The organism is Asaia sp. W19 (assembly GCF_003994335.1).
GTDB lineage: Bacteria > Pseudomonadota > Alphaproteobacteria > Acetobacterales > Acetobacteraceae > Asaia.
Window position 1 is genome coordinate 1 of sequence record NZ_PNQZ01000063.1, and the last position, 56,653, is coordinate 56,653.

Consider the following 56,653-nt stretch of genomic DNA (forward strand, 5'->3'; position numbering starts at 1 on the left):
CCCCGTGCAAAAACCATTGATAAGCGCCTCCTGGCGCACGCACGACACTCGTGTTGTCGAGCACATAGACACACAGGATCTTCCCGCCTCTGTCACCCGCAGCGGAGAGCGCCGGATGATCGGCCAGACGCAGATCATCACGAAACCAGACGAGGGAGAGTGGGGCATCGGACATGGGGCGGGTACTCGGATACGGAGAAGGCGAAAGAAGGCGTCGGATACCTTCACGGTGTCGTGTTTCAGCGTGTCAGTCGGGCTCGGGTTCGCCTCGTTGGGGTTTCTGTGGCCTGCACACCACAGCGATGCCGATTCTCATTTGTAACGATGCAAACCCTTGCCGTGTCGAGACGTTCTGGGAGGCGAAACTCTTGATAGGAAATTCTTCCATGACTACGGCTTCCTTCCTCCGCACCGGTGCTCTCGCTGTTCTTCTGGCTCTGCCGGCCCTGGGCCTGTCGGCATGCAACACGGTTGACGGTGCCGGTCGCGATGTCAGCTCCATCGGCCATGACGTCAGCCGTGGCGCTGGCGCGACCCAAGGCGCGATCCATAATTCCGTGCCGCAGGCCGCCACGCACTGAGCGGGGCAGACCTGAGCCCGGCAGGCCCGCCTGGGTCTGCTTGGTAAGAAGTACCGTCCCTGTTTCATCGGGGTATCGGCAAGAAAGGCGGTGCCTCAGGCATCGCCTTTCTTTTATTGACGGCCTTCAAGTGCAGCAGGATGGCCATGGATAGTCCGGGCACGACTTGCAAAATTGCCCAGACGCAGCACATAGTAGAGAACCGGCCGGTCAGGCCGGCTGATAATTTGACGTTCTCAGGGCGGGGTGGAACTCCCCACCGGCGGTAGGTGCCTTGGCACGAGCCCGCGAGCGCTTTCGGTCCCTGGGCCGAAGGGACAGCAGATCCGGTCCAAATCCGGAGCCGACGGTCATAGTCCGGATGGAAGAGAACAACATACGCTTTCGCAAGAGGTTCCCTCTTGTGAAGACGCCAGATGTTCGCGCCCGGGGACCGTCCAGACAGGATGGGACCGTATTACCGTGCCGGGAGATTTCTCCTCCAGCCCCGCCCCGCAGGCGAGGCATGCGCCGCAGAGTGTTTCAGCGTCGGAAAGTCGGGGCGTGCGCTTGGGTTTCGAGGCCGCGCTCGATGAGGCTGCACGTTATCTGGGCGCCACCTCTCCCAATCCTGCCGTGGGTTGTACCTTGCTCGACCGTGAGGGCGGTATCCTTGTGGTCGCCGCCCACCATCGTGCAGGCGCGCGTCATGCCGAAGCGCTGGCGCTGCATCAGGCTCGTGAGCGGGGGGTGATCGACCGCGTTGTGACTGCGCTTGTCACGCTTGAGCCGTGCAATCATGTCGGGCGTACGCCGCCTTGCAGCGAAGCGCTGCGCGACAGCCCGGTCGAGACTGTCTGGGTCGGTGTGCGCGATCCCAACCCCGTGGCGGGTGGGGGGATTGCCCGGCTGCGGCAGATGCCAGAAGGACGTCAGGTGCGTCTGCTGGAGGAAGAGCCCGGTTTTGCTGACCTTCATGAGGGCTGTCAGGCCCTGATTGCGCCCTTCGCAACGCGCATGGTCAAGCAGCGCCCCTGGATTACGGTCAAGCAGGCGCTGGATGCGCAGGGCTCCATGATACCGCCTGCAGGTCGGACGACTTTCACCTCGCAACAATCGCTCGAGATCGCCCATCGCCTGCGCCGCGCAAGCGATGCGATCATCACCGGCATCGGCACCATCCTGTCCGATAATCCGCGTTTCGATGTGCGTCATGTGCCGGACCATGAAGACAGGGCCCCCCGGCTTGTCGTGGTGTGCGACCGGCAGAATCGCCTGCCGGATTCCTGGCGTGAGAAAATGATCGGCAGCGGATTTCGCGTGCTCGTTTCACGTGATCTCGCCGAGATTCCGGCCCTGCTGGGTGATCATGGCGTGAACTGGGCCATGGTCGAGGCAGGCCCCTCCCTGCTTGACGAGATCAGGCGTCTCGGCCTGTGGGATGACTGGCTGGTTTTCCATGCCGGGGAGTCCGGGGCCGGGCACTCCGGACGCGCGCCCTCAGACAGGGATCGTGCCGTAATCACCTCTCATGGGCCTACGCCCCTGCGTTTCATTCTGGATGAAGGGGCGCATCCCCTTCCTGCTGACAAGGTTGCACTCTGATGTTTTCAGGCATTATCGAGCATATCGGCCGTATCAGGACTGTCGAGACACGCGATCAGGCCATTCTGCTGCAAGTCGAAACCGGCTTGTCGGACATGGATCTGGGAGAGAGCATTGCCGTCAATGGCGTCTGTCTGACGGTTGCCGCCTATGATTCGACCGGGCTTGCCGATTTCTTCGTCAGTGCCGAAACCCTGTCGCGCACGGCGCTCGGGCGTCTGTCGGATGGGGCGCGGGTCAATCTTGAGCGTGCCAGCACACCGGCCACACGCCTGTCGGGACATATCGTGCAGGGTCATGTCGATGGTCTTGCGCATCTGGTGTCAGTCAGCCCTGTTGGTGAGTCGCGTCATATCGTCTTTCGTCTGCCCGCCGCCCTGCGTGGCTATGTGGTGGAAAAAGGGTCGATCGCGCTCGATGGCGTCAGCCTGACTGTCAATGAGGTCAGCGACGTCAAGGGCGAGGCCTTTACGATCGCCCTCATGATCATTCCCCATACCTGGGACCATACGGGGCTGTCCGAGATCAGTCCGGGTGATCCGGCCAATGTCGAGGTCGATGTTCTCGCCAAATATGTCGAGAGCCTGCTGAAATACGGGGTGCGCTCATGACTGTAATGCTGTCCTACCCGCTTTCGCGTGCCATCGCGGCGCTGCGCGAGGGGCGCATGGTGATGATGATCGACGATGAGGGGCGTGAAAACGAGGGCGATCTGGTGATTGCCGCCCAGTTTGCGACCCCCGACGCCGTCAATTTCATGGCCACCCATGCGCGCGGACTGATCTGCCTGCCGCTTGAGGCAGAGCAGATCGATCGGCTCGGTCTGCCCATGATGCCGCGCCGTGGCCATGATCCACGTGGAACGGCCTTCACGGTTTCCATCGAGGCGACCACCGGGATCACGACCGGCATCTCTGCGGCGGATCGCGCACGGACGATCCAGGTTGCGGGCCATCCTGATGCGCGGCCCGACGAGATCAGCACGCCCGGGCACATCTTCCCGCTGCGTGCCCATCCGGAGGGCACGATCGCGCGTGACGGTCATACGGAGGGCGCGATCGATCTGGCGCGTCTGGCCGGGCTCCATCCGGCGGCGGTGATCTGCGAAGTCATGAGCGCGGATGGCACGATGGCACGTCTGCCCGAATTGCGTGAGTTCTCGGCTCGTCACGATCTCCCGGTGATCTCGATCGAGGAGATCGCGGCGTGGTGCCGGGTGCATGGTCGTGCCGCGCTGGGTGATCGTGTTGCGCCGGAACCCGTACCACCTGCGGTCGAGCGTATTGCCGAGGCCGCCCTGCCGAGCGTTTATGGCGGGCATGATCTGCGTATCCAGGCCTTCCGCGCGCCAGATGGGATCGAGCATGTCGCCCTCATCAAGGGGGATCCATCGCAGGGTGTGCCGCTTGTGCGCCTGCATTCGGAATGTGTGACCGGTGACGCGCTCGGTTCTCTGCGCTGCGATTGCGGTCCCCAGCTTCGTGAGGCGCTGGAGCGTATCTCCGCCGCGCCGTCGGGCGTTCTGGTTTATCTGCGTGGTCATGAGGGCAGGGGGATCGGTCTTGGCAACAAGATACGTGCCTATGCGCTTCAGGATGACGGCAAGGACACGCTCGAAGCTAATCTGGAACTCGGCCTGCCCGGTGACGCGCGTGACTGGGTGACCGGCGCGGCCATTCTGCAATCGCTTGGCATCGAGGCGCTGACCCTGTTGACCAACAACCCGAGCAAGGTGTCGGGTCTCGAGGCAGCAGGACTGCGCGTTGTGAGCCAGGAACGTCTAGAGGCGGGGTACAACCCGTTCAACCGGGCCTATCTTCATGCCAAACGCACCCGGATGGGCCATCAGCTGAGTGATGCCTGGCCGGATCTCGTCGATTCCGTGATTGAGAAATAAGGAAGCCCCATGAGCAAATCCATTCCCGTCGCCCCCGATCTCACACTGGTGCCGACGCCCAAGCTCGCCCTTCTGGTCAGCCGTTTCAACACGGACGTCACCCATGGTCTGCGCGATGGCGCGCTCGAATGGCTGGAAGAACACGGCATTCGCGATGTCGACGTGTTTGACGCGCCGGGCGCCTTCGAACTGCCTCTCATGGCGCAGGCTCTGGCCAAGACAGGCACCTATGAAGGGGTCATCTGCCTTGGCTGCGTGATCAAGGGTGATACGGCGCATTTCGAGTTCATCAGCCTTGGCGCCACGATTGGCATCATGCAGGCGCAACTCGCCACCGAAACACCGATCTCCTTCGGCATCCTGACCACCTATACTGATGAGCAGGCCCAGGCGCGGTCGCGCAAGGACGTGCACAACAAGGGGCGCGAGGCTTCCGCTGCCTGTGTGGAGACGCTTGCTTTCCTGCGCAATACCCGTAGCTGAGTCATTTCGTGACAGCTCTGTGACATGGGCGGTTTCCCAATCAGGGGACAATGCTCTAAACCTGCCCGGACCATGGCGCTTTGGCGTCTCTCCGTGGCAGGGTTCAACAAACGTCAATGCTCGCAAATCTCATCGGATCGATCGTCGCGTTCTGCACAAGGCGCGCCCTTGTTGTTCTGGCGCTTTTCACGCTTCTGACGGCCGGAAGCCTGTATCTGACCGCCCAACGTCTTGGCGTCACAACCGATACCGATGAGATGTTCGCCTCCAGCCTGCCCTGGAAGAAACGCAATGCAGAGCTGAGCCAGCTTTTCCCGCAGAATGACGATCTGATGGTCGCCATCATCAAGGCGGACATGCCGGAGCAGGGTCGCGCCACGGCGCGCGAGCTGGCCAGAATCCTGAAGGCGGATCACAAGAATTTCCGCACCGTGCGTCTGCCCGATGATTCCCCGTTCCTCCAGAATCACGGCCTGCTTTATCTCGACAAGCCCGTTCTGGGGTCACTGCTCGACGCCATCGTGGCAGCCCAGCCTTTCCTTGGCACGCTCTCCGCCGATCCTTCGTCGCGCGGTATTTTCACGGCGCTCGGTCTGCTGGGTGAAGGGCTCTCGGCAGGTGAGGACATTCCCGCGAGCTTCGATCCCGAGCTCAGGGGCTTTGCTACCGCCCTGCAGGATGCGGCTGGGAATCATCCCAAGGACCTTTCCTGGCAGAATCTGCTGGCTGGACCGCTGGGCGATATGGCCGGGCGCTATCAGTTCGTGATGACCCAGCCGCATCAGGATTTCGGGTCCCTTCAGCCGGGGGGCGAGGCGAGCGCTGCCATGCGCAAGGCCATCGATTCCCTGCCTTTCGTCAAGAGCGGCAATGCCATCGCCATGATCACCGGCCCGGTCCAGCTGAGTGATGAGGAGTTCTCGACTGTTGCTCACGGCATGGGCTTCGGGCTGCTGACCTCGCTCGTGCTTGTGGCTGCCTGGCTGGTTCTGGCCGTCCGTTCCATGCGCGTCATCGTGCCGATCCTGATCACGCTCGTGATCGGCCTGCTGCTCACAACGGGGTTCGCGGCTATTGCCGTGGGCAAGCTCAATCTGATCTCGGTGGCTTTTGCGGTACTGTTCGTGGGTATTGCCGTCGATTTTGCCATCCAGTTCTCCGTGCGTTTCAGAGGTCAGCGTCAGGTTTCGGGCGCCGCAATGACACCGGAAGATGCACTGGCCGAGACAGGGCGTGAGACAGGGCACCAGATCCTGGTTGCCGCACTGGCCACAGCCGCTGGGTTTTTGGCCTTCGTCCCGACCAATTTCGTCGGTGTGGCGCAGCTCGGTCTGATTGCCGGTATCGGCATGATCATTGCCTTTCTGTGCACCATGACGCTTCTGCCAGCACTGCTGCATCTTTTCCGTGCGCGCCTGAGCCGTGGCATGCCGGGCTTCACGCGACTTGCTCCGGCAGATCACTTCCTGCGGCGCTATCGCAAGCCGGTTCTGGCCTTTTTCGGCATTCTGGCCGTAACGGGTCTCGCGCTCATCCCGCGCCTCAGCTTCGATGCCGACCCGCTGCATACCAAGAACCCGGACACGGAAGGTATGCGGGCCATCCATCTTCTGGAACAGGACCCGCGCGCTTCGCCTTATGACGGTGAGGTGGTGGTCCCCAATCTGAAGATCGCGGCAGAGCGCGCCAAGCAGTTCGAGGCCCTGCCGAGCGTGTCTTCAGTCATGTGGCTGGGCATGTTCGTGCCGGAGAACCAGACCGAAAAACTGGCCATGATTCAGGATACGGCTTCTATCCTGCTGCCTACGCTGGTCGGGCAGGAGGTTCAGCCCGCGCCCGATGCGAATGCGCTGCGTGCCAGCGCGGCTTCTGCCGCGAGCAAGCTGGGCGCCGTGCTTGACAAGACTGCTCCTGACTCGCCGCTGCGCAGCATCCAGCACTCCCTCGCTGAGCTCGCGAAGGCACCCGACGCCCAGATCCTGGCCGCCAATACGGCATTGACGCGCTTCCTGCCGGAGCAGCTTGCCCAGCTCGTCGATGTGCTGCAGCCCACGCCGGTCACCATCGAAAGCATTCCGCCGGATATCGCTCGTGATTATGTGGCCCCTGACGGGCGCGCGCTCCTCAAGATCCTGCCCAAGGGACGCATGTCGGACAGCAAGGTGCTGTACCACTTCCTGAACGACATGCTCACCGTGGACAAGAATACGGCGGGCACGGCGCTCGAAGTGGTGGAGAGCGCGCATACGATGGTGCACGCCTTCTCCACAGCAGCGATTTCGGCCCTCGTGATGATCGCCATCATCCTGTTCGTGGCTTTGCGCCGCCTGCTGGATATGGTGCTGGTTCTGGCCCCGCTCCTGCTTTCCGCATTGCTGACCGTGATCCTCATCGTCACCGTGCCCGAGACGCTGAATTTCGCGAATATCATCGCGTTGCCTTTGCTGCTGGGCGTGGGGGTGTCGTTCAACATCTATTTCGTCATGAACTGGCGGGCAGGGATCAAGAGCCCGCTCACCTCGCCCACCGCGCGCGCCGTGCTGTTTTCGGCGCTGACCACAGGCACGGCTTTCGGCTCGCTTGCAGCGTCAGAGCATCCGGGCACGGCCAGTATGGGCCGTCTGCTGCTCATGTCGCTGGCCTGCACCTTGCTCGCCACGCTGACCTTTATTCCGGCCCTGCTGCCCAAGCGCAAGATCGACGCGGAGTGATCTCTTCCGCATCCCGCTTCGCAACGCGCGGAGCAGGGATGCGGAAAATCGGACTGGTCAGACACGGTTTTCCGGTGTTAGGGACGAGCGATAACGTATCTGTGAGTTCGCCCCGATCGTGTCGAGTCAGTTCTTTCGCTGGAGCCTCGCCGTCGCCTGCCTGGCGGGGCTTTCAGGGCCGTTGCCCGCATGGGCGACCGATGACGAGGATGAAGAAACCGGCTCGGAGCCGAGTTACCAGATTAATGATCCCTTTCCGGATCGACCTTTGCAGCCGACGAGCGTCCCGGCGTTTGGCCAACCCAAGGCCGTTTTCTACAATCCGTTCGGTCTGACGGACTGGCTGCGTCGCCGGGGGATCGGGCTGCTTTTCGATAATATCAACGAATATACGGCGGCTGTTACCACACCCACGAAGCATGTCGGTGATTACAGACAGGGCTCGAGCAATGCCGGGCAATATGCGCTCTCCCTTAATGTGGACTGGGAGCGCATTGCCGGGATCAAGGGGTTTGCGACCCATATGGTCGTGACAGGACGCTATGGCACGCCTGCCAATCGCATGTTCGGCGACTGGCTCAACCATTCCTCAGAAATTTATGGGGGAGGCGGCAACGTAGTGGTGCATCTCGTCATGGCCTATGGCGAGGAGACGCTTTATGGCGGCAAGCTCTCCATCGCGGCCGGGCGCATGGCCGAACTGTCCGATTTTGCCGCAAGCCCCCTGTTTTGCACGTTCCAGATCAATGCGATCTGCGGTCGGCCCCGTGCGGCGGCCGATACCGGCTATGCCTCCACCTTCCCCGCGGGCAACTGGGGAATCAGGGTGCGCGGCAGGCCTTTGCCGCAATCCTATATCCAACTCGGGCTCTACGTGACCGAGGAGGGTATGTTTTCTTACACGATGAACCGGAGCGGCTTCAAATTCGACGGCGCGTCGATCAATGGCGTGCGCCTGCCGCTCGAGCTCGGCTGGGAGCCCAGGATGCGCGGGCATTTGCCGGGCCATTACCGCGTGGGCGCCGCTCTGACCACCACGCCCCTCTCGGACATCCATGAAGATCAGTATGGCCAGCCTTATGCCCTGACCGGGCTGAACCAGCGCCAGCATCGCGCCAGTTACAACACCTGGGTGATGATGGATCAGAAATTCATGACCTATCGAAAGGATGCGGCAGGGCAGGACACGGATTCCGGCCTGACCGCGCTCTGGGGCTTTCTTTACAACGACAAGCGCGTGTCGTTGCGGAACTGGCAGGTCTATGGCGGTCTGATCAGTCGTGGCACCTGGAAATCGCGTCCCGAGGACACGATCGCGATCGCTTTCAGCTATACGGCGATCTCGCCGGGTGTGCAGCGCACCGAGGAATTGCTCAGGGCGAGAAATGCGGTACTGCCCTATCGTGCCACCGGCATACAGCGCCATGCCATCGTCATGGAGGCGAATTATGGCTGGCACGCGTGGCGCGGGGTCTTGATGCAGCCCATGGTCGAGCTTTTCGTCAGACCCAACGGGCAGGGCAACCTCAAGGATGCCGTCCTGCTCGGCTTCAAGACCCACGTGGAGTTTCTCTGAAACCCGTTTCCCCTTGCGTATCGCGGCCAGGGCCGATGCACGGCAGAAACATGACGATCCGGCAAGCTTGCGTCTTTGTGGGTGAATGCCAGGACGCTCTCATGCCATGAATCATGTCTCAATGTTTCAGGAGGATGCTGCATGGAAGCCCAGATTGACGGGTCGCTCTTTCCCGTATTGCGTATCGCCCTCCAACCGGGCGAACGCCTGACCGCGGAAACCGGCGAATTGTCGTGGAAGAGCCCCCATGTCACGCTCACCACCAGCACCTCGGGTGCGGGGAAGAGCGGATTTCTCGGCTCGGTCTCACGCATGATCGCCGGAGGCGGGTTGTTCATGACCGAGTATCGGGCTGAGGGAGCCCCCGGTATCGTGGCCTTCGCGGCCAAGATACCCGGACACATTACCGAGCACGCGCTTGATGGATCGCGCGCCTATCTTGTGCATCGTCATGGCTTCGTTGCCGGGACCGAGGGGGTGCGCCTTGACATGGCCTTCCAGCGCAAACTCGGTGCGGGATTATTCGGGGGCGAGGGGTTCATCCTGCAACGTCTCTCCGGGTATGGCCGGTTCTGGGCAGAAATGGGTGGCGAGATCGTCACGCATGATCTGGCACCCGGGGAGCAGATCGATGTCCATCCCGGCCATGTGGGCATGTTCGAGGAAAGCGTGCAGTTCGACATCACGACGCTACCCGGCATACGCAACAAGATCTTCGGAGGCGACGGCGTGTTTCTGGCCCGTTTGACCGGGCCGGGGCGCATCTGGCTGCAGACACTCACCTTGTCCAATCTCGCCGGAGCGCTCAGCCCCTATCTCGGGATGACGGAAGCGACAGGCGCAGCCGAAGGCACTCTGCTCGGCTCCTTGGTACGCAAGGCGTTCAACTGATCCCGACGCCGCGCGATACGCCCTGTCTCAGGGCAGTCGCGCCTCGCGCAATCTGGCGAGGAGCTTTTTCTCGGCCGGAGGATGCGCGTAGAGCGTTTCAAGAGGAACAGCGTCATGGCCGAGCATCCAGGCGACTTCCAGATGATAGAGTCGATAGAGTCTGCTCCGGCGCACATCCATTGAAGGATCATGCGCCTGGAATCGCGCGAGATTGTCCCGGATATCGAAGTCACCGCCCTTGCCGATGAGATCGGCATATCCCTCATTGAGCCATGCGGGGCGGGTCAGGGCAAAGAAGCGTCCGAAGCTGCGGCCTTGCATCACATGCGTCGCCTCATGGGCAATATAATAGGCGAGCGGGCGTTCCTTCGCATCTGCCATCGGTCCGGCGTAGGAAGGAATGATCCTGTCATGAGGGATGTCCGACCGACGAAGATAGATATTGGATGTGAGCGGCGCGATCACGATGCCCCCGACGCTTGGGTGAAACAGCCCATAGAGCTGTAGCCGCCACCGTGCGTTGCAGAAAAAGACGTGGAAGCGCTGCTGTGACGTGTAGAGGCTCGATGTCTGCAAGCGCCGGATCGCATCGTCCAGAACGACGGTGATGGAGCTGTCGATAGGGCGATCCGACCAGAGGTCGAATTGCCGATACTGTATCCGATAGGCAAATGCCGGTTCAGGATAAGCCAGGACACCTATATAGGTGGCGACCAGCCCAGCCAGAGCGAGCGCCCCACGGCGCAGCCGGGGCAACAGCGTTTTCAGTTGCGAAGGCGCTGTTGCCTGAGACACTCCTGGAGGCCTCGATGTCAGATCACGTAATCCACGGGAGGCAGACGCTGATCCATCCCTAGTGCCGGCATGGAGGTGTGGCGCGTGCCAATCCGACGGGCCGGATTACCGACCACCGTGGTATAGGGTGGCACGCTTTCGAGAACGACCGAACCTGCCCCGACCTTGGCCCCCTCGCCGAGTTCGATATTGCCCAGAACGATGGCGCCTGCCCCAACCAGGACGCCGCGGCGCACCTTGGGATGACGATTACCGGTTTCCTTGCCCGTACCTCCCAGCGTGACACCCTGGAGCAGGGAAACGTCATCTTCGATGATGCAGGTTTCACCAATGACGATGCCTGCGCCGTGATCGAAGACAAGGCGTCGCCCAAGCTGGGCTGCGGGGTGGATATCCAGACCGAAGCGCTCGCTCACAAGGCTCTGGAGATGGCGGGCCAGATGCTGCCGATCATGACGCCATAGCCAGTGCGCAATCCGGTAGGCCTGTACGGCGTGATAGCCCTTGAAGAAGAGGAATGGGGTCACGTAATCCGGGCAGGCAGCGTCGCGCTCGCAAATGGCGATCATGTCTTCTGCGGCGGCCGCTGCAATTTCGGGCTGCTCGATGAGTGCCGAGGTGACGAGGGCCGAAAGCACGGGGGCGGAGAGCGCGCGATCAGCCAGTTTCGTACCCAGCAAGGCTGCCAGCGCACCCTGAAAATTGCGGTGATCGCTGATCCCTGTCGCGAAAACGCCCTGGATCAGAACGTCGCAACAGACATCGCTCTGTTTGAGCATTTCCTTCCAGATGGCCTCGAGATCGGGCGAGGGCTGGTCCGAGGGGGCACTCATAGTCCCATGGCCTTCTTCACGAAGGCGCGCCTGAGACCGGGAAGGCGGCTCATGGCCTCCAGACCCAGATCGCGACCGAAGCGCAAAATCGGGTTGTCATTGCCGAAAAGACGCTCCAGCCCGTCACAGGCGGCCATCATGGCCATGTTACCTGGTCGGACACGACGCTGGTAGCGGGCCAGGAGATCACTGGCCCCCAGATCCCCGCCCTGCTCGAAGCGCGTTTCCAGCAGATCGGTCAGGGCAATGATGTCCTTGAACCCGACATTGAGTCCCTGGCCCGCGATAGGGTGCAAGCCATGGGCGGAATCACCGGCGAGCGCGAGGCGTGTCGCCGTGTAGCGCTGGGCGTATTGCGCCGAAAGAGGATAGATCCAGCGTCGTCCAACAGGCACGCAAGCCCCCACATCATCGCCCAGACGCTCCATGATGGCACGGGCGAACGCTTTGTCATCCAGCGCATAGAAGCGTTCCGCCCTGCGGGCGGCTTCGGCCCAGACAATGGCCGAACGATGAGGATGGTCGCTGCTGGCAGGCAGGGGGAGGCGGGCAAATGGCCCCTGGGGCAGGAAGTGTTCGAGCGCCCGGCCGTCATGAGGGCGTTCATGATGGATGATACTGATCAGGCCGCACTGGTTATAGGGCAGCTTCGTGACCATGATGCCGGCCTGCTGGCGCAGTGGGCTCTGTCGACCCTCTGCCGCAATCACGAGCGACGCCCGATAGACGGCGCCCGAACTCAGCGTCACCTCGGCATGGGTGTCATGGAAGACGAATTGTCCGGTCTCAGGGGCAGCGAGTGTGAGCGGCCCCTCATGGGCGGTCAGAGCCCGGTTGAGCGCCGCACGCAGATCGCGTGCCTCGATCATCCAGCCAAAAGGGGTTGCGGTACCGTTTTCGACCGGCGCGTCCTCAGGGCCAAAACGCAGCCCATGGGGGGAGGCGGGCTCGCCTGGTCGGCCATCGCTGACGGTGATGCTGTTGATGGGCTGCGAAGGAGCGGGCAGGTGCTGCCATATCCCCGCCGCGTCGAGCATGCGGCGCGAGCCCTCGGTGATGGCATAGGCGCGTCCGTCAAGCGATGGATGCTCCATGCCGGGCAGGGGCGCGCGGTCGATGAGCAGAACCCGAAGCCCCGATGCCGCGAGACGACAGGCCAGAGTCGCCCCGACAGGACCCGCGCCATTGATGCAGATATCGACCTGGTTCATGGGGCTTTCTTCTCCACAGCTCTTGTGACCGTGGCTTTTTTAATGCAGCCGCAGGAAATGGGAAATGGAGCTCTCTAGGCTCTTGCCAATCTCGTTATGAAACTGGCACGATTTGGTCTTACGAGAACTGGCAGGACTGTTTGCAGAAACAGGGGCCTCTTGCGGTGCGGAGGAATGTAATGAAGCTCATTACGGCGATTATCAAGCCGTTCAAACTGGATGACGTTCGCGAAGCCCTGACCCCATTGGGGGTACAGGGCCTAACGGTTACCGAGATCAAGGGTTTCGGTCGTCAGAAAGGTCAGACGGAGATTTATCGAGGCGCGGAATATCAGGTCAGCTTCCTGCCCAAGGTCAAGATCGAGATCGCCGTTACCGACGATATCGTCGATGAGGTGGTCGATGCGATCCTGAATGCCGCCCGCACCGGCAAGATTGGCGACGGCAAGATCTTCGTCTCGCCGCTCGATACTGTCATCCGCATCCGCACCGGCGAAACGGGAGAAACCGCCATATGAGCCGTATCCTCAAGGCGATTGCACCTCTCACCGTCGCACTGATGCCTCTTCCCGCCCTTGCAGCGCCTCCGGCCATCGACACGGGCGATACCGCATGGATGCTGGTCAGCACGGCGCTCGTCCTGCTGATGACTATTCCCGGCGTCGGCCTGTTCTACGCGGGCATGGTTCGCAAGAAGAACGTGCTGGCAACGCTGATCCAGTCGGTCGCCATCTGCTGTATTGCCAGCATCGTCTGGATGGTCGTCGGCTACAGCCTGGCCTTCGGTACGGGCACGCCCTGGATCGGCGACATGTCGCGCTTCATGCTGAACGGCGTGGCCGAGCATATCAGCAAGGGGGCCGATCAGGCCTTCGTCATGGGGGCGAACTCCGCCAATCCCGTGGCAATGACCATTCCCGAGAGCGTCTGGGTCATGTTCCAGATGACCTTCGCCATCATCACTCCGGCTCTGATCGCAGGCAGCTTTGCCGAGCGTATGAAGTTCTCGGCGCTCTGTGCCTTCACGGTGTTGTGGTCCATTCTCGTCTATGCGCCGATCGCGCATTGGGTCTGGAGCCCTCTCGGCTGGGTAGCCGGTATCGGTGCCGTCGACTTCGCCGGTGGTACGGTCGTGCATATCAATTCCGGTGTGGCCGGTCTGGTGGCCGCTCTGGTTCTCGGCAAGCGTCGCGGTCTTGGGCATGAGGATTTCTCGCCCTTCAACCTGACCTACGCCATCATCGGTGCCTCCCTGCTCTGGGTTGGCTGGTTCGGATTCAATGCAGGCTCGGCCGGTGGCGCCAATGGCCGTGCAGGCATGGCCATGCTGACCACGCAGGTAGCAACGGCAGGCGGTGCCATGGCCTGGATGGTTGCGGAGTGGATCCACTCGCGCAAGCCGACCGCACTCGGCATCATTTCCGGAGCCGTGGCCGGTCTCGTGGCCATTACGCCTGCCGCTGGTTTCGTATTGGCGGGTCCGGCTCTGATCATTGGCCTCGTGGCGGGTGTTGTGTGCTTCTGGGCTTCCGCCATTCTGAAGCCGCGCCTTGGCTATGACGACAGTCTCGATGCTTTCGGCGTGCATGGTACGGGCGGTATCGTCGGCGCATTGCTGACGGGCGTGTTCGCCTATGGTCCGCTTTCTGCCACCGATGCCAATCCGGCTGGTGTGGTGGGTTCCTTCGCACAGTTCGTCCGTCAGGCCGAAGCTGTGGGCGTGACCATCGTGTGGTGCGTGATCTTCACCTTCATCATCCTGAAGGTTGTGGACCTCACAATCGGCCTGCGTGTCACCCGTGACGAGGAACTCGAAGGTCTGGACATGGTTCTTCATGGCGAGCGGATCAACTGATCCGCAAGCTTCTTCACTTCGGGGACATACCCATGGCACTGAAACTCTCTCATGGCCGCGTCTTGATGGCCGGTCTTCTGCTTGGTGGGGTGGCTGTCGCCAGCCCTTCCGCCATGGCCCTGTCGGCCAAGGAATGCCATGCGAAGTTTCAGGCTGCCGAAAAGGCCGGCACGCTGAACGGGCAGAAATACAAGGATTTCAAGGCTGCCCAGTGCGGTGACGTCTCGACGGCTGCGGCGCAGCAGGCCATGCCCGCCCAGGAGAAGGAAGCTGCGACCGACAAGAAGGTGACCACAGAGGCTCCGGCATCGCCAGGCGCCGGGATCGCCTCGAAGCCCTCTACCACCGCTTCCGGGAATGTGGTCTTCCCGACCTCTGTCTCTACTGCCTATGCCAAGCTCTCGCCGGGCAAGGCGCGTATGAAGACCTGCCTCGACCAGTACCATGCCAACCAGCAATCAGGGGGGAATGGGGATCTCAAATGGATCCAGAAGGGCGGTGGCTATTACTCGCAGTGCAATGCAAAGCTGAAGTAAGAGCGCTCCTCAGCGCATTGTGCAAAAGCCGCCCGTCGCAAGACCGGGCGGCTTTTTTCATGGCTAGGGTTCTTACGCCTGTCTGATGGCGGGGCAGGTCAGCAGCGCGCGGGCCGCGCTCTCATCGGTCACCAATGTGTGGCATCCCAGTCCCTTGATGGCCGCGTAAATCGCCGGAGCACGCGCGACGCCACCCGAGGCAAGCACGAGATGCCGTGTTGCGGCGAGAGTAGGGAGCGGAACCGACATGATGCGTTGACTCAACGCATGATCGATCTCCTTTCCGTCGCGATCCAGGGCGTGGCACATGATGTCGCAAATGGCCCCTTCCCGTTGGAGCATGGCGTATTCGTGCGGGTTGATGGCTCGGCGGGAGAGGGACAGGGAATCGGCACCGATATCGCCCACACCCAATACTGCCATATCAAGAGTGGCTGCCATTTTCTCGAGGCGATCGAGGCCGCAGCGTTCGCGCAGGATGCGGGCCGTCTCGGCAGAATCGACGAGAAGGGGGGCAGGATAGAGATAGCAGGCGGCGCCCATGCGACTGGCCAACTGCCAGGCATAGTCGGTCGTGTTCTCGGGGCCTGATTCAATCATACCGCCCAGAAGGGAAATCACCTGCGCTCCCGAAAGGCGCGATGGCCGGAAATGGGCGAGCGAAGCGGTCAGGGTACGTCCCCAACCAACCCCGACGCTCATATTGTCCGTGAGCGTTTCGGAGAGAAAACGCCCCAGTGCAGCGCCAACGCTCCGTGAGGCTTCGCTCTGGTCTCGCGCTTCGGGCACGATGATCGCTTCATCAAGCCCGAGATGCCGTTCGAGCGCCGCTCCGAGTTCGATCGCTGTCAGCGAGTCAGAATCGATCCATATCTGGACCTCGCCACGGCGCAGCGCCTCATCGAGCAGGCGAATGATGGTGGTGCGTGCAAGGCCGAGGGCTTCGGCAATCTCCTTCTGCGTCATGCGCCGGTCATAATACATCCAGGCGGCGCGCAGACGACTCTCCCGGTCGTCCATCATGCCCTTGCTCTGCTGTCGTTTGAGACGTGCCATCTGCCCGCTTTCCTGTGAGATGTCGCGGTCGCGTGGCGGCGGCGCGCGCGATGACGCATATGTGTCGGCGCTACCACGAACATATGTCCTGACAAAAGATCAAAAGTCCGTATCGTCTTTCCCTGAGATTGATGAGGAGAACGCAATGACCTCGAGAATCGCGCCGGGTGACTGTCCTGGGCTCAGATTATTCCTTGATACCGCTGATCGCGCGGCGCTCCGGCGCTGGCTGCCTACCGGGCTCTTCCACGGAGTAACCACCAATCCGACCATTCTGGATCGTTCGGGGCTGCACAGTTCGATCGAGGATATCGCACCGCTCATGCGTGAGATCCTGGGCTATGGTGTGCCCGAGGTCCAGGCGCAGTGCTGGGGTACCGAGACAGAAGCGCTCGTTGAAACGGGGCTTGCCTTGGCGGCCCTCGATCCACGTCTCGTGGTCAAGGTGCCGATCACCGAGAAAGGCATCAGGGCTGTGTCGATTCTGCATGGGCATGGCGTACGCACCACTCTGACAGCTGTTTACGCCGCTCATCAGGCGCTGACTGCCGCCGCCGCAGGAGCGGATTACGTCGCTCCGTATTTCGGGCGGATTGGCGATAGCGGGCAGGATGCGCCGGGTATCCTGAAGACGATGCATCAGATCCTCCTGGCTTCAGGGCGCGCCACAAGGCTGCTTGTAGCCAGTCTGCGCCGTGCTGATGATCTGGCCCTTCTGGCTGCCATGGGCTGCGATACTTTCACCTTCAGTCCTGTCGTGGCCGAGCAGCTATTCAGCGAGAGCCTGACCATCGATGCTGCGGCGGCCTTCGAGAAGACGGCGGCACGGCACTGAAAGACGCTCAGCTCGGGTCCGCCCCCTGATAAGGCGAGGCCCGGCGGGTTCCAATGCGAAAGAACAGCCATGGGCGGTTCCATTCTCTGCCTCGGTGAGGCGGTCATCGATTTCATTCCTGTTCGCGCCGAAGGGGGAGCGGCTTACCGTCCGTGTGTCGGCGGTTCCTCCTATAACGTTGCGCGTGCGCTCGGCCGGCTCGGGGTGCCAACGGAGTATGGTTGTGCCGTATCCACCGATCTCTTCGGTGATCAATTCGTGGAAGGCCTGGCGCAAAGCAGGGTCGGGCGGCACTTCCTGACGCGGATCGATGCCCCTTCCACACTCGGTTTTGTCAGTCTCGATCAGGCGGAACCGGCTTATGCGTTTTTCGATCAGGGCGCGGCGGATCGGATCTGTTGTGACATGCCCTCCGTCGGAGCGCTTGCAGGGATCGACACGCTGCATTTTGGATCGATCGCCCTGATACGCGAGCCCGCAGCAACGGCGTATGAGACGTTGTTCCTGCGTGAAGCAGGTGGACGGCGACTGATCAGTTTCGACCCCAATATCCGCGCGTCGCACGTGAAAGATGCGCCCGCTTATCGCGCGCGCCTGGAGCGGCTGCTTTCGCGCGCCGATATCATCAAGATCAGCGGGGCGGATCTGGACTGGCTTCATCCGGGTCTTGCCCACGACGAGGCCGCGCGGAACTGGCTGGCGCATGGGGCGAAGCTTGTGGTGATCACCCATGGCAAGGCGGGGGTAAGCGGCTGGAGCCAAGGGAGCCACGCCCACGCTGCTGCCCTCAGCGTGGAGGTGATCGACACGGTCGGTGCCGGAGACAGTTTCATGGCGGGGTTGCTCGCCGGGCTCCATGAGCGCGATTGCCTGGAGAGGGAAACGTTGCTGTGTCTCAGTTCCCAGGCCTTGCATGAAGTCCTGGCCTATGGTCAGCGCGTCGCCAGCCAGACCTGCACTCGACGCGGCGCAGACTCGCCCTGGCGGGAGGAGATCATGACATAATGGGAACCTGCATTATATCTCTGTGTTGTGGGTTGAGGCAGTCGGTTGCTTGCGTCCCATGACTTCCGAGAGGGTCTTCCCGCCTTCATTCTTCCACTCGGTCCAGCCGTTAGTGGCTCGGCCGTTCACCATGTCACCAGCGGCGCTAGGGGAAGAAAAACTCACATCCCTTCGGAAATAGAGGCGCTCTCCTACAATTTCCAGTTCACCTGACTCGATAAGATACTCGCGTTTCTTTCGTGCAGTCGGTGTAATCGATTGCGTCGACATTTGCGCTCGCCCCCAAGATCCCGCCAAAACCACGAGCCCAGTTTCCGTATAGCGCCCCGAGGCTTGGGCACGATCGTTCCGGAGGAATATCTCGATGTCATGGGAAGTGCTGGAAGCAGTCGCTCTGGTTTCTTCCTCGTCTTGCGCTGCCCGTGAGGGCGGCTGTTTGATCAGCGTTTCAAAGACCGGATAGCCCAGCGTCGTTAGAAGAATACCGATCGTTTCGAAAATTTCACGGCATTCTGCATCGAGCGCCGCCGGGGCGTGGGGCCTGCTTCCTGCCGTGCCGTTTATAAGCGCGTAACGATGTGCTTGAATAGCTCGGTTGATTGACTGCCACTCCAAATAATGGGCGTGAGTGACGGTCAGGCTGTGGGTGAGGGAGAGAGCTACCAGCGCTCGGTTCCAGAAATCTTTACCATCGTGATGCTGCTTGAGGCGAGCACCGAGAGCACTGGTTTGTCCAATATAGGCTTTGGGCTGCCCGGTTTCCTCATCCTCGCCGAAGAGCCAGTACACCCCCACATGGGTAGCTTCTCTCATAGTGAGGAAATGGCTCAGTCGTGCGCGTGGTATCTCGATGACTTGCACGATACGCGTGGTGATTGCGGCGATGCGTATACCTTGGGGATCTCCATCCGGAAGGAAGATCTGAATGGTCTGCGGATGCGCCATGGAGGGGTTTTTCTCACGATAAGAGAGCAGCGCCGTAGAAGCGGGCGCGCGAAGAGAAATACTCTGAGCCTTTATGTCCTATTCGGAAAGGGGCGATAGGAGGTGGAGGAAGCATGGCTCAACCTCTATTGAGGACAAGGTAAGGTTGATCATCCCTATTCTCGCAATGATAGGATACGATCCGTTTATAGTGAAGCATGCTTCACTATTAGATCGTCGAGGATAAGAATACTGCCAAACTGCTTTCCTCGTATGGGATGTCATCTTCGATGAAATCCCGTATGATCTATCGAGAGACACTAGGTGTCAGCCCGCAAAAGGCCGAGCAGTTCCTCCCGAAAGCAGGCGATAAGGCGATTCCTGACCAGTCGACATCAGTGATTTGACCCCAGCGAGGCCGGAAAACATCCGGCCTGCCACCCTTCAGATCCTGAGAATCAGGGCAGTGGCTTGCCACTGAGGGGTTTTTGGGGAGCCGCTACGAGACGGTCCATCAGATCCTCGAACCGGGGGACGTCGATCTTCTGCACCACGATCGTCTTTCCTTCGCCCAGACCCGGTTGGTAGCCGGGCGTCCAGGAGAGGATATCGCCATAGGAGGGGCCGAACTGGCTGTTCACATCCACATAGAGCTCAGCCTTCTGGGTGATCAGGCTTGGATCGAGCCAGACCGCCGCCGCAATTTCGTCCCAGAGGGGGAAGCCGGGCTCGCGTGTCTTGAGCGATTGCGCAACCGGGGTGCCAGAGCGTGACAGGCGCTTGAGCAGCGCAGGAGTCAACTCGGTGTCGGTCGAGGGATCCACCGGGATCATCGTGATCCTGGCCCAGGGAGCGCGCAGGGCAATACTCGCTCCCTCGGGATCGAAGCGGATGTTGAATTCGCGACGCGGGGCATTGAGGAATTCGCGCGCAAATTGATGGGCGACCTCGTCCGGGCGTGTCTGACGCGGGTTGAGGCTGCCCCCCATATAGACCAGTTCTTTCGCCAGGGAGGCGAATTCAGGGTCCAGACGCTGGGCCAGGGCCAGATTGGTGAGCGGCCCCGTGGCGATGATCGACACCTGGTGCGGGTAGCGATGCACCATGTCGATCATGAAATCGGCCGCGCGCTCATGCTGCGCCTTGATGGTCGGGTTGCCCTGCGGGAGGTCGGGAACCACGTCCGGGCCGTGATAAGGCGGGAGTTTCTGAAGGGTGGGTTCCACCCAGTGCTTCATCCATACGCCCTTCCAGACCAGCTTTCCATAAAGCGCCTCCCAGCGCTCGGTCTGAGCCTCCGTGTTGACCAGAGGATAGGTGGCTCCGGTATAGACGGGCAGGTCGGGGCGTCCCGCAATCTCGACACCACGCAAGGCGTCGGCGGTGGCTTCCTTCGTCCAGGCATCGCCCGTGACAGTCGTCACGCCCAGAACCTGCACATCCGGGGCCTTGATGACCATCCACTGCGCAAGGGCAAAGCCATCATCATCAAGGATCACCTTGCGAGGCTCGGCATGGGCGGTGGCAGCGCCAGCACCAGCAAGCAGACCCACAAAGGCCAGAGCCAGACGCCATGACGGCAGACGTCTGAGTCCGGTCCGGTTCAATCTTTCCGGGCGGCGGGCGTTACGAGGCATGGGCAAAGGATTTCATTATCTGGAGGCTCCAAAGATCGATATCGGCAGCCAGGGTGAGGCGCGCCCTGATTGCCTTGGCCGGGCGCGAATGAGATGCCCTGACGAAAAGAAGGGATCAGTTTGAAGCCTGAGACTCTAACCGGCAATCCGGTAAAATCGGGTGCAGTCTGACGATGAGGCGAGCAGGGGAAGAAGTCATCACCCGCTTAGCGCCGGGTTGCGCTTCTGAAAGATGCATCCGCGGCATCGTCCGGATCGTCATGGGGTGCTCATGCCAGACTTGGCAGACAGCGCCCGCCAGATACGGCGGGGGACTTCCGGATCATTTTGATCGGAAAATGTGTCGGGCCGGTGAGGGCGGATCGAGAGGGTTTTGGCTGGCGCAGAGCTCGGTACGTGAGGGCGCGTAGAACCCCTTGCAGTGTGCGCGCTGCAGTCGGCAGGAGGCAGCGCCAAACAGGCCCTCAGGACCATTTTTAGAGCGATCAACCTACCGGGAGAATATGTAATTTTCAGGAAAGGGGACCTGGTGGAGAGAGTTGGATTCGAACCAACGTAGGCGTACACCAGCGGATTTACAGTCCGCCCCCTTTAGCCACTCGGGCATCTCTCCAGGTCGGGACGGGGAATATGGCGGATCAGGATTGGTGTCAACGGGCATTCTTCATTTTTGTTGCATGATACGGCCGTTGCTCCCATAGAGCGCAGATGTCCAAACGCCCCTCCCGCCCTTCCGCCGCCCGCGCTCCGGCTGGCCGTTCCGCACGCTCATCCGAGGGGCGCTCGACCGCCTCGGGCTACTGGATGTACGGCCTTCACGCCGTTGAAGCCGCCCTGCGTAATCCTGACCGCCAGGTTCACGAATTGCTGGTGACCAAGGAGGCTCTTTCGGCGTTAGAGGCCAAGCAGGCACCGATCCGTCTCTCCCCCAATGTGGTGGAGCGCCAACGTCTCGATCATCTGTGTGAGCGTGACGCCGTGCACCAGGGTGTATGCCTGCGTGTCGAACCGCTCACACCGCCTTTCCTCGATGAGGTGCTCGAAAGCCGCGAGGGGCCGCTTCTGATTCTCGATCAAGTGACCGACCCGCGCAATATCGGTGCGATCCTGCGTTCGGCCGCGGCTTTTGGCGCCGCAGCGCTGGTCGTGCAGGATCGCAATACCCCGCAGGAGGGAGGCGCTCTCGCCAAGGCGGCTTCGGGCGCGCTGGATGTCGTGCCCGTACTGCGCGAGGTCAATCTCTCACGCATTATCGCGCAGCTCCAGAACGCAGGCCTCTGGACGGTCGGTCTCGATGCCGATGGGTCGGTGCTGAACGGGCAGGGCTTCGCCGGGCGACGTGTCGCTCTCGTGCTTGGGGCTGAAGGGGCAGGCCTGCGCCGCCTCACCCGTGAAAGCTGCGACGAGATTGCCAGCGTCTATATGCCTGGTGATATGGAGAGCCTGAACGTCTCGAATGCCGCAGCGGTCGCCCTTTACGAGCTCGTACGCCCAGCCTGAGAGGGGGGCGCCAGCAAGCGCGCAGACATCCCTGATGTTTATGGAAAGTGCATGGGGCGTGCGCCCGCCCGGGCTGCGCATCGCAGAAGCGTGTTCCCTTCCTGTGAGAGCCGCCTTGCCCTTCTGATCAGGGCTGCGTCTTACAGAGGCACTGTGTTAGCCTTGCCCCCTGGTGAGTCGTCTCAAAAGGGGAACGTGCATGAAAGCGGTTGGCTACAAGGCGCCCGGCGCGCCGGAAATCCTTGAGGATATCATCCTCCCCGACCCCCTGCCGCCTCAGGGGCGTGACCTTCTGGTGCGAATCAAGGCGGTCTCGATCAATCCAGTTGACACGAAGATCCGATGCCGCGCGGGTGCGCTCGAAGGCGCGACCTGGCGCGTACTCGGCTGGGATGCTGCAGGGATTGTGGAGGCGATTGGCCCGGATGTGACGTTTTTCAGACTTGGTGACCATGTTTTCTATGCGGGCGAGCTCATGCGGCAGGGCAGCAATGCCGAGCTTCAATGCGTCGATGAAACCCTCGTCGGGCATATGCCGCAAGGTCTTGACTGGGGGCAGGCTGCATCGCTCCCCCTGACAGGCGTGACGGCGTGGGAAATGCTCTTCGACCGCATGGGGGTTACCAGTCTGACCGAGGGCGTTCTGCTGGTCGTGGGTGGAGCCGGGGGCGTTGGGTCGATTCTGATCCAGCTCGCGCGCAAGCTCACGGGACTGACCGTGATCGCAACTGCGTCGCGCCCCGAAACGGAGGCATGGGTGCGTCGTATGGGGGCGCATCATGTGATCAATCACCGCGCCGATATGGCGGCCCAGATAAGGGCGCTTGGACTCGATGCGGTGACGCATATCGCCTCGCTCACGGCCAGCGATCGTCACCAGGCTTTCTACGAGGAAATTCTCGCGCCGCAGGGACATGTGAGCCTGATCGATGATCCGGCCAGTTTCGATATCATGGGGTTCAAGCGCAAGAGCGCGGTGATCTCGTGGGAGTTCATGTTCACACGCTCGCTTTTCGCTACGCCCGATCAGGGGCGTCAGCACGAGATACTGGAGCAGATTTCCTCGCTCGTGCAGGCAGGGGCAATCGTGCCGACCGATCATAAACGCGCCCAGGGTCTGAACGCCGGCATTTTGCGCGGCCTGCATGAGGAAAGCGAGAGCGGTACAAGCATCGGCAAGACTGTGCTGGTCTATTAGCGCCGCCGCTTTCTGGCTCCCGATCCTTCTGCGCGGGATGGGTCTTCAGGCGAGAATGCGTATCCCGCTCGGGGCCGCCTCAGGGCTGCGCCAGAACATCCCGCCCTGCAGACGCTCTTGTATGGCGGGAGGAAGAATGCAGCGTCTGGGCTCAAGACTGACTCTGGGGCGCAGATGATGCAGCCCCGGCGTCGACAGGCAAGCATCGAAGGCATCACTGCCGATCTGGTCGATGCGCTCGAGATCATAATCATGAGGGGGCAGGTCGAGCGCGCGCGTCAGCGTGTCGAGAGCTGCTTTCGGGTATCGCGCGAGATAGTCGTATTCCACTATGACGAGACGATGCGCAAAAGGGCCATGGAAGGCTTCGGTCAGAACGCGCCATGCATAGCCGAAGACGCCTTCGGGCGAGAGCAGATGCTCAATCCGGTCATGCTGGGTTGCGCGCCGCGCCATAGGCACCAGTCGTGATGACAGAATCGGATCGCTCACGATCAGACGCTCGAGCGAGTCCAGAATCCAGATTGGGTCACGTACGCAGCAAATGACCTTGGATTGGGGGAAGATTGTGTCGATCAGCCCCAGCCGCGCACACCAGTCCCGGTGGGTGTCGATGATCATGCGCTGGGTACCGGAAGGCGCATAGTAGCTGCTCACGATCTGCCTCAGTACGCGGTCGCGACGCGTGGGATCGAAATCACTCGCATGATCACCCTCTGCCATGAGGGAGGAAACACGCAGGATCATCGGTGCAACGGGTGAGGTGCGTCCTGAGGTTATCAGAGCCGGATTCTGGCTCAGAAGGGATGAGAGAAGGGTTGATCCGGAGCGGGGCAGTCCGGAAATGAAATGAACATCTGGTCCCGTATGCAGCACGCGCGATGATCCCTGGCCTAAGCGTCTCTAAATAAGTGAGGGACTTCGCTTATCCGGCGATAGGGGGGGCAGCAATCGGGCAAGCAGGGCGCAATCTGTGCTCTGAAAAGCACAGGCAAGGAATAAACCTTTTGCGGCCTCGGGCGATAAGATGGTTCGAGCGAATTGTGATGCATAAATGCAACACGTCACTTTTCGTTACCGAACGTAATGGTCGTGTCACGGTCTGCGGCATCGCGCTCTGTCGGTCTCCATGCCGGGCGGATGGCAGCGCCTGACACGATTGCCGCTCAACGCCGACGCCAACCTGGCATTTGTCGTCAGAGCCGTAACACAGGAACAGGCATTTATGGGTATATTCAGCACCATCATGACGAAGATCTTTGGCCATGCGGAGGCGGCTCCGGCCAGTGGATCGGCAGGCGGGGCTGCCGCATCAGGCGACGCCGTGCCTGCGGCGGCGTCTTCCGTTCCCTCGGCGCCCAGCGCCCCGGTCGATGTCGACGCGGTTTTGTCCCGCCTGCAGGCAGAGAAGGGCCAGACCCTAAACTGGCGCACGTCCATCGTCGATCTGTTGAAGCTGCTCGACATGGACAGTTCGCTGGAAGCACGCAAGCACCTCGCTCAGGAACTGCATTATACCGAAAGCACGGAAGACAGTGCGGCCATGAATGTCTGGCTGATCCGTCAGGTCATGCAGAAACTGGCCGAGAATGGTGGGAAGGTCCCTGAAGACCTGCGTCACTGATCTGACTGCGTGACGGGCTGCGCGCCCGTCACGTCTTCAGACGGCGAAATGTCGGACCATCGCGCTGAGTGCCAGAGGGTCTTCCTCCAGCATCGCGCGTCGGTAAAGCTCATCGCACGCGTCCAGGCTTAGCGAGCGAATCATCCGCTTCACGGGTGGCAGCAGAGCGGCTGACATCGAGAACGAGCGGAGCCCCATACCGATCAGGAGCGCCACGGCGCGTGGGTCCGAGGCCATCTCGCCACACACACAGATCGGTCTGTGGGCGCGCAGTGCCTCATCCACCGACAGGCGCAGCAATTTCAGCAGCCCGGGATGGAGCCCTGTATAGAGATCCGATCCCATGGCCGAAGAACGATCGACTGCCAGCGTATACATGGTCAGGTCATTCGTCCCGAGCGCAAGAAACTCCGCCTGACGCACAAGCGCACCGGCCGTCAATGCGGCGGCGGGGGTCTCGATCATGACTCCCAAAGGGGGCAAGTCAGCAGGAAGTTTCACCCCTCTGCGGCGTAGTCTCTTGGCGCAGCGCTCATAGATCTGCCGTGTAGCCAACACCTCATTGACCGAACTCACCATGGGCAGGAGGATGCGCAGCTTTCCCTCCAGACTGGCGCGCAGGATAGCGCAGAGCTGAGCTTCGAGAATTTCGGGATGACGCAGCAGCAGGCGCAGGCCACGAACGCCGAGTGCCGGATTTTCCTCTTCCTGCTCATCCGTAATCCCGAGCTGCCTCAGCCGCGCCAACCCTTTCTCGCCGCCCCAATCCAGCACACGGATCGTGGTGGTCATCTCCTGCATATCGGCAACGAGGCGGGCATAGACCGCATACTGCCCGTCTTCATCCGGCAGAGCCTCGCTCTCATCGAACAGGAATTCGGTGCGAAGCAATCCGATGCCTGCGGCGCCATTGCGGTGCAGCAGGGGAAGCTCATTGGGAAGTTCGACATTGGCCAGAAGCTCGATATCCTCGCCACTTACCAACCTGCTGGGCAAACGCCGCAACCGGCCAATGCCCTTACGCTCACGGGCCTCCTCAGCCATGGCCGAGCGAGCCTCGGCCAGCGTTGCCGAATCCGGATGCAGGACCACACGACCCGTTGTGCCATCCACGATCACAAGGCAGCCTTCCTGCATGTGATCGATCAGGGTCGGGACGGCCAGCACAGCGGGCACGTTGAGCGCGCGTAGCATGATGGCCGTATGGTCTGTTACGCCCCCGCCCTCCGAGAGGACGGCGGCGATACGGTTGGGGTCGATGACGGCGGCATCCGCGGGCCGTATCTGCTCGGCCACCAGTACCGAGCCACCTGGGATATCGGAAAAGGCCCGGAAAGAGACACCTGTGAGATTACGCAGCAGACGGCGGGCCACCTCACGGAATTCGCCCTCGCGTCTTTTTGCACCCTCGATTTCCTCTTCCGGCATGCCCGGTTGCGGCCCTGCCTGCGTCGCGAGCGCGTCACTTTCGAGCTGAACCGCAGCCTCTGCGGTCAGGCCGTCCTCGGCAAGGCGACGATGCGCGGCGCGCACCAGGCGCGAGTGATTAAGCATACGCTCATAGACAGAGAGCAGTGCATCGATCTCAATCCGACCCTCATCCGGGAGCGTGTCGAGTTTACCGCGCAGTTTCCTCAGTTGCTTGAGCGTGAGCGCAATTGCCTGATCGAGCCGCGCACGCTCGGCTTCGGCACCGAGAAGCGAAGGCACGGCCTCAATTACGGGCAGTGGGCGCTCATAGGCGAGGCTTGCCCGGGCGATGACTACCCCTTGCGAGATGCCAACGCCCTGCAGAATTTTCATGGGCTGATCGTCTGGCTGGGCCACTTCGCTCGGTGGCCGCCGCAATCGCTTAATCACGTTCACCAAAACCATCCGCGACGAGAGCGCAAAGCGCCTCGATCGCGGCAGCGGCCTGCGCTCCGCTAGCCGAAATCCGGACCATCTCGCCGCGACCGGCTCCGAGCATCATCAGCCCCATGATCGACAGGGCCGATACGCTCTGATCATGACGGCTCACCTCGACGGTCGCATCAAAGCGCTCCGCCTGAGTCACGAATTTTGCTGCGGCGCGGGCATGAAGGCCGAGCCGGTTGACGATGGTCACATCGCGCTCCAGCGTCGGGCCTGCACTCATCGGGCGGCCTGACGCAGGGGCGTCAGAAGAGGGGTAATGGGAGGGACATAGCTCATGGTCGTATTGACCACCATTTCACAGCTTTTACCGCCCTGCAAACATGAAGCCGGTAGCTGGTAGGCAGCCGCGATATATTTGCGCCCTGCCATTGTGGCCAGCTCGGCGCATTCGGCCAGACTGCGCGTGCAGCGGGTCTTGGCCAGTTTCACGAGCATCGGCACATTCACCCCGGCCAGAACCTCCACGCGCCCTTCCTGACGCAGGGAGAGGGCAAGATTGGAGGGGGTGCTGCCAAACATGTCGGTCAGGAGGAGAACGCCATCTCCGGTATCTACGGCGCTGATCGCCGTCTCGAGCAGGGCGCGGGCGGTAACGACATCGTCGTCGGGCATGATGCCCATCACCGCGATCTGGGGCTGAGGCCCGACAACATGGGTGACGATTTCAAGAAGAGACTGAGCGAGAGAGCCGTGTGTAACAAGAACGATCCCGATCATCGGGGCATTCCTTCATGGGGTACGTAGCGCCCTTTCAGGGGCGAACCCATGACATATTGGTCATCCGACGACGTTATCAAGACGGCTCTGTCCGTATCTGTTCATCCGGTACCGCACGTTGCTGGGGCGCGCGTACCCATCTCCATGAGCTGCGTCCCTGACGTGCCAGTTCTCGATGCATGACGACGATCGGTCCGTCTGACAAGAGTGTAATGTCGTCAGAGCTGCCCAACGTCGCTGCGATCTCTTCAACAAGTGTTACAGAACGGTGCTGACCACCCGAGCATCCCACCGCAACGGTCGCATGTTTCTTCCCTTCGGCGACGAAACGAGGCAGTACAAGTTTCAGTAGATCGAGGATCCTGGACAGGAACACGTCGTAATCGGGATCCTGCTTCACGTATTGACGCACGACAGGATCGAGCCCGGTCATTGCCTTGAGATCAGGATCGTAATGCGGATTGCGCAGAAAACGCGCATCGAAAACGAGATCGGCCTCGCGGGGCAATCCTGCAGGATACGCAAAGGATTGCAGCGTCACCGTCATCGAGTCGCCATCATTCTGATGGCCGAATCGGGCCTCGATCAGGCGGCGCAGGTCATGAGGGGGCAGGTCCGAGGTGTCGATCACCAGATCGGCAGCCCCCAGAAGCGGGGCCAGCAGCACAATTTCCTGGTCGATGCTCGCAACCAGCCCGGGGGCTGTGCCTGTGCTGTTATCGAGCGGATGACGCCGCCTCGTGGCCGTGAAGCGACGCAGGAGGATATCGGTCTCGGCCGTGGCGTAGAGCAGCTCGACCAGCAGGTCGTTCTGTGCGCGGAGCTGGGCCAGAGCGCCCAGAACGGCCCTGGCCTCGAAACCGCGCGTGCGCACGTCGATCCCGATCGCGAGGGGCTGGTCGCTTCGCGCAACCAGTGCGTCGAGCAGCGTCAGGGGCGGATTATCCGTCACCTCGTAGCCCAGATCCTCGAGGATACGCAGGATCGAGGATTTTCCGGCTCCCGACAGGCCCGTGACCAGAAGTACGCGTCGTGCGGGTGTCACGGTTCAAGTCTCCTGCCAGGCCGTAAGGGGGGAAGAACGGAAGATGTTATCGCGCTTCCGGCGCCATGGGGAGGGGGAGGACAGGGGGCGTTGCCCCATTTACGCCACAAAGCAGCGTGAGTTCGCCGTTTATGCACCGCAGGGCGCTTCGGATGATCGCTACCGCGTCAGCCTGAAACCCGTTCATCCTGATCATCCAGGCGCCGGTTTGCGGGTCGCTTGCCATCTCAGGCAGACGGGTTACCGGCCCATTCTCAACGAGCTCTATCCAGAGTTTGACGGCGGTACTGGCCTGATGAGGCATGCGCAGAATACCGAGCCCCCTCACCTCGATGAGCCCGGCGAGACGCGGCTCCGGACGGGCCATACCCGCCTCGATCAGGATCCGGTCATCGCCCACCAGGTCGAACCCTGAGTCGATCAGGCGAAGCAGCAGGCTCGACTTTCCACTGCCCGAGGGGCCGGTCAGAACCACCCCCATGTCTTGCCAGTGTGCACAGGAAGCATGAAGCCCGGGCGTCGCCCCAGCCTGCGAACCGGCGGGGGAAAGGGGGGAGGCTGGAGAGCAGGGGGCAGGGGGCGCTGCAGGGCCTGTCGGGGCGATAAGCGATGTGCAGCGTTCGGATTGTGCGATATGCTGGGTTTCATGCACGATCATCACTCCTCTCCTACCCGTCCTGCAGCGCTACAGGACAGTGTGACCTATTACGGCGTGACGGGACTTGGTCCTGATGGGCAGGCACCGGAGAGTCTGATCGAGGAATGCCAGAACGCCCTGATGCGTATGCGCGAGATTCTGGCCACCCATGGTCTCGTGCCCGAGGATATCACCCATCTGGCCTACATGATTCCTGATAGCAGCGTTTTTGCCGCCTGTCAGAGAATCATCGCCGAGGCCCTCGGGCCCGCCCGGCCTGCCATGACCCTGCGCCTCAAGCCCGAATTCGACGTGAAAGGGCAGCGTCTGGAGTTCAACTTTATCGCGGCGCCCTGAGCGGGGAGCATCGGGAAGCGTCGAGCCGTCACTCGGCGGCAGAGGCGTCTCGTGACGGGCTTAGGAACGATTGAGAAATGGTAGCCCCGGAGCGGCGGACTCGTGCCTCGTGCCTCGTGCCTCGTGATCGGGCATCGTCCCTGGACGCGTGCCGTTCATGGAGGCGAGGGCAGATATCACGATGAAAAAAGGCGGGAGAGCGACCGCTCCCCCGCCTCGAGGTTCCGGGAAACCCGGTCCTCCTCATCCGACCTCAGTGACGCGCGGAATAGAGGGTCGTCAGACGGTCCGGCGTGTTGGCGATACGCTCCAGATGCGGGTAGCGCAGGCCATCATGATAGGGGATGGCCACCGTGCGGAAATGTTCCCCTGATTTAACCAGGAGCGTGATGGGCGCCTTGTCTGTCTTCGCGGCCTTGATGGCGTCGATCAACCCATCGGGTGAGAAGCTGTCGCCATTGACGGCCACGATCTGGTCATGGATGGCAAGTCCCGCCTTATAGGCCGGGCTGTCCCACGCAACCGTTCCCAGAGAGCCATTCTTGGCGTTGATGATCACGCCCAGAGAAAAGCGCAGGCCCACGCGGTGGCGGTTCTTGAGCAGCTGCGCCTCGAAGGCATTTTCCTGATCGGTATAGACCAGCTTGTAGCCGCCCGTTTCGAGCCCGTTCAGCGGCGCGCGCTTCTGTACGGTGCTGATGCGCTCATGCAGGAACTTGGCCCAGTCATAGGGTACGATCTTGTTGAGCGTCAGAACCACATCGTCGAAAGTATAGGGGCTGACGATGATGCTGCCATCATTCGTGCCGAAAAACGCCTTGGCGAAATCATCGAGCGATTTCGTGTCATGAGACAGCTTGCGGATGGTCATATCGGCATCCAGCCAGACGAGCTGACCTTCAACGTAATAATCTTCCGAGCGCTGGAAATCGCGCCATGAGAGTGGGGCGCGCTGGGCGATGATCGGGTCATTGGTCGTATCGGCCACGGGGCGCCAGCTACGGCCTGCCTGCGAATCATAGCTCGCAGCCATGAGCGCCAGGCTGTCGAAGCCCTGATCCTTGGTGACCAGTCCCGATCGTGCGGCAAGGATATTACCCCAGAATTCGGTCTGGCCCTCATAGACCCAGAGCAGCGAGCCGCGCTGGGGCGTATTGAAGGTGGCCCCATAGAGATCGGCTGGGCGGCGATATTTGCCGTTCCAGGAATGGGTGTATTCATGCGCCAGCAGGTCGCGCTGCGGGAAGGAGTGCTTCCAGTCCGTGAAATAGTCTTCGGTTACGCTGTCTTCGCTCGACTGATGATGCTCGAGACCGATCCCGCCCAGCTCGTCGGTTAGCGCCATCAGGAAGTCGTAATGCGCGTAATGCTGCGAGCCAAAGGTCAGCAGCGCCTGCGTGACAAGATTGCGGTGGATCTGCAACTGCGCGTCGTCATAGGCGAGGTCGCCCGGCTTGTCGGCCACCATGTTGAGCGTTACGGGAACGCCGCCCGGCGCGTTCAGGGCAACCTTCTTGAAGTAGGCCCCGGCAAAGATCGGAGAGTCGACCAGGGTGTTGTACGGCACGGTGCCGAAAGTGAGCGTATCGCCGTTGGCCGGACCCGTGGGACGCAGGGCAGTGGCGGCCTGCCAGCCATGAGGCAGGGTCACGCTCGCCTGATAGGGCATGTTGCGGGAGTAGTATCCGGCTGGGTAGAGCGAGACCTCGTTCCATTGCACATTGACGATATGCGGCGTCATGACCACGCGGCCCTCGTCATCCGTAACAGGCGATAGCAGCTTGAAGTCGAGGTCGATCTGGGTCTGCGCCTTGGTGACAGGCACATGGAACGCGAACACATCCACCGGATCGCGCAGCCAGGAGAGGGTCTTGCCCTCTGAATGCACGACGAGGCCGCCGAGCTGGGTGATCGTGCCTTCAGGCGCATGACCGCCGGGCACCCATTTCGGATAGAGCAGCACAAGCTCGCCTGCTTCGCGCGCGGCCTGGGGCACGGGCAGGGTCTCATGAATGCTCATCACGTGATGCGCCAGATCGGTAGCATTCACGCTCAGCTTGATGGTGCCGGGAAAGGCGCCGTCCTTGGCCTGAGGGAGCGGCGAGGGCAGCGGGGTCGCCTCGGGCTGAGGCTGGGCAGCCAGGGCAGGCATGATCGGGCTGCCGAGGATCAGGGCAGTCAGGAAGCTACCGGCGCGGAAGAGGCGGATCGTCAAGCGGGAACACTCCGGAAAAAAGGCGTGGCTGAAACGGTTCATTACCAAAATGGAAACGGCGCCCTCTGGCAACCCATATTCCGGGTTTAAATGCGTCCCGCAGGACGTATCGCGACATGCGGCTCTGACCTTCCCAGGGCGCGGCTTCCGTGACCCAATCTCGCCATGGCGCTGGTTCCGCTCGTCAGCGACAGGCATCGTGCACGCAGAAACGCTCTTCAGCGAGAGGTCAGAAGCCCGATATCGCCGCCGATGGCCGCATGGTTGATCGTCACCACGGTTTCGCTCAGCAGCCATTCGGGGCGGACGGTATCGAGATCATAGACCGGTACGACCATGCCCTCCCGGGCGGTGACCGTCAGGGCGGCCTGCTCGGCGCTTTCTGCTCCACGCTGGATCAGCATGGCGTCGCATTCGGGCAGCGCGCCGGGGTCCACGCGCGTGATTGCGTTGGCAAGCTGGCGCGAGACCTGACGCAGCCATTCCACAGCGGGATCGGGTGCGAGCACGAGCACGGTATTGCCCGTGCCCAAAGCGAGCCCGACTGCGTGGAGCAGGGAAGGCCAGCTTTCACAGGCGCAAAGAATGACGCCGCGCGGACGCAGGCTGTAGCGGTTGCTTTCGCCGGAGGGCGCCGGCAGGTCGAATGACAGCCCGCTCAGCGCGTGAGCAATCACAGCGCGCACGCGTCGGGCCGAGGGCGGGTCACGCGGCTCGAGAAAGGACAGGAAAGCGCGTGCGGTAGAAGGAACCGGCGTTTCAGGAGGCGCGACGATCGGGCAGGGCGCGCCGTGCATCAGCCTCGGCAGAAGAAGCGGTCCGCCCAATTTGGGCCCGGAGCCGGACAGGCCTTTGCCCCCGAAAGGCTGCATCCCGATCGTGGCCCCGATAATGGCCCGATTGACATAGATATTACCGGCTCGACTACGTGCGCAGGCGCGCTCGATCATGGCGGGAAGGCGGCTCTGTACGCCGAACGTGAGTGCATAGCCTGTTGCGTTCAGCGCATCGATCACGCCATCGAGTTCATGCCGCGCGTAACGCCGTATATGCAGGACCGGGCCGAATACTTCCTGGCCGATATCAGCCACACGCCCGATCTCGATCAGGGTTGGCGCTACGAAATGCCCCCGCAAGGTCTCGGCCTGCATGTCAGGCTGCCAGACGCGATAACCCGCGCGCCTCATGCGCTCGACATGGTCTTCCACACGCGCCCGGGCGCTGGCCGAGATCACCGGGCCGATATCGGTCCTGAACTGGTCAGGCGCTCCGATACACAACTCGCGTATGGCGGATTGAAGCCGCTCGATCAGTGCGTCGGCTCCGTCTTCCTGAATCAGCAAGACGCGCAGCGAGGCGCTGCGTTGCCCGGCGCTGTCGAAAGCGGAAGACAGGATATCAGGAATGACCTGCTCGGGGGGCACGGAGCTGTCCACGAGCATGGCGTTCTGCCCGCTCGTATCGGACAGCAGGGGTACAGGCTGACCCGTGCGCCCGGTACGCCCGAGCAATTCGCGACTGATGGTTTTCGCAACGGCTGTCGAACCGGTGAACATCACGCCGTCTATGCGTGAATCCGCGACGAGCGAGGCCCCGACATTTCCTTCACCGGGCAGGAGCTGAAGGGCACGCGCGGGAAGCCCTGCCTCCAGAAACAAGCCGAGCAGCCGGGCGGCGATCAGCGGTGTTTCTTCCGCAGGCTTGGCGATGACCGCGTTGCCCGCAGCCAGAGCGACCGCCACCTGCCCGGTGAAGCTTGCGAGCGGGAAATTCCATGGGCTGATGCACAAAATGGTGCCAAGAGGCGCGCCGAGCCCGCCTGTTTCGGCAAGGCTGCGTAGCTGGGCAGCGTAGTAGCGCAGATAATCAACCGCTTCGCGCCATTCCCCCACGGCATTGGCCAGGGTCTTGCCCGCCTCGCGCATCAGCAGGGCGATCAGGGCTATCTGGTCCTGCTCCAGAGCCAGAGCCATGCGATCGAGACAGTCGGCGCGGGTGCCGGGCTCGGTTCGCCGCCAGATCATGTCGGTTTCGGCGGCATTGAGCGCGGCGTCGATATCGCGTGGCATGGCATAGACGACCACCCCCACCCGGTCTTCATGGGTGGCCGGGTTGGAGATGGCGCGCGGTCTGCCTTCCGGTCGGGGCATGGCGGCGCCCATCGGCAGAGCCTCGAGCAAGGCAACCTGACCGGGCAAGGTGCTTGCGAGCGCTCGCAGTGTGAGCGGGTTCGCCAGATCGAGACTGGCGGCCGAGACGCGCTCGGGCAAGAACAGCTCGGTAGGGGGCGTGATACGCTGGCTTGGCATGCCGCGCGGCAGGACATTGCGCGCCTTGGCCACGGGATCGGCGATCAACGTATCCAGGGCGATGGTCCGGTTGGCGGCCTGATTGACGAAGGAGCAAGGAGCCCCGTTCTCGAGCAGACGACGCACCAGGGTCGGGGCGAGGCGTGAATCGGGGCCGATCGGGGCCATGATCCGACAGCCCGGCGTTGCAGCATTCTGCCCCGTGCCGCTATGTCCCGCACCGGAAGCGGCGTTGGCGCGCATCAGTGGGGCATAGAGCGTTTCGCCCATGCCATGCAGGCAGCCGAATTCATATCGACCCGGGGTGAACGGGTTGGCCAGCGCCATGATGGTCGCGATGCTTCGCGCATTATGGGTGCCGAACTGGGGATAGAGCGCTTCCGGCGCCTCAAGTGCCTGTCGGGCGCAGGCGATGAAGCTCACATCGGTGTGGCATTTGCGCGTGAAGACCGGGTAATCGCTGGCCGATTCCCTTTGAGCGTCGCGGATCTCCCGATCCCAGAACCCGCCCTTGACCAGACGGAGTACGATACGTCTCTCGGTTTCGCCCGCGAGCGCGATGAGATGCTCGATCACGGGCAGGCATCTTTTGTCGCTGGCCTGCACTGTGAAGCCCAGTCCGTTCCACCCTGCCAGCTCATGCAGATGGCAGAGCGCCTCGAATAGATCGAGCGACAGCTCCAGTTCCGTGCTGCGACCGGCATCGAGGATCAGGAGAATATCGGCGGCACGCGCGCGTTGTGCCAACGTGGCGAGAAAGGGCAGCAATTCGGCTTTGATGCGTGCAAGCTGCGTGGTCTCGAACCGGGGGTGCAGCGACGAGAGACACAGCGAGAGGGCCGGGCGCTCGAACAGCGTGTCTCCCCGAGCCTGACGTCCCAGCGTATCGACCATGGTGAGTGCGTCGCGCCGGGCCATTTCGGCTTCCTCGGCGGTCTGGGCCGTTTCGTGCAGGGCGGCATAGGCGAGTGTGAACCCTTGCTGTTCCAGCTTGCGCCCGCGCCGCAGGGCCTGATTCAGGGTTTCGGCCAGAACGAACTGGCTGCCCATCATGCGTATGGCTTTTTCCACCCCGTGACGAATGAAGGGGGCCGTTCCGCGCATGGCCAGGCTGCGCAGCCCGCCCGTCACGGCATTGAAGCGAGACGAGGTGGACATGGCCCAGCTCGCGGCATTCAGGAAAAACGGATGGTCATGGCCGCCATGATGCAGCCATTCCCCCTGGCCGATCTGGTCATGGATCAGCGCATCGCGTGTCGGGGCGTCGGGAATGCGCAACAGCGTTCCCGCAAGGCAGAGCAGAGCCTTCCCCTCGGCCGACACAAGGGGGAAGGCCTGCATCATGGTCTCGACCCCTTTTGTATCGGCGTTCTCACGCAGGGCCGTGGCGAGGATGCGGGACTGAGCCTCGATCTCTTCCATCTGGCTGTCGGTCAGGGTCGCGCGGGTGAGGAGGGGAGCAAGGATTTCCGCCTCGGGGCGGCGGGCAGCATGGGCGATGGCCTCACGCGTGGGCGAGAGCGCCGGACGATGAGGAAGGAAACTGGAAAACGGAATCATGCTGTCTCAGTCGCGCGAGAACCCAAAGCCCGAGTCTAGACGGGCCCATGGAGCAGGAAAACCCTGCGGTCGTTACTTGTGAGTCATGAACGCCCGGGGATTGGCCCCCGCCCGATCAAAGGGGCGCGAGGGACAGGTCACGCGGGGCACTGGCGATGTGACGGGGCCGGAGCGGCTGCCCGTGCGGCATCTGCCGGAGAACGGGACAGGCGACAGACAGGCCTGAAGGGTGTTGCGCCGATCAGGGATGACGTCTGGTGAAGAAACGCACGTTGCGCTCTTCGATGTTCAGATCGCGCAGGGCGTCGGCGAATTTCTCGAAATGCGGGGTCTTCAGATGCGCTTCGAAAGCGGCGCGTCCGGTGTAGACTTCATGGAGCACGATGATGTCAGAGGCATCCTGTTGTGTCAGCACGTCAAAGGTCAGGCAGCCTTCCTCATCGGCAAGGGAGCGGTCGCTGTCATAGCGGCACATTTCGAGAAACGCCGGGAAGCTTTCGGCGGGAGCCGCAAATTCCGCGATGACGGTGAAATGCTCGGACATGGCTATAACTCCATCGAGTTTACTGAATTGACTTTTCTGCCCCAATTCTGCGAAGAGTAAACACCGATTCACGGGAGAGACCGGACAATTTTTCCGGCGCCGAAGGAGCAACCGCCCCGGAAACTCTCAGGCAAAAGGACCGCGATCGGCTGGAACTTCTGGAGAGAGGCATTCCTGTGGGATGTCCGCCGACGGGATAGCGATCTCAGGCAAAGGCGACAGAAGGGGCGACGATTTTTTCGTTTTCTGCCTTGGGGGATTCCGCCCGTTGTCCGACGCGCTCTCATTCACGCCGCTCAATGACCTGCATATCGAGCTCGGAGCTCGCATGGTGCCGTTTGCGGGCTATTCGATGCCCCTGCAATACCCGGCCGGGCTCATGGCAGAGCATCTGCATACGCGCAAAAGCGCGGGGCTGTTCGACGTTTCCCATATGGGACAGCTGCGGATCACCGCGAAGAAGGGCACGCTTAACGATGCCGCCCTCGCACTTGAAAGCCTGATCCCTGTCGATCTGGCGGGTCTGGGTGCCAACCGCCAGCGCTACGGTTTTCTCACCAATGACGCAGGTGGTATCCGTGACGATCTGATGGTCGCCAATATGGGTGACTGGCTGTTCGTGGTCGTCAATGCCTCCTGCAAGGCCGCCGATACGGCGCTGATGGAAGCGGCTCTCGGGGATCGGGTGGTGATCGAGAAGCTCGATGATCGCGCCCTGCTGGCTCTTCAGGGGCCGGAAGCCGTCAACGTGCTTCTGGATCTCTGCCCTGAAGCGGCCGAGATGCGGTTCATGGATGCGATCGAGGCCGATATCGATGGCGTTGCCTGCACTTTGACCCGCTCGGGTTATACGGGTGAGGATGGCTATGAGATCGGTATCCCGGCCGAGCATGCCGAGCAGATCGCCCGCGCGCTTCTGGCCGATGAGCGCGTTCTGCCTATCGGTCTGGGCGCGCGCGACAGCTTGCGTCTCGAGTCCGGTCTTTGCCTGTACGGGAATGACCTGGACGAAACCACCACACCCGTCGAGGCCGCCCTTGGCTGGGCCATGCAGAAGGCGCGCCGTGAAGGCGGCGCACGTGCAGGGGGCTATCCGGGCGCCGAGATCATCATGAAGCAGGCGCGTGAGGGCGTGTCCCGCCTGCGCGTGGGTCTGGCGGCGGAAGGGCGTGCGCCCGTACGCGCTGGTACCGAGCTTTTTGCCGATGAGGCGGGCACGCAGAAGGTGGGTGTCGTCACCTCCGGTGCCTTCGGTCCCAGCATCAATGCCCCTGTGGCGATGGGCTATGTGGAGACGGCTCATGCCGGCCTCGGCACCACGCTCTACGGCGCCCTGCGCGGCAAGTACGTGCCGGTTCAGGTGCGCGCCCTGCCTTTCGTCCCGCCCGGCTTCAAACGCTGAAAACCGTCAACTGAGAGAACGCGATCAATGAGCACCACCTACTACACCCCGTCCCATGAATGGATCCGTCTCGAAGGCGATATCGCCACGGTCGGCATCACGGCTCATGCTTCCGACGAACTCGGCGAGCTGGTTTTTGTGGAAGCCAAGGACGAAGGCACCGAAGTGCCGCAGGGTGAGCCTGCCGCCGTTGTCGAATCCGTCAAGGCCGCTTCGGACATCTATGCCCCGGTGAGCGGCGTTCTGGCCGGGTTCAACACTCGTCTTTCCGATGAGCCGACCCTGGTCGGTACAGATCCGGAAGGCGAGGGCTGGATCTTCAAGCTCCGCGTGAGCGACTCCGCCCAGCTCGAATCCCTCCTCGACGCAGATGCCTACAAGGCATCGCTTTGATCTGACCGCCGGACTGGCTTGCCGGTCCGGATCCCTTTGTACCGTCAGATCCGGATGGCCGGTCTGATGCTTCCTTCCGAGCACAGGGTGGCCCGTGCCGTCCTGACTCGTTTGCGTTCCTGACGAGGATCTGCCGAGACGTGACCCGTAACGCCCCGCTCAATACGTCGCCCAATACATCGCTGTGGCCCGCGCATGAAGACGACCAGTTCGTCTCGCGCCATAACGGCCCGCGTCCCGGCGAAGTCGTTTCCATGCTCAAGACGCTCGGTGTACCGAGCATCGATGCGCTGATCGAGCAGACCGTGCCTTCTGCCATTCTGGACCGCAAGGCCTCTGGCGTCGGTCCTGCGCTGACTGAGAGCGAGGCACTGGCGCGGCTGAAGCAGATCGCAAGCCGCAATGTGGTCATGCAGTCCATGATCGGGCAGGGCTATTACGGCACGATCCTGCCTCCCGTCATCCAGCGCAATATTTTGGAGAATCCGGCCTGGTACACGGCCTATACGCCGTATCAGCCAGAAATCAGCCAGGGCCGTCTTGAAGCGCTGCTGAACTTCCAGACACTGGTCTGTGACCTGACCGGGCTCGATATCGCCAATGCCTCGCTTCTGGACGAGGCCACGGCCTGCGCCGAAGCCATGGCGCTTGCCCAGCGCAACGCCAAGACCAAGAGCACGGTATTCTTTGTCGATTCCGACACGCATCCCCAGACCCTTGCGGTGCTGCGGACGCGTGCCGAGCCTCTGGGCTGGACCATCCAGCTCGGTAACCCTGAAACCGATCTCGAGCCTGAAGCCGTTTTCGGTGCGCTGCTGTCCTATCCGGGCAGCTCGGGTGAAGTGCGTGATTTTCGTGGGGTGATTGCCTCCCTGCATGAAAAGGGTGCCATTGCGGCCCTTACCTGCGACCCGCTGGCCCTTGTTATGCTTGAAGCGCCCGGCAAGCTGGGCGCCGATATCGCCATCGGCTCCATGCAACGTTTCGGGGTGCCCATGGGCTTTGGTGGCCCCCATGCCGGGTTCATGGCCGTGCGTGACGCCTATAAGCGCACCATGCCAGGCCGTCTGGTTGGTGTGTCGCGTGATAGCCGCGGCGCCTCTGCCTATCGCCTCGCACTGCAGACCCGCGAACAACATATCCGTCGCGAGAAGGCGACCTCGAACATCTGCACGGCACAGGTGCTTCTGGCGGTCATCGCTTCGATGTATGCGGTCTATCACGGCCCAGAGGGTCTCCGCGCCATCGCCCATCGCGTGAACCGTCTCGCGTCCATTTTGGCCGAAGGCCTGCGCGAACTGGCCGTCAAAATCGAGACCAGCGTCTTCTTTGACACCATCACGGTCGAAGCCGGTGAGTCCGCAGCCCTCGTGCTCGAGCGCGCCCGCAAGGTCGGAATCAATCTGCGCGATGCCGGTGAGGGGCGTCTCGGCATTGCCTGTGACGAAACCACCGAGGCGAGCCATATCAAGGCGCTGTGGCGCTGCTTCTGCCCGGATGATGCGCGCCTTGCTGCGCTCGAAGCCAGGCTGGACGGTGCCACGACCATCCCGGAATCGCTGACGCGCAGCGGGGCGTTCATGACGGCCGCCGTCTTCCACGCCCATCGCTCCGAGACGGATCTGTTGCGCTATATGCGCCGTTTGTCCGACATGGATCTGGCGCTGGATCGCACCATGATCCCGCTCGGCTCCTGCACCATGAAGCTGAATGCCACGGCCGAGATGATCCCCATCACCTGGCCGGAGTTCGGGGCGCTTCATCCTTTTGCGCCAGCCGATCAGACCGAAGGCTATCAGGAGCTCTTCGGCATTCTTGAACACGCGCTTTGCGCCGTGAGCGGGTACGATGCCGTCTCGCTTCAGCCCAATTCCGGCGCGCAGGGCGAATATGCCGGATTGCTGGCCATTCGCGCCTATCATCAGGCCAATGGCCAGAGCGAGCGCGATGTCTGCCTGATTCCGGCCTCGGCCCATGGCACCAACCCGGCTTCCGCCCAGATGGTTGGCATGCGCGTGGTCGTCACAGCCTGCGACGCCACGGGGAATGTCGATCTGGAGGACCTGCGCAAGAAGATCGCCCAGAATGAAGGCCGCATCGCAGCCCTCATGCTCACCTATCCCTCGACGCATGGCGTGTTCGAGGAAGCCGTGATGGAAATCTGCGAGCTCGTTCACGAGGCGGGTGGTCAGGTCTATCTGGACGGCGCGAACATGAACGCGCAGGTCGGTCTGGCACGTCCCGGTCTTTACGGCGCCGACGTGTCGCATTTCAACCTGCACAAGACCTTCTGCATCCCCCATGGCGGCGGCGGTCCGGGCATGGGACCGATCGGGGTCAAGGCGCATCTTGCCCCACATCTGCCCGGTCGTCCGGAGCGTGGCGATGCCCGCGCGGTGTCGGCTGCCCCCTTTGGCTCGGCCTCCATCCTGCCGATTTCGGTCGCCTATGTGCTCATGATGGGCGATGACGGTCTGCGCGAGGCCACCGAAATGGCGATCCTGAACGCCAATTACATCGCAGCCCGTCTCGAGCCGCATTATCCGGTGCTCTATCGCGGCAGCAACGGACGCACCGCGCATGAATGCATCATCGATCTGCGTCCGCTCAAGGATGCTGTGGGCGTTACGGTGGATGATATCGCCAAGCGCCTGATCGATCATGGCTTCCATGCCCCGACGGTCAGCTTCCCCGTGGCAGGCACCTTCATGATCGAGCCGACCGAATCAGAAGGAAAGGCCGAACTGGATCGCTTCTGTGACGCCATGATCGCCATCCGTGAAGAGATCCGTGCGATCGAATCCGGAGCCATCGCTATGGAGGCCAGTCCGCTGCGTCATGCGCCTCACAGCACCGCCGATCTGGTGGGTGAGTGGGACCGTCAGTACGACCGTATGCAGGGCTGCTTCCCTAACGGGCTGGACCGCGTGAAGTATTTTGCGCCGGTCAATCGTATTGATAACGCCTGGGGTGACCGCAATCTGGTCTGCTCCTGCCCGGATATCTCGAACTACGCCGAAGCTGCGGAGTAAGACGGGTCGACCCTCGTCCTCTCCGAGGGGCGGGGGTCTTCTTTTTCTGGAAGAAAAAGAAGCAAAAAGACTTTTCTGGTTTTGGCTGGGGGCGTTGTGGAGCGTTTTCGCCCTCGGACCGCCGGAGGCATTTTCTCATTCGGCGGTGACCCTGAACCGGCACCTGCGCTTGCTTGTGCTCTTCTGGCTCAGACCCTCATCAAATCAAAAGTTTTTTGGTTCTTTTTTTCCAAAAAAGAACGCTCACTTCCCATCCTGCCGCACATGAACCCAAACCCCGCCTGTCAATTCGACAAGGCGTTGCGGCGTCATGCGTACCGAAGCCGTGATCGACCCGGCGGCGGGGATGATTTCGTCGAAGGCCTGGAGGGACTCATCGCAATAGACGGGGAGGGGAGCAGGCAGACCAAAGGGGCAGACACCGCCAACCGGGTGACTGGTGACGTCGAGCACGGCTTCAGGGCCCAGAAAGCGGGGCTTGCCGCCCAGCGCTTCGCGGGCGCGCTTGTTGTCGAGCCGCGCCGCACCCGCCATGACCACGAGTACGATACGCCCGCCCACATCTACGCAGAGCGTCTTCGCGATCTGATCGGGCGCCACGTTGTGCACGTCGGCGGCCTCGAGGACGGTGGCGGTGCTGCGGCCGTCATCGATGATCGACAGATCGGGGGCAAGGCGGGCGAGTTCGTCGCGAACAGAGTCCAGGCTCATACGGGTCTCAGCGTCTGATCAGGATATAATTGATGGTGAGGTCGATATCGAAATGGTCGCCCTTCATGTCCGGTGGCACCGGCGGCAGATGGGCGCCCTGGAACATGCCTGTGGTTGCAGCATCGAGGGAGTAGGAGCCCGACTGCCCGGTGAGTCGCACGGACTTCACCCGTCCGTCGCGGTCCAGGACCACATGCACGGAGGAGGGGCCGTCCTCGCCATTCTTGATAGCGTCTTCAGGGTAATAGAGATGCGCGCGAATCCAGCGATCGATCTCGCTGCAATAGTCATCGCTCACCCCGCGAATGGAGTTGCGCGTCATGAACGGCGCGTTGATCTGCCCATTGGTCGACAATGGACCGAGTGACATGTCGATCGGCGCACCAGAACCGCCACGGCGCCCGCGCTGACGACGCGGGGTGGAGGGGGCTTCGCCAAAATCGAGCGTGGTCATATTCGCGAAGGGGTTATCCGACTGCCTGGTGGTCGGGCGGCGGCTCGAACGATGGCTATGAGCCCGCGTCTGGGTCTGCCTGCCCGATTTGGCAATGCCGGGGCTGACCGGACGGTCTATCTGGGTCTTGGGCAGCTCTGTAGAAGGGCCCTCGGGGACAGGCGGAGCTGCGGGCGGTGTCGGGGTCGGAACGGCCGGGGTCGGGGTGGATTCGGCCTGATCGGGTTGCTGTTCCTGCTGTTGCTCGGGGCTGGATGCCGAAGGGGCATCGTGGCTCTGCGAGGGCTTTTCCTCCCCGCCCGGCTTGTCCTCATGCGGGCCAGCCATGCCACTGCGGGAGGGCGGCGCGAACATCATTTCGACCTGAGGCTGTTCTATGCCCTCGGGCAAACCGCGCGCATGGCGGGCGCCTTCGAGCAGCAGCAAGCCGATCAACAGGGCATGGGCGATGGCCGAGGCGACGAGAACGGTCGTGACGCCCGGATCTTCGAGAACCTGAGGGCGGATCAGTGAGGCGCTGGCCGGTTTGAGGTCCGGCTCGAGCCCGGTTCTCGGCTCGTGGTGGGAAAAACGGAATCGGCTGCCCTTGACGGGGGGAGGAGCGCGCAGCGACGCGGCAGCCGGCGCAAAAAGCAGCGGTTCGTTTCGCACCCGCTTCTTGCCCGGGCGCAAAGCATTGGCCACACCGGAAGAGGGCGGAGCCGGATCGACGGGCTGGGTGCGTTTCAGAAGAACACCTGTAGAGAAACAGAACACACGCCGCCACGTGGCCGGGCAGGCGGCGAACTCTGCATGACGACACGATCTGGCACTTGCCGCTATCATGGCATCGGACCCATCATCTTGCCAAGCGCATGAGGGCCAAGCTTGATACAGAAGAGAAAAAAGATGGTTCTCGATGATCCCGATCTCTACCGATGCCTCAGTCAGGATCCGTCGCTCGCCGCGGCCATGGAGCGCATAGGTCCCTGCCGCCTCAGGGGAAGCGACGGCAAGACGCCTTATCAGGCGTTGTTTCGCGCCATTGTCGGGCAGCAGTTGCACGGGCGCGCGGCGGAAGCCATTCTCGGGCGTATCTGCGCGCTCGGCGATGGCGAGACACCCAGCCCTCAGGATCTTGCGACCTACACGGATGAAAGTTTGCGCGCATGTGGTCTCTCTGCTGCCAAGCTTCTGGCACTGAGAGGGCTGGCCGAAGCGACCATATCGGGCGTCGTACCCGATCCGGTTGAAGCGCAGAACCTGAGCGATGACGCCCTGATTGCCCGGCTGGTTACACTGCGGGGGATCGGGCGCTGGACCGTCGAGATGTTGCTCATTTTTACATTAAATCGGCGAGATGTCCTGCCGGTCGATGATTTCGCGATCCGGGCAGGATGGCAGAAGCTGCGCGGGCTGGACCTGCCACCCAAACCCGCAGCATTACGCGCAGAGGGTTTGCGCTTTGCCCCCTATCGCTCCGCGCTCGCCTGGTATCTCTGGCGCCTGTCTGAGGAGGGCAAGGCCATCAAGAATGTGCTGACCGGAGATTGAGCGCCATGACCTGCCCGCCTCAGTGCCGGGTCAGGTCCGGAATAATCGAAAGCAGGAAATGCAGCCCTGGCGTGATGGTCGAAAGCGGGATGCGCTCGTTCAGCCCATGGCTGAAATCATCCGACGACTTGATGAAGATCGGGCTCGCGCCATAGCTCGGAATGCCGAGCTGCCTGAACCACATGCTGTCGCTTGCACCCGAACTCATGCTGGGAAAGCTCGGAACGCCTGGAAAAGCTGCCTGAGCCGCTCGTGCGATAGCCGGGGGAAATACGCCATCGAGGGGGGAGGGCTGTGTTTCGACCGAGCCTGCACTCCGGTCTTCGATCCGTATCGTCGGGTCCTGAACGAGCGCATTGAGATCACGCATGATGTCCCAGCGCGAATGCCCGGGGAAGATGCGGCAATTGATATTGGCTTCGGCGTGTTGGGGTAGGGCGTTCAGCGCATGGCCGCCCTTGATCATCGTGACCACACAGGTGGTTCCAATGCTCCCCACAAGCGCCGGATCGGCCCGCAGCGTGGCCACAGCCTCGGTATTGCCGGGGCTCGCGGCAAAGGCGCGCATGGCGGCTGCCAGCCTGGGGGAGGAGAAGCGCGCGGCATTCATGAAGTAACTGCGCGTAAGGGCATTCAGCTCAGGGGTGAAGGGATGGGCCTTGATCTTGAGCAGGCCGCTCGCCAGGACGTCGATGGCGTTGCGCGCACGTGGCTCCGAGGAATGTCCTCCCGGGTCACTGACGGTAAGCGCAAAATCCGCGTAGGTTTTTTCAGCGCCCGACCAGCTGTAATAGAGGGGGCGCCCGGTTTCCTCGTCGAGAACGCCCCCTCCCACATCCAGATTGAGAACCTCTTGCGCGTCGGAAAGCGATTTGGCGAGCATCTGGCTCGTTTGCATCGTCGTCTCTTCATCTCCCGAGAGAGCAAGGACGATTCCGCGCTCCGGACGGTAGCCCTGCTGCCTGAGATGAATCAGTGCTGTGATGCCGAGCGCATTGCTCATTTTCATATCGGTGGCGCCCCGACCGAAGAGATAGCCTTCCTCGACCACCGGGACGAAGGGGTCTCGAGTCCAGTCTGACGCGTTGGCGGCCACCACATCCATATGGCCCGAGATGACGAGCGGCTTCAGCGCCGGATTACGGCCCGGCCAGCGCAGGGTAAGATAGGCTGTCTGCCCCACAGGCGTGATTGTGATGGCCGAGGCGGGAAAGCCGCCCTCGGTCAGCGTTTTCTCGTAAAGGTGGGCGACATCCATGACCTGATTGTCCGGGCCTGCAACGGAACGCAGGGCGATCGAACTCTTCGCCAGATCAAGCGCCTGCAATCCGTCCCGTGTGAGGGAAGGCAGAGGCTCGGCCTGGGCGGAGCCGATGCAGAAAAGCAGCATCAGGGCGGAGCGTCTGATCATGGAAAAACCTTGCACAGGGCCTGACAATCAGATGTTCTCGATAAAATCGAGCATCTTTTCGGAAAAGAGTTTCGGGTTGTCCGCATGCAGCCAGTGACCCGCATCGGGGATGGTCTCGAGCCTGTAGTGCGGGAAGAGACGGCGCATGACCGGCTCATGGTCCTTGGTGATGTACGGAGAATGTTCCCCCCGCAGGAAGAGCGTCGGTCCCTCATAGACGTAACCCTCGGGAACATAGGGCCAGTTCTCGATATTCGTCATCGAGCTGGCAATGTCCCGCAGGCCGATCTGCCAGCCCGGCTCTGGACCGAGACGCACGTTCTGCAGCATCAGGTCACGCACGCTGCGGTTCGGAATATCCCTGGCAAGAAGCTGGTCCGCCTGCTGACGGTCGAGGTGATCGGGAAAATGGATGTGCAGCATCGCCTCGGCCAGAGCCGCCTGGCCGAATCCCGTGCGCGCAGGGGCCATATCGCCCACCAGCAGACCGGATACGAGCTCCGGATATTGAAGGGCCATGATCATGGCCAGCTTGCCGCCCATGGAATGCCCGACCAGAATGGCGGGTAGCGCTTCATGATGGCGCAGGGTCTCGACCACGTCATCGACCATGGCGGGGAAGTCCATCGGGCCGTGAGGGCTCTCGCCGTGATTGCGCAGGTCCAGCGCCAGGGTGCGATGGGTGCGCGCTACCTGGCGCTGCAGGAACCCCATATTGCGCCCTCGTCCGAACAACCCATGAAGAAACACGACCGGCGGATGTCCGGCGGGCTGGGCCGAGAGGCGTTCGATGACGTTCAGCAGCACGGTGAGAGGATCCTTTCAGAGCAGCGGAGTGGGCAGAGTCTGGGGTTTTCTGTTGCCTGCGGCAAGTCTGAACGACAATAAGGACAGTGCTCGCCCCCGGCTCTGGGGATCACGTCTCTCGAAAGTCATGTCAGGATCTTTCTTGGCCTCAGGGTTTTCCAGAACTGTCAGAGGGCTTGCCCTTAAACGGCTCCGGCTTGGTGTGCCTGTTCCGTACTATGTGCGCGCGCTCGTCCGATCCAATGAAATCTGGTTGACTGTCTTATCATCATGTGTCGGCGCGCTGGCCGGAATATGCGTCTGGCTCATGACCTGCAGCACGCTCGCGGCGCATCGCTGGCTCTATGCCCTGCATAATGATGGGCGTCTTTCCGGGCTGGCCAGCCTCGCCCCATGGCGCACTCTCGTGATGCCCTGTCTGGGCGGGCTGGTGCTCGGCCTGTTCGGGCTGCTGATCGCGAAACGCTTCCGCCATCGACCCGTTGACCCGATTGAAGCCAATGCCCTGCATGGTGGACGTATGTCGGTGCGCGACAGCACTATCGTGGCGTTCCAGACCTTTCTTTCCAATGGCAGCGGAGCGTCGCTCGGGCTCGAAGCGGGGTTCACGCAGATTGCAGCCGCGCTCGGGAGTTTCTGCGGCCGCCTTTTCAGGGTGCGCCGCGCCGATTTGCGTATCCTGGTAGGGTGCGGGGCTGGCGGCGCGATCGGGGCGGCCTTCGATGCCCCCATTGCCGGCGCATTCTATGCGTTCGAGCTGGTGATCGGGACCTATTCCCTCGTCAATCTTGCGCCTGTGGCGGTGGCGTGTATCGCGGCTGTGGGCACGGCTCATCTGCTGGGAGGCGTCAGCACGACGCTTTCTCTTCTGCCTCATCCCCAGTTGACCCTGCGCGATACGCTCCCGGTGCTGGCGCTCGGCGTGTTCTGCGGGCTGATCGGCATTGGCACCATGCGGGGGGTCACTCTGGCCGAGGTGTTATTCCGCCACCTTTCCCTGCCGTCCTGGCTGCGCCCTGCGCTGGGCGGGCTCATGGTAGGGGGGCTCGCGCTCTATTCGCCGTCCATTCTCTCGGCGGGCCATGCTGCGGTCAGAAAGGTTCTGGAGGAAGGACAGGCTCTCGGGCCGATCTGCCTGCTCCTCATCTTCAAGGTATTGGCCTCGTCCATTTCGATCGGGAGCGGCTTTCGCGGTGGGCTGTTCTTCGCCTCGCTTTATCTCGGGGTGCTCTCCGGATCGCTTTTCGGCTTTGGTCTCGAGTCATTGGGCCAGGGAGGCCCCTCGGTCACGACCTGCGCCGTGCTCGGTATGAGCGCCACGGCGGTCGCGATCATCGGTGTGCCCATGACCATGACCTGCCTGATCCTTGAGATGACCGCAGATCTGTCGCTCGCGAGCGGTGTGTTGCTGGCCAGCGTACTCTCCCTTCTCACAGTGCGTCAGCTCTTCGGTTATTCCTTTGCGACATGGCGTTTCCACCAGAGAGGGGAATCGATTCGATCCGCCATCGATGTGGGCTGGCTGCGTGAACTCGTGGTCGAGAAACTGATGCAGCGCGAGGTACCCTGTCGCGCCCCGGAGATGCGTCTTGCCGAGGCGCGACTGAGCTGCCCGCTCGGAATGGGGCCTCACATCGTTCTGACTGAGCCAGGGGGACGTTATCGCGGGATCGTGTTGCTGTCTGAAATACACGCCCCCGATCATCCGCCCGAGTGGTCTTTGGCGAGCCTCGCCCTGCAGAGGGAGACGGTTCTGACACCCGGCATGTCCTGTCGCGAAGCGGTCGGGCTGTTCGAGCGGGCTGAGGCGGATGCACTTGTTGTTGTGGCTGATTATGCCACCGCAAGGGTCGTGGGAATGCTGAGCGAGAAATACGTTCTGCGCCGCTATGCCGAGGCTCTGGACCGCACCAGAAGGGAGCTGGCCGGAGAGGCGCGTATGGTGTGACACGCAAGGCGCAGCGGGGCGAAACGGGCTGAAGAAATCATTGTCCAGCTGTTACGAGGCGTTGACACGACACGTCGACATGGGTAGCAGACGCGCACCAAGGACTCCCCGCTCAGGGGAGAAAAGCGAGGTATGGAATCGTGGGCGCACAGGACGACCTGAACGTTTCCTCGCAAGCGGGCGAAGGTGCTGAGAGCTTCGACAAGAGGCTTGCAGAGGCTGAAGCCCGGATGCGCGGCAAAAGCGGCAAGTCGGACAACGTTTCCACGCAGGATGGTGGCAATGCCGATTACTCGGCATTCGGGCTGGCAATGAGGATCGGGACCGAAATGGTCGCGGCACTGGTTGTCGGTGTGGTTCTGGGGTATGGGCTTGATCGCCTGTGCGGGACCAAGCCTCTCTTTCTGATCCTGTTCTCGCTCGTCGGCGGTGCGGCAGGAATGCTGAATGTCTGGCGTGCGGTGAAAAACGCCAACGTCTGACGTCCCGGCGCAGGGTATGCGTCGGTTTTTGGGTTTTCATGGATTGCCGGGGTCCTCCCGGGATCTGCATCGTAAACGGGAGAGGCAGCTTGGCCGCCGGATCAACGATTGACGCGCTCGGCCAGTTCGAGCTTCATCCTGTTCTCGGGCAGATCGGCGAGGCGCTGCGCTTCAGCCAGTCTCCGGCCTTCATGCTGGTGGCTGTCGTCCTGGTTCTCGGCTTCCTGTATATTGGCATGCGCCCCGCTGCTGTCGTGCCGGGACGAATGCAGGCCGCGGCTGAGCTGGGCTACGACTTCATCCATAACATGGCTGTCGAGACCATTGGCAAGGAAGGCACAGCCTTCTTCCCGTTCGTCTTCGCTCTGTTCTTCTTCATTCTGGCTGGCAACTATCTGGGCCTGATCCCTTATTGCTTTACCTTTACGAGCCATATTGCGGTCACGGCTTCTCTGGCCATCCTCGTTTTCGTGGTGTCGATTCTGGCCTCGCTGAAATACCAGGGCATCAAGTTCTTCGCGCATTTCATGCCTGAAGGTGCCCCTGCATTCCTTGCGCCGCTTCTGATCCCGATCGAGATCCTTTCCTTTCTTTCGCGACCCGTCAGCCTGTCGATCCGACTTTTCGCCAACATGATGGCTGGTCACGTTCTGCTCGAAGTTTTTGCCGGCTTCACCCTGATGCTGGCTGGTCTTGGAGCTTTCGGGTCTGTGCTGGCCGTGACGCCTGTCGTCATCAATGTCGCGCTGACGGCTCTGGAATTGCTGGTGGGCGTTCTGCAGGCTTATGTGTTCGCCATCCTCACCTGCATTTATCTGCGTGAGGCTGTGGCGCACTGAGTGCACGCCCCGATCCACGCTCAACTGTTGTATCGTCGTAACCAAGGAACCTGACTCATGGACGTCTCTGCTGCTCGCGAAATCGGCGCCGGTATTGCTGTTATCGCTCTTGCCGGTGTCGGCATCGGCCTCGGCAACATCTTCTCCACGCTGGTGAGCTCGATCGCCCGCAACCCGGCTGCCCGCCCCCACGTGTTCGGCCTCGGCATGCTCGGCTTCGCGCTGACGGAAGCCGTCGCGCTGTTCGCTCTTCTGATCGCCTTCCTGATCCTCTTCGTCTGATCGAAAGGCAGGGATAGCCATCATGCGCCTTCCGTCTCGAAATCTCGCTGCCCCGCTGGCCATTGCGCTGGCGCTCGGCACTGTGCCGGGACGGGCCTGGGCCGTTGGCATGCCGCAGCTTGACTTCTCCAACCCCCTGCTCATTGGGCAGGTGGTCTGGGGAGCGGTCATTTTCGCGGTTTTCTACGTCATTCTGAGCCGCTCGGCCCTGCCACGCATCGAAGGGGTTCTGACCCATCGACGCAACCGGATCGAGGGCGATCTCGATATTGCCCGCCGTGCCCGTGACGACGCTGATCGCGCCGTTGACGAGCTGCGTCGCGCCCGCCATGACGCGGCTGCGCAGGCCCAGGCCAATATTGACCGGGTCGTTCAGGAAGCCCGTTCGGCTGCCGAAGCCCAGACCCATGAAATGAACCATCGGCTCATGGCCGATATTGCCGAAGCCGAGAAGCGCATCGCCTCTGCCCGTGCAGAAGCGCTCGCAAGCCTGCCTGGCGTGGCGACCGAGACGGCCCAGAGCCTGATCGAGAAGCTGCTGCGCCCTGCAGGTATTGAGAATGCAATCTCCGAGGCACAGGTGCAGGACGCCGTCCGCACCGGTCTCGCGGCAAGCAGAGGCTGAGGGATAACGCGATGTTCCACGATCAACGTTTCTGGGTCGCCGTTTCCTTCGTCGCCTTTTTCGTGCTGTTCGGCGGCAAGCTCTGGAAGGCCATCGCGGCCGTTCTGGACGCCCGCGCCAATCAGGTACGCAGCAACCTCGACGAGGCGAGCCGCCTGCGTCGTGAGGCCGAGAAGATGCTTGAGGATGCCACGCGCGAGCGTGAACAGGCTCTGGCCGAATCCCGTGCCCTGATCGAGCGTTCGCGTGAGGAAGCCGCTGCCATTGCCGAGCATGCCCGCCGCGAGGCCGAGGCTGTGGCATCACGCCGCGAGCAGATGGCGCGTGACCGTATTGCTGCCTCCGAGCGCCAGGCAATACGGGAAATGCGTGAAGTCGCGGCCGATGCCGCGATCCAGGCGACACGCGCTCTGGTCGGCCAGTATCTGCGCTCTGAGCAGGCCGGGGCCTCAGCCCTGCTTGATCGGGGTATCAGCGACCTGCCCCAGGCGCTCAAGGCATCGAATGAGGCCGGATCGCGCAGCCAGAGCGCTGCGTGACCGATCTGTCCGGGCGTCATGCCCGGACAAGCCATAGGCGGTTTCTGCCATGAGTGTACGACTTTCCATCGTCATTGCTGTTCTCAACGAGGCGGAAAATATCCGTCCGGTTTGCGAGGAACTCGCGAACGTCTTCGAGAACGCTCCCGATATCGAAATCCTTTTTGTCGATGATGGCAGCACGGATGCCACCTGCGAGGCGCTTCTGGCGGCGCGCGGGGAGCTGCTTCCCGGACTGCGCCTGTTGAGCCATGATCGGCGTCGGGGAAAGTCGGCAGCCCTGCGCACGGGCATCGAGGCGGCGCACGGGAACTGGATTGCCACGCTCGACGGTGACGGACAGGACGATCCGGCGGTTATCATCGACATGCTCAAGCGGGCCGAGGCCTGCAAGGAGGGAGAGCCGCTGGTGGTGGGTGTGCGCCTCAAGCGTAGCGATCGGTTGTCGCGTGTCATCGCCACGAAGCTGGCCAATGGCCTGCGTCGTCGTCTGCTCAAGGATGGCTGCCCCGATACCGGCGCCCCCATGAAGCTTTTCGCGCGCTCAGCCTTCCTGCGTATCCCCCAGTTCGAAGGCGTGCACCGCTTTCTTCCCGCCCTGCTGGGTTGTTACGGGGCGAAGCTCATCTGTGTGGAGACGCGTCATCGCGCCCGTCTGCATGGACAGTCCAAATATACCAATTTCAATCGCGCGCTCGTCGGCATCCGTGATCTTCTGGGTGTCATGTGGCTGCTCAATCGTACGAGACTGCCGGGCCGCGTAACCGAACGCTGAGGGCTCTGATGACTCTGACCTGGCGCCACTATCTCGGCGTGGCTTTGCTGACCCTGCTGATCTTCCTGCCGGGGCGTATGAGCCTCGTACCGCTCGATCGCGACGAGCCGCGTTATATGGAAGCCTCGGCCCAGATGATCGAGAGCGGCAATTACGTCGATGTCCGCTTCCTTGATCAGCCGCGTTATCTGCAGCCCGCCGGGATCTACTGGCTCGAGGCAACTGCCGAGCGAATCGCAGGCGGTCCTCATGCGCGCCATGTTGCCTGGCCCTATCGCATCCCCAGCCTGATCGCCGCCATCTCGGCGGTGACCCTGACCGCCTATCTCGGCGCAACCCTTTTCGGTGGGGTGGCCGGTCTTCTGGCGGCGGGTTTTCTGGCGGTTTCCACGCTGCTGACCGCTGAAGGCCGCATGGCCACGATCGATACAGTGCTGCTGCTGGATATCCTGCTGGTTCAGACCGCGCTGCTGCGCGCCTATATGGACGAACAGCGCAATCGTGTGACGCCGCTTCCAGTCGCTCTGCTCTACTGGGTGGCGCTCGGTTGCGGGCTCATGCTGAAGGGGCCGGTGGTACTGATACCCGGTCTCGCCACCCCCCTCGCGCTTCGTATCATCGAGCGTCAGGCGCGCTGGTTCTGGCGCCTGCGCCCGAGCTGGGGCTGGTTGCTGACCCTCGCCGTGGTGCTGCCCTGGTGCATCGCCATCGGCGTGGTGAGCCATGGCGAATTTTTCTCGCGCTCCGTCGGGACGAATTTTCTGGGCAAGATCGGTCATGGACAGCAGGCGCATGGTCTGCCTCCGGGCTTCCATATTGCGATCTTCCTGTTGGCCTTCTGGCCCGGTTCGCTCTTTCTGGTTCTGGGCCTGCCCGCCATCTGGGCGCGCCATCGCGAACCCGCCATCCGCTTTCTGTTATGCTGGATCGTTCCGCACTGGCTCGTTTTCGAGGCGATCGCGACGAAGCTGCCGCACTATGTACTGCCCACCTATCCAGCTATTGCCATTCTCACAGCCGCGACCTTGACCCGCTGGCCCCTGCGTCGCCCCAACGCTCTCTGGGCAAAGGGCATGATGGGGCTTTATGGGCTTCTCTGGGGCGTACTCTCCCTTGCTTTTGTCGTGGCGGGGGCGATCCTGCTCTGGACGAGTGAGCATCGTCTCGATTATGGCGCGCTGATTGCGCTCGCCGGGGCCTTGCCGCTGGTGCTCTACACATTCTGGCTCATGTGGAGGGCCGATCGCTTTCGGGCAGCCTGGGTGATGCTGAGCGCAGCCGTGGTGATCCATGCAGGGATATTCCTGACGGTCATTCCCAATCTGGGTCTGTTGCAACTCGCGCCGCGAGCTGCCGCTCTATACGATGATTACCGCCCTTGCGAGAACAGTACCCTCGTTTCCGTTTCCTACTCCGAACCGAGCCTGGCATTTCTGGCTGGGTCGAACACAAAGCTTCTGGGAGTGGGGCCAGCTTCGGAATTTCTGACGAAGAATGCGGCCTGCGCATTGGTTCTGGTCGACCGCAAGGATGAAACAGCTCTGCATGCGGCGATGGAAACCCGAGGCTTCGGTCTGACGGAATATGGCCGCGTGAACGGGCTCAACTATTCCAATGGTCATCATCTGGATCTGGGACTGTTTGCCCCTGTGCGTCAGTAGAGACTGACAGAATGAATAGCTTGAAGAGGGAAGGCGATATTATTTTTATTCGCTTAACTTCTTCAAGTAATCATCGGTTTGATCGCTAGGCGATCAGGCAGTGCGGTCAGCGGCAATCGTGGCAACAAGAAGAGCGCCAATAACAGGAATGAAGGAGATCATCGACAGGGCGCTGAGGGCGCTGAACGGGTGGGCGAGAATGTTGGCGATTTCGACGGTAAACATGAGAATTTCCTTGGTTATCTGATGTGTCGGCGCGGTAAGAGCGCTCAAACCAACCCAAAGGCAATCTCATAAAACGCGTTCCAGCAATGCAGTAAACGCATGGAACGAACATGATTTCTATTTACAGGTTACTGAGGGTGTCCGGGTGATATAAAATTCCGCCTCACCCACCCTTGAATGTTATCTTGTTGCTTTGATGAGCGCCATCGGCTTGGGAAGGGCACCGTCTCTTTTCAGGCCATGCCACGCGAGAAACGTGTCGACCAGAAAGGAAGAGAGCGCACCGACCGTGCAGAACAGGGCGCCTCCAAACAGAAAGATGAGCCAGGCGACGGTCTGGCTATTGTGCAGGCTGCCAACGAAAAGCGCCAGAGCGGCGCCGCAGGTCGAGGCGCCTCCAACCCCCCCCAGCATGATGGCGCTATCGAGCGCGAAGACCCGGCGTCTCAGTCGGCGCTGATGGCGTTCGAGTCTCGCGAGTTCCTCCGGGTCATCCGTCTGGCCATCCAGGCGATGCGCTACTTCTTCCACATGATCGGATACCCGGGCCAGACGTGTATTGAAGAGCGTCAGGAGGGAGGCCACGCCGGACAGCATGAAAACCGGGGTCAGCGCGGTCTGGATGACATGCGCAACGCTGTCGATGGGTTCGGGGGCCAGAAGGGCGTTGAGGCCGACAGGGTCGAGCGCCATGGGGCAGGGGCTCCGTAGTCTGGAGGGCAGGAGAGGGGCAGGTTCTACAGCCCTGGCAAAACTCTGCAACATCAAGGGCCCGGCACTGGCACCGGGGCGAAGCTGTGTTAGAACAGGCTGTAACAGAATACTCCCTGCTTCAAGGTGGAAATTCCGCGCGTGCCGAACCTTCTCTCCCTGCGCCAGCGTTTCTGCGCCGCGCTTCTGGCTGCTCCGCTGGCTCTGGCCACTGTACCGTCTGCGCGAGCTGCAAGCGTCGAATTCTCCCGACTCACCTGGACCGAAATCCAGGCTCAACTTCAGAGCGGCACGGATACCATCATCGTGCCTGTCGGCGGGACCGAGCAGAGCGGCCCTTATATCGCGGTCGGCAAGCACAATGTGCGGGCTGAAGTGCAGGCTCAACGGATCGCTCAGGCGCTCGGTCATACGCTGGTAGCGCCGGTCATGGCCTATGTCCCTGAGGGCGGGACGGATCCGCGGAGCTCCCATATGCGTTTCGCCGGCACCATCTCGATCCCGCCTGCCGTGTTCGAAGGGGTAATCGAAGGCGCGGGAGAGAGTTTTCATGTACAGGGTTTTCGTCGTGTCGTGTTTATCGCCGATCACGGCGGATATTTGTCCTATCTCAAGGCGGCTGTGGCCAAGCTGAACAATAAATGGCGCGGTCAGGGAGAGGCGCTCTACCTGGCGGCTTATTACGATAGTATCGGGTCCACCTATGCTCAGGTCCTTCGTCAGAAAGGCTTCGGGGCCGATCTGGGCAAACATGCCGATCTGAGTGATACGGCGCTCATGCTGGCCATCGACCCGGGGATGGTACGTGAAAAGGCCCTCAGGGCAGCGTCCCTGCCAGGCGCGGCCCAGGGTGTGTATGGGGGGGACCCCCGTCCCGCCACTGCGGATCTGGGGCGTATCGGCACGGAGATTCAGGTTCAGGCAGCACTCAATGCCCTCGGCAGATCCCGCTGAGATGAATCGTTTTCAAGGAGCATCTATGAAGTTCTCACGTCATGCGTTCGTTGTTTCGCTGTTGGGTCTGACGCTCGGCGCAGCCCCTGCGACACGGGCGCAAGAGGCCGCACCGAAAACGGTTCCGGCCAGTCCTGCCGTCCCGAACGAGACGGCCCCTGCAGCCCCCGTCACGAATGCGCCTGCATCCGGAGCTCCTTCCGCCGCCCCCGGCGCGTCTGCAGCGCCTGCGGTGGCTGATGCCCCGGTTCAGACCATACCCGGAATGCCGCCCGTGCTGGATCCACACGACATCTATAGCGAGACGGTGGCTGGCAAGATCTCGCCTGCGATCAAGGACGATCTGGCACGCGTCTATGTGCCCAATCTGCGCGGCAACAGCGTTTCGGTCATTGATCCGGCGACCTTCAAGGTTGTCGACACCTTTAAGGTCGGCCGCAGCCCGCAGCATGTCGTGCCGAGCTGGGATTTGCGCACGCTCTGGGTCACCAATAATGCCGAGGGCAGCAATGACGGCAGCCTGACGCCCATCGACCCGCGCACCGGCAAGCCCGGTCAGGCCATCACGGTCGATGATCCCTACAACATGTATTTCACCCCCGATGGCAAATACGCCATCGTCGTGGCCGAGGCTCATGAGCGCCTTGATTTCCGTGACCCGCATACGATGGCGCTTGTCGGGTCGGTCGAGGCACCGCAATGCAAGGGCATCAACCACGCCGATTTCTCCATCGACGGGCGCTACGCCATTTTTACCTGCGAGTTCGGGGGGTATCTGGCGAAGATCGACACGGTCAATCGCAGTCTGATCGGCTATCTGAAGCTTTCCAAGGGCGGTATGCCGCAGGATATCCTGACAGCGCCTGACGGGCATAAATTCTACATTGCCGACATGCATGCCGATGGTGTGTTCGTGGTCGATGGCGACAGTTTCAAGGAAACGGGTTTCATCCCGACCGGCCCGGGTACCCATGGCGAATATCCCAGCCGCGACGGCAAGTTCATGTATGTGGCCAATCGCGGATCGCACAAGATCCATGGCCCACGTCGCAGCCCCGGCAGCGTCTCGGTCATCGACTTCGCGACCGATAAGGTGGTCAAGACCTGGCCGATCCCCGGCGGTGGGAGCCCCGACATGGGCAATGTCAGCGCAGACGGCAAGCTGCTCTGGCTCTCGGGCCGCTTCGATGATGTTGCCTATGCCATCGATACCGAGACGGGCGACGTGAAGAAGATTCCGGTCGGTGCAGAGCCGCACGGCCTGACAGTCTGGCCGCAGCCGGGTCGTTACAGCGTGGGTCATACCGGCATTCTGCGCTGACCTTGCTTATCCCGCCCCGGGACCAGCTGTGGCATCGGGGCGGGGCTTGCCTCAAGGACGCCGTTGCCCTTCCGGTCTGAGCCTGGGAGCTGGCGCATCATCCAGCCTCTCGGGTAAGAATGCGCTCCAGCGGGTCCGAGGCCTGCATCCCGCCTGCGATTGTACCAGAGCCTTGCGGGAGGCCAGAGGCGGGTTCACAGGCCTTTCTCCAGGCATTCCGCGAATGCGGGCACACGACAAGATTCGCGATGGGCTGACCCTGATGGACCAGGCGCCTCAGCACCGTGTCTTCCCTTTTGTCAGCCTGCGTCGATGCGGATGGCTGCACAGGGTTGTGACTGGACGCCCGTCTCGGTCTAACGCCTTTCTGGGCAAAAACATCGCTTTCCGAAGGAGCCCCACCCCGATGCTGATTTCCGCCCCGACGGATTATCGCGAGGCTGCGCGGCGCAGGCTTCCTCCGTTCCTGTTTCACTACATCGATGGCGGGGCTTATGCGGAATATACGATGAACC

General features: G+C 61.8%; 54 protein-coding genes, 1 tRNA gene and 2 riboswitches (1 of these 57 cut by a window edge). Of the genes, 32 read left to right on the forward strand and 23 right to left on the reverse strand.

Features of this window, described 5'->3' with window-relative positions:
• A partial coding sequence (locus tag C0V97_RS12575; RefSeq protein ID WP_148114938.1) for a deoxyribodipyrimidine photo-lyase occupies positions 1–175 on the reverse strand: 175 nt, incomplete at its 3' end.
• 211 nt (positions 176–386) lie between these two features.
• Between C0V97_RS12575 and C0V97_RS12580 the strand changes: the two genes are divergently transcribed.
• The 8 genes from C0V97_RS12580 (at position 387) to C0V97_RS12615 (ending at position 9,723) form a co-directional block, all read left to right on the forward strand.
• Positions 387–581, forward strand: a complete 195-nt coding sequence (locus C0V97_RS12580) for an entericidin (RefSeq protein WP_127102941.1) — start codon at positions 387–389, stop codon at positions 579–581.
• Positions 582–809: 228 nt separating this feature from the next.
• Positions 810–958, forward strand: a riboswitch (FMN riboswitch).
• A gap of 166 nt (positions 959–1,124) precedes the next feature.
• Positions 1,125–2,165, forward strand: coding sequence for a bifunctional diaminohydroxyphosphoribosylaminopyrimidine deaminase/5-amino-6-(5-phosphoribosylamino)uracil reductase RibD (gene ribD, locus C0V97_RS12585; protein WP_127102942.1), 1,041 nt, complete (start codon positions 1,125–1,127; stop codon positions 2,163–2,165).
• Positions 2,165–2,776 carry a riboflavin synthase gene (locus C0V97_RS12590; protein ID WP_127102943.1) on the forward strand — a complete coding sequence of 204 codons (612 nt, stop codon included), beginning with the start codon at positions 2,165–2,167 and terminating at the stop codon, positions 2,774–2,776. The genes ribD and C0V97_RS12590 overlap by 1 nt, the downstream gene beginning before the upstream one ends.
• Positions 2,773–4,062, forward strand: a complete 1,290-nt coding sequence (gene ribB, locus C0V97_RS12595; protein WP_370265644.1) for a 3,4-dihydroxy-2-butanone-4-phosphate synthase — start codon at positions 2,773–2,775, stop codon at positions 4,060–4,062. Before C0V97_RS12590 ends, ribB begins: the two co-directional genes overlap by 4 nt.
• A gap of 9 nt (positions 4,063–4,071) precedes the next feature.
• Entirely contained in the window at positions 4,072–4,545 is a 474-nt protein-coding gene (gene ribH, locus C0V97_RS12600; RefSeq protein WP_127102944.1) for a 6,7-dimethyl-8-ribityllumazine synthase, read from the forward strand.
• Positions 4,546–4,661: 116 nt separating this feature from the next.
• Positions 4,662–7,256 (forward strand): MMPL family transporter, encoded by a 2,595-nt coding sequence (locus tag C0V97_RS12605; RefSeq protein WP_127102945.1) that lies wholly within the window; start codon positions 4,662–4,664, stop codon positions 7,254–7,256.
• A 118-nt stretch (positions 7,257–7,374) separates the two neighbouring features.
• On the forward strand, positions 7,375–8,832 hold the full coding sequence (locus C0V97_RS12610; RefSeq protein ID WP_233582147.1) for a carbohydrate porin: 1,458 nt from the start codon (positions 7,375–7,377) through the stop codon (positions 8,830–8,832).
• Positions 8,833–8,973: 141 nt separating this feature from the next.
• Complete coding sequence (locus tag C0V97_RS12615) at positions 8,974–9,723, forward strand: TIGR00266 family protein (protein ID WP_127102947.1); 750 nt, start codon at positions 8,974–8,976, stop codon at positions 9,721–9,723.
• Between the two features lie 27 nt (positions 9,724–9,750).
• Here the strand turns inward: C0V97_RS12615 and C0V97_RS12620 are convergent, their stop codons facing one another.
• Genes C0V97_RS12620 through C0V97_RS12630 form a run of 3 tightly spaced genes read right to left on the reverse strand, consistent with a single transcriptional unit; the run spans position 9,751 to position 12,562 of the window.
• On the reverse strand, positions 9,751–10,479 hold the full coding sequence (locus C0V97_RS12620) for a hypothetical protein (RefSeq protein WP_127102948.1): 729 nt from the start codon (positions 10,477–10,479) through the stop codon (positions 9,751–9,753).
• Between the two features lie 56 nt (positions 10,480–10,535).
• Complete coding sequence (gene cysE, locus C0V97_RS12625) at positions 10,536–11,351, reverse strand: serine O-acetyltransferase (RefSeq protein ID WP_127102949.1); 816 nt, start codon at positions 11,349–11,351, stop codon at positions 10,536–10,538.
• Positions 11,348–12,562 (reverse strand): UbiH/UbiF/VisC/COQ6 family ubiquinone biosynthesis hydroxylase, encoded by a 1,215-nt coding sequence (locus C0V97_RS12630; RefSeq protein ID WP_127102950.1) that lies wholly within the window; start codon positions 12,560–12,562, stop codon positions 11,348–11,350. The genes cysE and C0V97_RS12630 overlap by 4 nt, the downstream gene beginning before the upstream one ends.
• A 179-nt stretch (positions 12,563–12,741) precedes the next feature.
• Between C0V97_RS12630 and glnK the strand changes: the two genes are divergently transcribed.
• The 3 genes from glnK to C0V97_RS12645 are packed head-to-tail and all read left to right on the forward strand — an operon-like array spanning position 12,742 to position 14,953.
• Entirely contained in the window at positions 12,742–13,080 is a 339-nt protein-coding gene (glnK, locus tag C0V97_RS12635; protein WP_127102951.1) for a P-II family nitrogen regulator, read from the forward strand.
• Positions 13,077–14,417, forward strand: a complete 1,341-nt coding sequence (locus C0V97_RS12640) for an ammonium transporter (RefSeq protein WP_127102952.1) — start codon at positions 13,077–13,079, stop codon at positions 14,415–14,417. Before glnK ends, C0V97_RS12640 begins: the two co-directional genes overlap by 4 nt.
• Before the next feature lie 32 nt (positions 14,418–14,449).
• On the forward strand, positions 14,450–14,953 hold the full coding sequence (locus C0V97_RS12645) for a hypothetical protein (protein WP_127102953.1): 504 nt from the start codon (positions 14,450–14,452) through the stop codon (positions 14,951–14,953).
• A gap of 72 nt (positions 14,954–15,025) precedes the next feature.
• On the opposite strand, the gene C0V97_RS12650 is transcribed toward C0V97_RS12645, so the two are convergent.
• Positions 15,026–16,009, reverse strand: coding sequence for a sugar-binding transcriptional regulator (locus C0V97_RS12650; protein WP_127102954.1), 984 nt, complete (start codon positions 16,007–16,009; stop codon positions 15,026–15,028).
• A gap of 145 nt (positions 16,010–16,154) precedes the next feature.
• Here C0V97_RS12650 and C0V97_RS12655 point away from each other — a divergent pair, with 145 nt between their 5' ends.
• Together C0V97_RS12655 and C0V97_RS12660 are read left to right on the forward strand one after the other, a co-directional pair.
• Positions 16,155–16,844, forward strand: a complete 690-nt coding sequence (locus C0V97_RS12655; RefSeq protein WP_127102955.1) for a transaldolase family protein — start codon at positions 16,155–16,157, stop codon at positions 16,842–16,844.
• A 69-nt stretch (positions 16,845–16,913) separates the two neighbouring features.
• A complete protein-coding gene (locus tag C0V97_RS12660) occupies positions 16,914–17,849 on the forward strand; it encodes a carbohydrate kinase (protein ID WP_127102956.1) in 936 nt (311 codons plus the stop codon).
• A gap of 12 nt (positions 17,850–17,861) precedes the next feature.
• Here the strand turns inward: C0V97_RS12660 and C0V97_RS12665 are convergent, their stop codons facing one another.
• From C0V97_RS12665 to C0V97_RS12675, 3 genes are all read right to left on the reverse strand, one after another.
• Complete coding sequence (locus C0V97_RS12665; RefSeq protein ID WP_127102957.1) at positions 17,862–18,794, reverse strand: GIY-YIG nuclease family protein; 933 nt, start codon at positions 18,792–18,794, stop codon at positions 17,862–17,864.
• A 437-nt stretch (positions 18,795–19,231) separates the two neighbouring features.
• On the reverse strand, positions 19,232–20,410 hold the full coding sequence (locus C0V97_RS12670) for a nucleoside hydrolase (RefSeq protein ID WP_127102958.1): 1,179 nt from the start codon (positions 20,408–20,410) through the stop codon (positions 19,232–19,234).
• A gap of 527 nt (positions 20,411–20,937) precedes the next feature.
• Positions 20,938–21,023, reverse strand: a tRNA-Tyr gene (locus tag C0V97_RS12675).
• Positions 21,024–21,118: 95 nt separating this feature from the next.
• Here C0V97_RS12675 and rlmB point away from each other — a divergent pair.
• Together rlmB and C0V97_RS12685 are read left to right on the forward strand one after the other, a co-directional pair.
• Positions 21,119–21,910: a 23S rRNA (guanosine(2251)-2'-O)-methyltransferase RlmB gene (gene rlmB, locus C0V97_RS12680; RefSeq protein WP_127102959.1), complete on the forward strand. Its 792-nt coding sequence runs from the start codon at positions 21,119–21,121 to the stop codon at positions 21,908–21,910.
• Positions 21,911–22,109: 199 nt separating this feature from the next.
• Positions 22,110–23,108 (forward strand): zinc-binding alcohol dehydrogenase family protein, encoded by a 999-nt coding sequence (locus tag C0V97_RS12685; RefSeq protein ID WP_127102960.1) that lies wholly within the window; start codon positions 22,110–22,112, stop codon positions 23,106–23,108.
• A 45-nt stretch (positions 23,109–23,153) separates the two neighbouring features.
• On the opposite strand, the gene C0V97_RS12690 is transcribed toward C0V97_RS12685, so the two are convergent.
• Positions 23,154–23,984 (reverse strand): sulfotransferase, encoded by an 831-nt coding sequence (locus C0V97_RS12690; RefSeq protein WP_233582148.1) that lies wholly within the window; start codon positions 23,982–23,984, stop codon positions 23,154–23,156.
• Positions 23,985–24,333: 349 nt separating this feature from the next.
• Between C0V97_RS12690 and C0V97_RS12695 the strand changes: the two genes are divergently transcribed.
• Positions 24,334–24,732 (forward strand): DUF3597 domain-containing protein, encoded by a 399-nt coding sequence (locus C0V97_RS12695; RefSeq protein WP_127102961.1) that lies wholly within the window; start codon positions 24,334–24,336, stop codon positions 24,730–24,732.
• 36 nt (positions 24,733–24,768) lie between these two features.
• Here the strand turns inward: C0V97_RS12695 and ptsP are convergent, their stop codons facing one another.
• From ptsP to C0V97_RS12720, 5 genes are all read right to left on the reverse strand, one after another.
• A complete protein-coding gene (ptsP, locus tag C0V97_RS12700) occupies positions 24,769–26,535 on the reverse strand; it encodes a phosphoenolpyruvate--protein phosphotransferase (RefSeq protein WP_127102962.1) in 1,767 nt (588 codons plus the stop codon).
• Between the two features lie 49 nt (positions 26,536–26,584).
• Complete coding sequence (locus C0V97_RS12705) at positions 26,585–26,869, reverse strand: HPr family phosphocarrier protein (protein WP_127102963.1); 285 nt, start codon at positions 26,867–26,869, stop codon at positions 26,585–26,587.
• The gene (locus C0V97_RS12710) at positions 26,866–27,366 is read right to left on the reverse strand and encodes a PTS sugar transporter subunit IIA (protein WP_127102964.1); all 501 of its coding nucleotides are present in this window, start codon (positions 27,364–27,366) and stop codon (positions 26,866–26,868) included. Before C0V97_RS12710 ends, C0V97_RS12705 begins: the two co-directional genes overlap by 4 nt.
• 76 nt (positions 27,367–27,442) lie before the next feature.
• Positions 27,443–28,411: an RNase adapter RapZ gene (gene rapZ / locus C0V97_RS12715; RefSeq protein ID WP_127102965.1), complete on the reverse strand. Its 969-nt coding sequence runs from the start codon at positions 28,409–28,411 to the stop codon at positions 27,443–27,445.
• 46 nt (positions 28,412–28,457) lie between these two features.
• Entirely contained in the window at positions 28,458–29,063 is a 606-nt protein-coding gene (locus tag C0V97_RS12720) for an HPr kinase/phosphorylase (RefSeq protein ID WP_233582149.1), read from the reverse strand.
• On the opposite strand from C0V97_RS12720, the gene C0V97_RS12725 reads away from it, so the two are divergent.
• Complete coding sequence (locus tag C0V97_RS12725; RefSeq protein ID WP_127102967.1) at positions 29,046–29,405, forward strand: RidA family protein; 360 nt, start codon at positions 29,046–29,048, stop codon at positions 29,403–29,405. The genes C0V97_RS12720 and C0V97_RS12725 overlap by 18 nt on opposite strands.
• Positions 29,406–29,658: 253 nt before the next feature.
• Here C0V97_RS12725 and C0V97_RS12730 read toward each other — a convergent pair whose 3' ends face one another.
• From C0V97_RS12730 to C0V97_RS12740, 3 genes are all read right to left on the reverse strand, one after another.
• Complete coding sequence (locus C0V97_RS12730; protein WP_233582150.1) at positions 29,659–31,620, reverse strand: M61 family metallopeptidase; 1,962 nt, start codon at positions 31,618–31,620, stop codon at positions 29,659–29,661.
• A gap of 218 nt (positions 31,621–31,838) precedes the next feature.
• On the reverse strand, positions 31,839–35,489 hold the full coding sequence (gene putA, locus C0V97_RS12735; protein ID WP_127102968.1) for a bifunctional proline dehydrogenase/L-glutamate gamma-semialdehyde dehydrogenase PutA: 3,651 nt from the start codon (positions 35,487–35,489) through the stop codon (positions 31,839–31,841).
• Positions 35,490–35,730: 241 nt separating this feature from the next.
• Complete coding sequence (locus C0V97_RS12740; RefSeq protein WP_127102969.1) at positions 35,731–36,033, reverse strand: putative quinol monooxygenase; 303 nt, start codon at positions 36,031–36,033, stop codon at positions 35,731–35,733.
• Positions 36,034–36,094: 61 nt separating this feature from the next.
• Positions 36,095–36,185: riboswitch (glycine riboswitch) on the forward strand.
• 116 nt (positions 36,186–36,301) lie between these two features.
• Between C0V97_RS12740 and gcvT the strand changes: the two genes are divergently transcribed.
• The 3 genes from gcvT (at position 36,302) to gcvP (ending at position 40,860) form a co-directional block, all read left to right on the forward strand.
• The gene (gene gcvT, locus C0V97_RS12745; RefSeq protein WP_127102970.1) at positions 36,302–37,435 is read left to right on the forward strand and encodes a glycine cleavage system aminomethyltransferase GcvT; all 1,134 of its coding nucleotides are present in this window, start codon (positions 36,302–36,304) and stop codon (positions 37,433–37,435) included.
• 27 nt (positions 37,436–37,462) lie between these two features.
• Positions 37,463–37,828, forward strand: a complete 366-nt coding sequence (gcvH, locus tag C0V97_RS12750) for a glycine cleavage system protein GcvH (protein ID WP_035443956.1) — start codon at positions 37,463–37,465, stop codon at positions 37,826–37,828.
• 140 nt (positions 37,829–37,968) lie between these two features.
• The gene (gene gcvP / locus C0V97_RS12755) at positions 37,969–40,860 is read left to right on the forward strand and encodes an aminomethyl-transferring glycine dehydrogenase (protein ID WP_127102971.1); all 2,892 of its coding nucleotides are present in this window, start codon (positions 37,969–37,971) and stop codon (positions 40,858–40,860) included.
• Between the two features lie 243 nt (positions 40,861–41,103).
• Here the strand turns inward: gcvP and C0V97_RS12760 are convergent, their stop codons facing one another.
• Complete coding sequence (locus C0V97_RS12760) at positions 41,104–41,571, reverse strand: YbaK/EbsC family protein (protein ID WP_127102972.1); 468 nt, start codon at positions 41,569–41,571, stop codon at positions 41,104–41,106.
• 7 nt (positions 41,572–41,578) lie between these two features.
• On the reverse strand, positions 41,579–42,850 hold the full coding sequence (locus C0V97_RS12765; RefSeq protein WP_127102973.1) for an energy transducer TonB: 1,272 nt from the start codon (positions 42,848–42,850) through the stop codon (positions 41,579–41,581).
• Positions 42,851–42,913: 63 nt separating this feature from the next.
• On the opposite strand from C0V97_RS12765, the gene C0V97_RS12770 reads away from it, so the two are divergent.
• Entirely contained in the window at positions 42,914–43,558 is a 645-nt protein-coding gene (locus tag C0V97_RS12770) for a DNA-3-methyladenine glycosylase (protein ID WP_127102974.1), read from the forward strand.
• A 19-nt stretch (positions 43,559–43,577) separates the two neighbouring features.
• Here C0V97_RS12770 and C0V97_RS12775 read toward each other — a convergent pair whose 3' ends face one another.
• Positions 43,578–44,969 (reverse strand): M20/M25/M40 family metallo-hydrolase, encoded by a 1,392-nt coding sequence (locus C0V97_RS12775; RefSeq protein WP_127102975.1) that lies wholly within the window; start codon positions 44,967–44,969, stop codon positions 43,578–43,580.
• Between the two features lie 27 nt (positions 44,970–44,996).
• The gene (locus C0V97_RS12780) at positions 44,997–45,776 is read right to left on the reverse strand and encodes an alpha/beta fold hydrolase (RefSeq protein ID WP_127102976.1); all 780 of its coding nucleotides are present in this window, start codon (positions 45,774–45,776) and stop codon (positions 44,997–44,999) included.
• Between the two features lie 307 nt (positions 45,777–46,083).
• On the opposite strand from C0V97_RS12780, the gene C0V97_RS12785 reads away from it, so the two are divergent.
• The 8 genes from C0V97_RS12785 (at position 46,084) to C0V97_RS12820 (ending at position 52,927) form a co-directional block, all read left to right on the forward strand.
• Positions 46,084–47,724 carry a chloride channel protein gene (locus tag C0V97_RS12785; protein ID WP_233582151.1) on the forward strand — a complete coding sequence of 547 codons (1,641 nt, stop codon included), beginning with the start codon at positions 46,084–46,086 and terminating at the stop codon, positions 47,722–47,724.
• 140 nt (positions 47,725–47,864) lie between these two features.
• On the forward strand, positions 47,865–48,206 hold the full coding sequence (locus C0V97_RS12790; protein ID WP_233582152.1) for an AtpZ/AtpI family protein: 342 nt from the start codon (positions 47,865–47,867) through the stop codon (positions 48,204–48,206).
• Positions 48,207–48,295: 89 nt separating this feature from the next.
• A complete protein-coding gene (locus tag C0V97_RS12795) occupies positions 48,296–49,045 on the forward strand; it encodes a F0F1 ATP synthase subunit A (protein WP_127102978.1) in 750 nt (249 codons plus the stop codon).
• 57 nt (positions 49,046–49,102) lie between these two features.
• Positions 49,103–49,327, forward strand: coding sequence for an ATP synthase subunit C family protein (locus C0V97_RS12800; RefSeq protein WP_023977841.1), 225 nt, complete (start codon positions 49,103–49,105; stop codon positions 49,325–49,327).
• 22 nt (positions 49,328–49,349) lie between these two features.
• Positions 49,350–49,952 carry a hypothetical protein gene (locus C0V97_RS12805; RefSeq protein ID WP_127102979.1) on the forward strand — a complete coding sequence of 201 codons (603 nt, stop codon included), beginning with the start codon at positions 49,350–49,352 and terminating at the stop codon, positions 49,950–49,952.
• A gap of 11 nt (positions 49,953–49,963) precedes the next feature.
• Positions 49,964–50,491 (forward strand): ATP synthase F0 subunit B, encoded by a 528-nt coding sequence (locus C0V97_RS12810; RefSeq protein WP_127102980.1) that lies wholly within the window; start codon positions 49,964–49,966, stop codon positions 50,489–50,491.
• A 49-nt stretch (positions 50,492–50,540) separates the two neighbouring features.
• Positions 50,541–51,266 (forward strand): glycosyltransferase family 2 protein, encoded by a 726-nt coding sequence (locus C0V97_RS12815; RefSeq protein WP_127102981.1) that lies wholly within the window; start codon positions 50,541–50,543, stop codon positions 51,264–51,266.
• Positions 51,267–51,274: 8 nt separating this feature from the next.
• Complete coding sequence (locus C0V97_RS12820; protein WP_127102982.1) at positions 51,275–52,927, forward strand: glycosyltransferase family 39 protein; 1,653 nt, start codon at positions 51,275–51,277, stop codon at positions 52,925–52,927.
• Between the two features lie 93 nt (positions 52,928–53,020).
• On the opposite strand, the gene C0V97_RS18815 is transcribed toward C0V97_RS12820, so the two are convergent.
• Both C0V97_RS18815 and C0V97_RS12825 read right to left on the reverse strand, forming a co-directional pair.
• Positions 53,021–53,152 (reverse strand): hypothetical protein, encoded by a 132-nt coding sequence (locus tag C0V97_RS18815; RefSeq protein ID WP_255424184.1) that lies wholly within the window; start codon positions 53,150–53,152, stop codon positions 53,021–53,023.
• 180 nt (positions 53,153–53,332) lie between these two features.
• Positions 53,333–53,845 carry a DUF2721 domain-containing protein gene (locus C0V97_RS12825; RefSeq protein WP_127102983.1) on the reverse strand — a complete coding sequence of 171 codons (513 nt, stop codon included), beginning with the start codon at positions 53,843–53,845 and terminating at the stop codon, positions 53,333–53,335.
• 159 nt (positions 53,846–54,004) lie between these two features.
• Between C0V97_RS12825 and C0V97_RS12830 the strand changes: the two genes are divergently transcribed.
• The 3 genes from C0V97_RS12830 to lldD form a co-directional block, all read left to right on the forward strand.
• The gene (locus C0V97_RS12830; protein WP_370265669.1) at positions 54,005–54,817 is read left to right on the forward strand and encodes a creatininase family protein; all 813 of its coding nucleotides are present in this window, start codon (positions 54,005–54,007) and stop codon (positions 54,815–54,817) included.
• Positions 54,818–54,842: 25 nt separating this feature from the next.
• On the forward strand, positions 54,843–56,138 hold the full coding sequence (locus tag C0V97_RS12835; RefSeq protein ID WP_233582153.1) for a YncE family protein: 1,296 nt from the start codon (positions 54,843–54,845) through the stop codon (positions 56,136–56,138).
• A 406-nt stretch (positions 56,139–56,544) separates the two neighbouring features.
• A protein-coding gene (gene lldD, locus C0V97_RS12840; RefSeq protein WP_127102984.1) for an FMN-dependent L-lactate dehydrogenase LldD crosses the window boundary here: on the forward strand, positions 56,545–56,653 show its beginning. Its footprint extends 1,034 nt past the window's final position; the window shows 109 of its 1,143 coding nt (coding positions 1–109); it begins with the start codon at positions 56,545–56,547; its stop codon lies off the right edge, out of view.

Coding starts and splice junctions, on each gene's coding strand:
- C0V97_RS12580 (WP_127102941.1), top strand. CDS start 387: ATGACTACGGCTTCCTTCCTCCGCACCGGTGCTCTCGCTGTTCTTCTG.
- C0V97_RS12590 (WP_127102943.1), top strand. CDS start 2,165: ATGTTTTCAGGCATTATCGAGCATATCGGCCGTATCAGGACTGTCGAG.
- ribB (WP_370265644.1), top strand. CDS start 2,773: ATGACTGTAATGCTGTCCTACCCGCTTTCGCGTGCCATCGCGGCGCTG.
- ribH (WP_127102944.1), top strand. CDS start 4,072: ATGAGCAAATCCATTCCCGTCGCCCCCGATCTCACACTGGTGCCGACG.
- C0V97_RS12605 (WP_127102945.1), top strand. CDS start 4,662: ATGCTCGCAAATCTCATCGGATCGATCGTCGCGTTCTGCACAAGGCGC.
- C0V97_RS12615 (WP_127102947.1), top strand. CDS start 8,974: ATGGAAGCCCAGATTGACGGGTCGCTCTTTCCCGTATTGCGTATCGCC.
- cysE (WP_127102949.1), bottom strand. CDS start 11,351: ATGAGTGCCCCCTCGGACCAGCCCTCGCCCGATCTCGAGGCCATCTGG.
- C0V97_RS12630 (WP_127102950.1), bottom strand. CDS start 12,562: ATGAACCAGGTCGATATCTGCATCAATGGCGCGGGTCCTGTCGGGGCG.
- glnK (WP_127102951.1), top strand. CDS start 12,742: ATGAAGCTCATTACGGCGATTATCAAGCCGTTCAAACTGGATGACGTT.
- C0V97_RS12640 (WP_127102952.1), top strand. CDS start 13,077: ATGAGCCGTATCCTCAAGGCGATTGCACCTCTCACCGTCGCACTGATG.
- C0V97_RS12645 (WP_127102953.1), top strand. CDS start 14,450: ATGGCACTGAAACTCTCTCATGGCCGCGTCTTGATGGCCGGTCTTCTG.
- C0V97_RS12650 (WP_127102954.1), bottom strand. CDS start 16,009: ATGGCACGTCTCAAACGACAGCAGAGCAAGGGCATGATGGACGACCGG.
- C0V97_RS12655 (WP_127102955.1), top strand. CDS start 16,155: ATGACCTCGAGAATCGCGCCGGGTGACTGTCCTGGGCTCAGATTATTC.
- C0V97_RS12660 (WP_127102956.1), top strand. CDS start 16,914: ATGGGCGGTTCCATTCTCTGCCTCGGTGAGGCGGTCATCGATTTCATT.
- C0V97_RS12665 (WP_127102957.1), bottom strand. CDS start 18,794: ATGGCGCATCCGCAGACCATTCAGATCTTCCTTCCGGATGGAGATCCC.
- C0V97_RS12670 (WP_127102958.1), bottom strand. CDS start 20,410: ATGCCTCGTAACGCCCGCCGCCCGGAAAGATTGAACCGGACCGGACTC.
- rlmB (WP_127102959.1), top strand. CDS start 21,119: ATGTCCAAACGCCCCTCCCGCCCTTCCGCCGCCCGCGCTCCGGCTGGC.
- C0V97_RS12685 (WP_127102960.1), top strand. CDS start 22,110: ATGAAAGCGGTTGGCTACAAGGCGCCCGGCGCGCCGGAAATCCTTGAG.
- C0V97_RS12695 (WP_127102961.1), top strand. CDS start 24,334: ATGGGTATATTCAGCACCATCATGACGAAGATCTTTGGCCATGCGGAG.
- ptsP (WP_127102962.1), bottom strand. CDS start 26,535: ATGAAAATTCTGCAGGGCGTTGGCATCTCGCAAGGGGTAGTCATCGCC.
- C0V97_RS12705 (WP_127102963.1), bottom strand. CDS start 26,869: ATGAGTGCAGGCCCGACGCTGGAGCGCGATGTGACCATCGTCAACCGG.
- C0V97_RS12710 (WP_127102964.1), bottom strand. CDS start 27,366: ATGATCGGGATCGTTCTTGTTACACACGGCTCTCTCGCTCAGTCTCTT.
- C0V97_RS12725 (WP_127102967.1), top strand. CDS start 29,046: ATGCTGGGTTTCATGCACGATCATCACTCCTCTCCTACCCGTCCTGCA.
- putA (WP_127102968.1), bottom strand. CDS start 35,489: ATGATTCCGTTTTCCAGTTTCCTTCCTCATCGTCCGGCGCTCTCGCCC.
- C0V97_RS12740 (WP_127102969.1), bottom strand. CDS start 36,033: ATGTCCGAGCATTTCACCGTCATCGCGGAATTTGCGGCTCCCGCCGAA.
- gcvH (WP_035443956.1), top strand. CDS start 37,463: ATGAGCACCACCTACTACACCCCGTCCCATGAATGGATCCGTCTCGAA.
- C0V97_RS12760 (WP_127102972.1), bottom strand. CDS start 41,571: ATGAGCCTGGACTCTGTTCGCGACGAACTCGCCCGCCTTGCCCCCGAT.
- C0V97_RS12765 (WP_127102973.1), bottom strand. CDS start 42,850: ATGATAGCGGCAAGTGCCAGATCGTGTCGTCATGCAGAGTTCGCCGCC.
- C0V97_RS12770 (WP_127102974.1), top strand. CDS start 42,914: ATGGTTCTCGATGATCCCGATCTCTACCGATGCCTCAGTCAGGATCCG.
- C0V97_RS12775 (WP_127102975.1), bottom strand. CDS start 44,969: ATGATCAGACGCTCCGCCCTGATGCTGCTTTTCTGCATCGGCTCCGCC.
- C0V97_RS12785 (WP_233582151.1), top strand. CDS start 46,084: ATGACCTGCAGCACGCTCGCGGCGCATCGCTGGCTCTATGCCCTGCAT.
- C0V97_RS12800 (WP_023977841.1), top strand. CDS start 49,103: ATGGACGTCTCTGCTGCTCGCGAAATCGGCGCCGGTATTGCTGTTATC.
- C0V97_RS12805 (WP_127102979.1), top strand. CDS start 49,350: ATGCGCCTTCCGTCTCGAAATCTCGCTGCCCCGCTGGCCATTGCGCTG.
- C0V97_RS12810 (WP_127102980.1), top strand. CDS start 49,964: ATGTTCCACGATCAACGTTTCTGGGTCGCCGTTTCCTTCGTCGCCTTT.
- C0V97_RS12815 (WP_127102981.1), top strand. CDS start 50,541: ATGAGTGTACGACTTTCCATCGTCATTGCTGTTCTCAACGAGGCGGAA.
- C0V97_RS12820 (WP_127102982.1), top strand. CDS start 51,275: ATGACTCTGACCTGGCGCCACTATCTCGGCGTGGCTTTGCTGACCCTG.
- C0V97_RS18815 (WP_255424184.1), bottom strand. CDS start 53,152: ATGTTTACCGTCGAAATCGCCAACATTCTCGCCCACCCGTTCAGCGCC.
- C0V97_RS12825 (WP_127102983.1), bottom strand. CDS start 53,845: ATGGCGCTCGACCCTGTCGGCCTCAACGCCCTTCTGGCCCCCGAACCC.
- C0V97_RS12835 (WP_233582153.1), top strand. CDS start 54,843: ATGAAGTTCTCACGTCATGCGTTCGTTGTTTCGCTGTTGGGTCTGACG.